Raw genomic sequence first — 57,671 nt, forward strand, 5'->3', positions numbered from 1 at the left:
GGTGAGGTGCTGTTTTTTCATGCCACCAGTCTAAGTGACGTGGCGATAGAACACAAGAGGTCTTAATTTACGGACTAGTGAATACTTACACTGCATGGCGTATTTGCCAAGATTTGGGTGTACCTCAGCCTAAATGACCCCCACGCCCCGATCTATTCAGTATCGATGCGTGGGGCACTCTGCTCCTACGGCCGCCAGCGGTATTCCAACACTGGCGCGGGCGGATCGGTGATGCTGCGCAGCCCTAACGGGTCGCTCGTCGCCTGTGGGGCGCTCAGGCGGCTGAGCAGCAGCGAGCGTAGCGACGAACTGCTGGTGTAGCGTACTACCAAGGCGTTGTCGAGGTTGGTCAGTTCCATCGCCCCCGCGATGGCCTCGTCCAGATTGCCGAGTTCATCCACTAACCCCAACTCCAAGGCTTGCGCCCCGGTGTAGATGCGCCCATCGGCGATCTCCAAGACCCGCTCGCGGGGTAGCCCGCGTCCCTCCGCGATCACGTCCACGAAGCCTTGGTATGCCTCGTCTACCAGTTGCTGAAGGACGGCGTTCTCCTCGGCGGTTGGCTCACGGGTGGCTGAGCCGATGTCCTTCAATGCCCCGCTCTTGTAGACATAACTCTTGAGTCCTAGATTCTCAAAGGCTTCGCCATAGTTGGTCAGGCTCAGAATAACGCCCAAACTGCCGGTGAAGGTGTCTTTGTTGGCGTAGATGCGCTCGGCTGGTGCGCTGATATAGTAGCCGCCACTGGCTGCGGTGGCGCCCATACTCACCACGAGGGTCTTGCCCGCCTCACGTAGTTTGAGGAGTTCGGCGTGGATCTCGCTGCTCGCCACGACCCCACCACCAGGGCTATCTACCCGCAAGACCACCGCCTGCACCAGGGGATCGCTGGTTGCCTGTTTGATCTGGCTCAGGATGTCGCTCTGGCCCAGGCTATTGCTGAAGGGGTCGCTGCCTAATCCAATCGTGCCACTGACTTCGATGATCACTACCCGATCCAGTCCGCTGCCCATAACGGTCTGTTCTTGCCAGCGCGGGGCTGCGAGTGGCCCGCTCGAATTGCTATCCCCATCGGCGAAGGCCAACAAGAGCGCCATGCCGCCTAGCGGTAGGATTGAACATGCGAGCACCAAGCCGATAATGATCGAGAGGGCGATCAGCCAACCGCGCCCACCGCGAGATTTCTCTTTCGCTTTTTCTGTCTCTGTCTCCATAGCACCGACTCCTTTGGCTACCTTGAAGCGCTCCTAGGCAGTATAATGCACTCAGATGAACAAATGCCAATGATAGGCGGGGGTTCGGGGGAGGCTTCGCCTCCCCCGAAGAAGTTTTTTTCTCGTATGTTGGCGGCGTAGCCGCCAACATACGAGAAAAAGCGGGTCTGGGGCGTAGCCCCAACTAAGTTTTAGGGCTGTAGCCCTAAACATCATGTCAATGGGCGTAGCAGCCCCCGAACCCCCACTGAAGAAAGAGAAAGGGATCACCATGGAACTCGGCTTGGTCGGCCTCGGTCGTATGGGGGCTAATATGAGCATCCGCCTGCTCCAAGGCGGCCATCGGGTGGTTGTCTATAACCGCAGTGTTGAGAAGGCTGTCGAATTGGCTAATGCCCATGGTGCGGTCGCCGTACACTCTTTAGCGGAGTTGGTGCAGGCGCTCACGCCGCCCCGGATTGTCTGGCTGATGCTCCCCGCTGGTGCAGCGACTGATGAGTACCTCGCGGCGGTGGCTGCTCTGCTGGAACCGGGCGATATTATGGTTGATGGGGCCAATAATAACTATAAGGTGAGTATTGCTCACGCTGAACAGCTTGCGGCGATGGGGCTGCGCTTCCTTGATGCCGGGGTGAGTGGTGGCATCTGGGGCTTGCAGGTCGGGTATTGTACGATGGTCGGCGGGGAGGCTGCCACCTTCGCACATATCGAGCCGCTGCTCAAGACGTTGGCGCCGCCCGATGGCTACTTGCACTGCGGCCCGGCAGGCGCGGGTCATTTCGTCAAGATGATCCATAATGGGATCGAATATGGCATGATGCAAGCCTATGCCGAGGGCTTCGAGATTATGGAGCGTTCGCGCTATGATCTCGATCTGCAAAAGATTAGCCACCTCTGGAACCAGGGCAGTGTGGTGCGCTCATGGTTGCTCGAACTTGCCGAACGCGCCTTTAGCGATGATGCGCACCTCGATCAGATCCGGGGCTATGTGCAGGATAGTGGCGAGGGGCGTTGGACGGTGCAGGAGGCGCTCGATCTTGATGTCCCGGCCCCGGTGATTACGCTCTCGCTCCAGACGCGCTTCCGCTCGCGTCAGGATGATAGCTTCTCGGCTAAGGTGTTGGCGGCGTTGCGCAACCAGTTTGGGGGTCACGCAGTGAAGAAGGTGGAGGAGTAGCGCCGCAACATATTGCGTCGCCTACCCATGGCGCCGCAACATATTGCGTCGCCTACCCATGGCGCCGCAACATATTGCGTCGCCTACCCATGGCGCCGCAACATATTGCGTCGCCTATCCATGGCGACGCAACATATTGCGTCGCCTACCCATGGCGATGCAACATATAGCGTCGCCTACCCATGGCGACGCAACATATTGCGGCGCTACCTTGTCTCCACCTGCGTAACCGCCACCCCCACATACCACGGCGCACGCGCCAGGTCGAGGAGATGGGTCGGGCTGCTGATCTGCACCGTCACAGCCTCGCCTCGCTCGCAACCGGGTAGATCGGCGAGGCTGACCTGTACTTCCTGTTCGCTGCCGTCCAGGACGATGCGCATGGGTGGTTGCGGGCTGCCCTGTACGTGTAGCTCCGCCACCTGCCCCGCAACTCCGCGTAGCTGGGCCACGGCGGCTCCGCAGGTGGTGCGCAGTCGCACCTCAGCTTTACCTAGCGTCCACGCCCCCCGTTCTAGATCGAAGCTCGCCGGGGCAAAGCCCCGGTAAAACCCCAACATCATCGGGTCGCCCGGAATGACTCGTTGGGGTGGCGCAGCTTCAACATGTTCCCATGCCCAGCGGTAGAGGTCGTTGCCTGCCCGCCAGTAGGCGTTGATCGCCGCCAACTCTGCTTCAGCCGCCTGGGTGTCGCCACGCTCGCCAGCCAGAAGGATGCGCATGGCGCGGGCGTATTGGCTGCGCCCTTCAAGATCGAGTGCGGCTTGGTAGTGTTGATCCGCAACATCCGCTTGGCCTTGGGCGAGTGCGAAATCGGCGCGGGCGATGCTGCGCAGTGGGTTACTCGGATCAACCTGTTGGGCGGCGATCAGCATGGCTGCGCTGGCCGCCCCATGTGCTTGGAGTGCGTAGCGTTCCGCCTTGATCCAGGTGATGTAGCGCGTACTGGCGATCAGGCCGAGGAAGAGGAGTATGCCGAGCAGCGCCGCGTACAAGCGCGGGTCACGCCAGCGCAGCCTGAGTTTGCGCCAGGTGTGCGCGAGTTGCATCAGGGCGTAGGCGGCAAAGGGAATGTAGACCGCCACCAGAGGTAGGCGCAGCCGGGGATGCCCGATACTGATCGCCACTAACCCCACCGTGATCGCCGCCCACAGCAGCGCCGGTAGGGCGCGGCGGTAGTTGGGGGCGAAGGCAATCCCCACCATTCCCGCCAGCATGATCATGATGTACTCGGCATCGGCGAGGAGGGTGAGCGGTAAGGAGAGTTCGCCTGCATTTTGCACCACGGGACTTCCATCCGAGGCGATGGCGATCAGATCGCCGGCCGCGTAGTTGCGGGTTTGCAGCATCAGCAGCGAGGCCACCTTGTAGCGCATGCGCACCACAAACGCGACCGGATCTTCCTGCACACGCTCCAGCGTCCAGCGGTTAGCCAGCGCTTGACGCTCGGCCAAGTTGGGAATAGCGAAGAGTTCGGCGTCGCGGGCGGCCTTCTCTTCGGGGTTGCGTACTTGGCCAAACCAGACACTGATCCCCCCATTTGTGTCCACCAAGATCAGGTGATCATGGACGAGGTAGTTGCGTAGTGCCCACGGGCCGATCAGCAAGGTGGCTCCTAGAGCCAGGGCCAGCGCCAAACGCCAACGGTGCTTACTGGCTTGCAGTATGAGGAGTATCTGTTCATACTTGGGGTACAAGAAATCTTTTGTTGACGCAAAGGCACCAAGACGCAAAGGTTTTGTTGCCGGCTTTGCGCCTTGGCGTCTTGGCGTCAAAACATGAATGTTAGGAGAAGTGTGAACAGGTACTATGAGGAAGAGTGCGGCCAGGGGAATGAAGAAGAGTCCGACCGCACGGGTGAGCGTGGCGGCGGCCAGCACGATCCCAGCGAAAAAGGCCGTGCGGGAACGCCCCGTCTCACTCGCCTGATCTAGTTTGGTCAACCCCAGGATCATCAGGGTGACGAAGAGTGCCTCGGCGTACAGCGCACTGGCGAAGGTGGCCAAGGGAATGAAGATCGCCCCGATCATGCCCGCAACCAGCGCGACATCATGGCGACCAAAGATCTGCCGCGCAAACCCGCTGAAGGCGAGCGCACCCACGCCCATGAGGATAGCCTGAATCAGCATCGCGTTGCTGACATCCATCCCCGCGCAGGGCAGAATCAGCGCGAGTAGCACCGGGTAGCCAGGTGGCCGCAGCCACTTGCCATCATCGTGGTAGCCGCCTTGGAGTATATGGACGGCGGCGCGGTAGTACTCTTCGGCGTCGCCGGGGGGCACCACACCGCTCGCACTCCCCCACCACCAGAGGCTCACTCGCAGGATGATTGCCACTATGACAATCAGTACCAAACCCCAACGGTAGCGTTGGGAGTGGAACGGGATGTCTTGCATAGCCCCAAGCCCCAGTTTTTGGTCTCTGTTGGCGGCGAAGCCGCCAACAGAGACCAAAAAATATCTTTGGGGGCGGCTTTGCCCATAGACATGAACTTTAGGGCTACCGCCCGAAAAACCATGCTTGAGGCTGCGCCCCAAATCCCCACCGGGGCGCGTCACGACGCGCCCCTACTTCTTCTTGCCACGTGGCACACCCGCGCCATCCCGCCCACGGGGTGTGGGGGTGGGTTCGGTCGGTTTGGCTTCTTGCTGGGCCTGGAGGATCTTGGCCGCCTCGGCAGCAACCGCTGGGTTCTCGCGCCGCTGCGCGGGGCGTGGTGGGGCCGCTTGGGCAAGTTGGGCGGTCTTGTTTTGGGGTTGGCTCTGCGCCTGGAGCAGGTGCATGATCTCGTCGGTGCGGCCCTCATGGCACTGTTTGAACTTCTTGCCGCTGCCACATGGGCACGGATCATTGCGGCCTGGCATGCGCACCTGTTTGCGCTGCGCTTTGCTCTGTGTGGCCTGTTCGGCCTGCTCCTCGCTACTCCCTCCCGCTCGCTGGGCGGTGGCGAGGCGCTGCTCCTGCTCGGCTGCGAGTTGGCGCAGGTACTTCTCGTACTCGAACGAGGTGTGCATCACATTGTAGACAATGTCGCGGGTGATGAGATCCTTCAACTGCTCGAACATTGTGAAGGACTCGCGCTTAAACTCGTTGAGCGGGTTCTTCTGCGCATAGGCTTGTAGATTGATGGATTGGCGCAATCCGTCCATTGCGGTCAGGTAATCAATCCACTGGCGGTCAATCGCGGCCAGCATGATGCGGCGTTCTACCTCGCGCATCAGATCGGGGCTGATCACCCGCTCGCGTTCGGCATAGGCCAGTTCGATCTGCTCGACCAGCCAACTCTCGATCTCATCACGGATCTTATCGGCGAAGCTGGCAGGTGTGGTGCTGGCGGGCAGCAGCGGGTTGATCTTGTGATACTGGCGCAGCAGGGTTTCGAGATCCCACTCTTCACGGCTCGCTTCTGCTGGCAGATGCTCGTCCACCAGCGCCGCAATCTCCTCCCCGATCATGTCGAGCACCCGCTCGCGCATATCGGCACCGTCCAGGATGGAACGCCGGTCGGCATAGATGATCTGGCGCTGCTTGTTCATCACATCATCAAACTCGACGGTGTGTTTACGAATATCGAAGTTGAAGCCCTCGACGCGAGTTTGGGCACCCTCAATCGTGCGATCCAGCATCCCCGCCTCAAGCGGCAGATCGTCTTCAACGAAGCGCCCCATAATCTTGCGGATGGTATCCACTGGGCCGAAGCGGCGCATGAGTTCATCCTCAAGTGAGAGGAAGAAGCGTGACGAACCGGGATCACCCTGGCGACCCGCACGACCACGGAGCTGGTTGTCAATGCGGCGCGCCTCGTGGCGCTCGGTACCGATGATGTGCAGCCCACCTAGTTCGCGTACCTTCGCCCCCTCTATGGCGGTCAGGCGTACCGCCTCCTCGCGGGCGGCCTGAAGTTGCTCTGGGGTGGCGGTTTCAAACGCAATCCCCTGCTTGGCCAACAGATCATCCACTAACCCATCAGGATTCCCACCCAACAGGATGTCGGTACCACGGCCAGCCATGTTGGTGGCGACCGTCACGCTCCTGAGTCGCCCGGCCTGGGCAACAACTCCGGCCTCACGTTCGTGCTGCTTGGCATTCAGGACGTGTGGCTCAACCCCATTCTGTTTGAGCAGCGCACTCACGCGCTCCGACGTCTCGACCGAGGTGGTACCGATCAGCACCGGACGCCCGATCTCGATCATCTCCTGCACCTCACGCACCACCGCCTCAAACTTGGCCTGCTCACTGCGGTAGACCTGATCGGGCAGATCTGTGCGCTGCATTGGCTTATTGGTGGGGATGATCACCACATCCAGATTGTAGATCTTGGCAAATTCTTCACGCTCGGTATAGGCCGTACCGGTCATACCGGCCAGCTTGGTATACATACGGAAGTAGTTCTGGAAGGTGATCGTGGCCAGGGTGACGTTCTCGTTCTTCACCTCGACGCCATGCTTGGCCTCAACCGCCTGGTGCAGCCCATCGCTCCAGCGCCGCCCCGGCATCGCACGCCCGGTGAACTCATCAATGATCACCACTTCACCCTCGCTGGTGATCATGTAGTCTTTATCGAGGTGGAAGATGAACTCTGCCTTTAGTGCATTTTCGACATAATGGGTCTTCTCATAGTGTTCTGGATCGTAGAGCCCCTCGTCTTCTGGGATACGGAGCAAGCGCTCCAATTTCTCGATTCCCTGTTCGGTGAGGGTAATACTCTTGCTACGCTCCTCGATCATAAAGTCGCCATTCGGCAGGAGCCCATCCTCCTTCACCTGCTTGGGCGTGACCGTACTGCGCTTGAGGTTGCGCACCAGCACGGCCATTTGGCGATAGAGTTCGCTACTCTTCTGGGCTGGCCCGGAGATGATCAGCGGAGTACGTGCCTCGTCAATCAGGATGTTGTCAACCTCGTCCACAATCGCAAAGTGAAGCTCGCGCTGCGACATCTGGGCCGTCTCGAAGGCCATATTATCGCGCAGGTAGTCGAAGCCAAACTCATTGTTGGTACCGTAGGTAATATCGGCGGCATAGGCTTCGCGGCGGTGACAACGCTCCCAGTGAACGAGGCGCTGATCCTCTGGATTGGCTTGGGGATCAACATAATCGGGATTATAGAGCGCACTGGTATCGTGGGCGATGAAACCGACACTCATACCCAGGAAGTGGTAAATCGGAGCCATCCAGCCCGCGCCAACTTTCGCGAGGTAGTCGTTGACGGTGACCAGATGTGCGCCCTGGCCCGTGAGCGCATTGAGGTAGAGTGGGAGGGTAGCGACCAGCGTCTTCCCTTCACCGGTCTTCATCTCAGCGATCTTACCCTGGTGCAGCACAATCCCACCGATCAACTGCACATCAAAGTGGCGCATCCCGAGCGTGCGCCGCGACGCCTCGCGCACCGTGGCGAAGGCTTCGGGGAGCAGATCATCAAGCTCGGTACCCTGCGCTAAGCGGGCGCGGAACTCGGCGGTCTTGCCCTGTAACGCTTCATCGCTCAGTGCTTTATAACTATCTTCCAGGCGATTGATCTCATCAACGAGGGGTTGGATCTGGCGGACCACCCGATCATTGCCATCACCAACTATCTTCTTCAGCCAATTGAACATGGCTCTATTCTTCTCCGTAAGCATCTATTGGCAAAAAACTGCACACTGGAGCGCATTATACCCGACCCCAAGAGGATGGGGCAACATCATCTGCGGTGGTAACCAGGGCATGTGCAAAGTCACCTCCGGTGGGGGTTTGGGGGCGGCGAAGCCGCCCCCGCAGAATATTTTTGTGGTGTTTTGGCGGCGAAGCCGCCAAAACACCACAAAAATATCTTACTCTCGGCGTGGATACAAGGGCAAGATGCCCTCGCTCCCAGGAGAAGTGTGAACAGTTATACCTTCACCCACCGGATCTCCGAATGCCCGCGCTCGGCAATCGCTTGCGTTAGGAGGCGTAATAAATTGCGATCTGCCCCTTGATCGGCCAGCCAGGTAAGGGTTGGCCGATCAATAAAGTAAGTCTCATCCTCGTCGCTCTCCTCCTCAAGTTGATCAATCAGGAACTGGAGTTGGGCGGGACTAATAGCTCCGATATAGACGCCGGTATCATTGTGGTAGAGCGAGACCCGCGCATCACTGCTGGAGGATTCAGGCGGTGGGAGTACAGCGTCGCTACTCGCAGCGGCGATGATACGACGCAGATCGGCTTCGCTAAACTGGTGGGAGTCTTGGGTCTCTTCGAGCAGTTGTGCCACCACCGTGTGGGCGGCGTCGGGGCGGCCAAGTGCGAGGGCATTCTCGCGCATCCATGCGATGCGTCCCGGCTGGGCGAAGATCTGATCGATCTTATACGCCATCGTCATGAGCGAACGGCAGCGTACCGCTGCGCCTGCTTCGAGCAGATGATCGCTGTTACGCTCCTCCTGACCGGGGATAGGGTCTACGATCACCATCGGTAACCCCGCTGCCATACACTCTGAAGCACTCAGGCCACCTGGCTTGCCGATGAAGAGCGAGGCCACTCGCATAAGATCGGGCATCTCGTGGGTGAAACCGAGCACCCGGAAATGCTCTTTGGCCCCACTGATCTGGGTCGCGACCTGATCGCGGAGCAGTTTGTTATGCCCGCAGACAACGACGGTTTGCACCGGGGTCTGCATGCGCAAGATCTGGGCTACAATGTCGCGCACGGGGCCGCCACCGAGTGCCCCGGCTGAAACCAGCAGGATCGGACGGTTACTGCGCAGATCAAACTTCTTCAGTACCGCCTCGTGGTCTACTGGTTGGCCAAGGATCGGATTGACTGGGATACCAGACACGGTGATCCGTGATGCGTCTACCCCTAGTTCGTTCAGATGTACCTTGGTTTCAGGAATAGCGACAAAATAGCGATTGAAGACACGACTCAGCCACATCCCCTGGAAATCATAGTCGGTGGTGACAATCGAGAGGCTCGTATGTGATTTCCCTTGGCTGATGAGTTGAGCCACCACTCCGGCGGGCATAAAGTGGGTGCAGACCGTCACATCCGGGTTGTAGTCGAGTACAAACTTGGCGAGTGGTTGTGAATTGAGCAAATTCCAGAGTTGGATTGCGCCAACTTCGTTGCGGAATGGCTCATCGTTCTGATCATACCACCAACCCACCAGCCAGGGATTCTCCTTCACGAGCGCGAAATAGACATCCGAGGCTGTCACTTGGAAGATACTACTCGTCAGTTTGAGCGCATCCTGGTTGAGTACTTCAACGCCGGGTTGGGTGCGGCAGACTTGCTCAATCGCGGCGGCAGCCGATTTATGCCCTGATCCGACACTTGCCGAAAGGATCAGGATTCGCTTAAGATTCGTCATAGGGAGTGTCGCTCCATTGGGTGTCAGTTGAGCGAGATGGTGAGGATGCTATGAGGCTATACGCAGTGAGTATACACCATGATCTCTCAACCGTGCGGTGAGTATGTGCTATACTGAGGTGCTTTATTGGCTATATGTGTAACTTTCCCATGAAGGATATAGAGATCTAGATGACAACTGCGACCATCGAACCAACCTCTGCGACTCAGCCCGCTGGTGAGCCGGTCAAGCTCAGTGGTCTGCGCTGTATCGCCTACGAGATTGCGCTTAATGGCTGGCGCATTCTGCGTGAGACAGTCAATGATTTTAGCCTCTGGCGTCTGATCGAGTACCCCTGGTCGGCTAAGGCGTTGGGGTTACGCCGGGGCGATCTGGTGCTGGATATTGGATCGGGAACTTCCTCCTACCCGCATATGCTGGCTAAGGAGGGGGTAGATGTGATTGTATTGGAGCTTGACGCTGACCGGGTGCGTTGGCAGTTGGCCAAGCGGCGGGCCACCGCACGCCCCGGTGATGGGCGCTTCTTCCCGCTAGTGGCGAGTGCCACGGCGATGCCCATTCGCAGCGACAGTGTCGAGCGCCTCGCGGCGATCTCCTCGCTGGAGCACATCCCCGATGATGAGTCGGTGGGTGTGGAGATTGGGCGCGTTCTTGCCAGTAGTGGTGTTGCGGCGATCACCATCCCCTACACGAGTACTGAGCGTACCAACTTCTTTAAGGGTATTCGTAAGTTTATCCGTGTTGAACCTAACGCCTTCGTACAGGAGGGCAAGGCTGGTTCGTTCTTCCGTTTCTATACCGACGCCGATATCGAACGGGTCTATGTACGCCCATTCAATGCCCGCGTGGGTGAATGGCGCGGCTTTGGGCGCTCGTGGCTCAATGGGCGCTACCACGAGACCAAACTGACCAAGTATTGGCGGCGGTTTGTGCTCAAGGATCTCTTCTTGGCCCTGATCGTGCATCCCTTAGAGGAGCGTTACGACCGTAGCGATCCGCTCTATGTGATGTTTACGCTGCGCAAGCCGTGACGATGGCATGACTCTGGTGGTAGCAGCAGCGGGCGGTTGGTGGATTAGGAAGGAAGGTTCGCTTGTTTCGTCGTTTCTTTGCCATTGGGGCACTACTGCTACTCGTCATCCTGATCTCACTTGGCTTGGTAGGTCTGGCACGGTTGCGAGTTGACAGGATTGATCTTGGCTTACGCAATCAGCAAATGACCGATTCAGTCTTTCATGCTGGTTTTTATCAACGGGAGTTCACCCCCAATGGTGAAGCCTACCGTTGGACGAGTAGTTCAGTCGTAATTCAACTGCGTAATAAGGCCAATCTCATTCCAGCATATCTGCTCAAGATGCGGCTGCGTTCCCATCCGGCAGGAGCAGAGCCATTCAGTATCCTCTCCGATGGGCAGGTTCTCGCAACCAGCATTCCCGATCAGCGTTTCCGTACCTACTATGTCTTAGCCCAGCCCACTGTTGATGGCGAGTTGCGTCTTAATCTGCGTACAACCACTTTTGTGTCCGCACAGGATCTTCGTCCCTTAGGTCTCTTCGTCACCGACCTCACTCTCCGTCCGATTCCACAGATAGATTGGTTGACGTTGATCGTCGTGGCACTGGGCCTGAGTCTCTTGGCAGGGTTGCTCATCGTTCAATCTACCCCTATCCATAGTGTGGTCGTTACGCTTATGCTGGCCGGTTTCGGCTTGGCTCTCGTGGCAAGTGGGGATCGCCCTCCGACCTTACCCTTCGCTGTTCTTTCCGGCTCTTTCCTGCTCGTCACGATCTTGCTGGTCTCCTTCGTTCGCCCCACCTTGGTGCGTCTGGGCCTGATTTCTATCGCCCTGACAGTCACATTTAGTGGCATACTCTGGCCTACATGGCTCACCGACGATGCCTTCATCTCTTTTCGTTATGCCCAGAATTTGGTTGAGGGTCATGGCCTTGTCTACAACGTGGGCGAGCGGGTGGAAGGCTACACCAACTTTCTCTGGACAATGATCGCAGCGGGTGTCCTGGCGGTTGGTGGTGATCTGGTGGTCTGGAGTTATCTGAGCGGGATCGAACTAGGACTGGCGATCATGGTGTTGAGTTACATCATGGCCAGCCGTCTCTACGGCCCATACTGGGGTCTGGCGGCAACACTACTGGTGGCTACCAGCCAAAGCCTGCTACTCTACACCGCACGCGGGGCAGGTTTAGAGACGGGCTTCTTCGCGCTGTTGGTGCTGGCCGCAAGCGGCACCTACCTACTCAGCCAGATCCGGCGGAGTTGGCTGATCGCCACCGGGTTGCTCCTTGCCGCTGCCGCCATGACCCGCCCGGAGGGCATCTTGGTGTGTGGGCTAACGGTGGGTCACTTGCTGATTCTGGGGCCAACGCCAACACCAACAAACGTTCGTACTCGCTTGGCCTCTGGGGCATGGCTTCTGGGCACCTTCTTACTCATCTTCCTGCCCTACTTTCTGTGGCGTTGGAACTACTATGGCGATCTCCTCCCCAACACCTTCTATGCCAAGACCGGGGGGGGCTGGTCGCAGATCCTACGCGGACTAACCTATGCAGGCAGCTTTGCAATCACACTCGGTGGGCCACTCCTTTTGCTCATCTTCTGGCCATGGTGGAAGGATTGGCGCACCGCGCTCCACTCGTGGCGCAGCTACCTGTTGCTGCTCGCACTCACCTACACCGCCTACATTATCGCCGTGGGGGGCGATCATTTTCGGGGTGAGCGCTTCTTTGTACCGGTGCTGCCCTGGTTGGTGCTGCTCCTGGTTGATGGGATAGCCAGCCTGACACCGCCCCAACCCAAGCGGATCTATGCGATCCTCGTGGCCCTTGCCTTTGGATTAGGTGGTACACTGGCACTGCTACGCACTACGCCGATAGACAAAACTATCAGCGGGATGGATCAGACCGTCTGGATCTGGCGCGAGATTGGCTGGTGGATGGCTGATCACAGCGAACCATCGGCGACGATTGCCGCCCAGGGAGCGGGTGCCATTGCCTACTATAGCCAACGCTCGGTGATCGATCTCTTTGGCCTGACCGAAAAGCATATTGCCCGTATGTCGCTCCCAACTATGGGTCAGGGGGTGGCTGGCCACGAAAAACACGATCCGGTCTATGTTTTGCAAGAACGGCGTCCAACGTACATCCCCCAGATCTGGGAGAGCTATTTTGGTGGGCCAGCCGGGCTTCGTGATCAGTATCGCCTCATTACTATCACCACCCGTTCGGGGCGTGAGATGCAGTTGTGGGAACGGTTGCCCTAAATGGCAATCCTAGCAAATTGTTAGGAAACTTTTTGCCATCGTCATTCGGTATATAGGGTACAATCCCTATACTATCATCATTGGGATTTTGTTGCCGCCATGCCTGCGGCGCTACTGAAACTATGCGACTACTCTACTTCATTCCGCGCTACGATAGCGCCGCCATGGGGAATCGCATCCATACTGAGGTCATCGCTGCTTGGCGTGCCGCTGGCGTGACGACTGATGTGCTCTCTCTTGCTTCGGGCATTGATCGCCTGACCACGAGTGTCGAAGATGGAATTACCATCTACCGATTACCCGTTAGTGCCAATGCTCCAACCAAGCTCAGTAACCGTGCGCTTGCAGCGATCTGGCCGTATCCCTATTTGGCGGGGGCGATCAGCTACTATCGGCGTTTTATTCGATCTGCACGCTACGATTTGGTGCATATTGAGACCGCATTCCCGTTAGGTTTGGTGGCCACCCTCACTCCGCGACGCTCCTCGCCACCGTTAGCCGTCACGCTTCCGGGGGCCGATATTATGGCCGAGCCTGCCTATGACTATGGCTATGCGCGCTTTGCAACCGTGCGAGCAATGTTGCCCCTCATTTTTCGGCGTGCCGTGACTCTGCGTGCCGATTCGCCACAGATCCGTGATTTGGCGATGACACGAGGGGCTGCACCTGAGAAGGTGGTTGCTATTCCCTATAACATTACGGCTGACAGCTACCCACCTAAAGGGCATGATCTGGCCGCTTTACGCCAGAGTAGCCGTGCGATGTTGATCGAACGCCACAACCTCGATCCGCAACGCCCAATTGTGGTCAGCCTCAATCGTCTGCACCCCTTTAAGGGCATCGCATACCTCGTGGAATCCCTACCCCACCTCCGTCGTTTGGGGTTACGTCCGCAAGTGTTAATTGTTGGCCCCAACCGCACCACACCCCGTTTTGGCGACTACGCCGTCTACCTGCGTGGGCGGGCGGCTGAATTAGGTGTCGTGGATGATGTCCATCTCGTGGGTGGGATACCTCATCGTGACTCAATGGCCTACCTTGCCGGGGCCGATGTTGCGGTTGTGCCCTCGGTCGCCGAATCTTTCAGCCGGGTGGTGATTGAGGCTGCGGCTGTTGGCACGCCCCCAGTAGTGACCCGCACCACAGGCGCGAGTGCCTATGTGGCGGAGCAGCAGGCCGGGTTACTCGTGGAACCATGTTCGGGCCAGGCTATTGCTGAGGCGCTGAGAACCCTCTTGTCTAATCGGGACGTATGGCAGGGTTATAGCGAGCGTGCCTTTGGGATGGCTCCGGCCTTCAGTTCAGCCCAGATCGCCGCTGATCTCTTACGTCTTTACCAGACAGTAGTATAAGGAGAATTACTAATGCAGCGTTCATCTTTGCTTATGAGTATGATTATAGGGTTGCTTGTCCTCGCCGGGGTGGGCATAGCCTTAACCCAAGCCCCGCAGGGTGCAGCGCAGACACCCGCACCGCTCGTGACTTACCCGGACTTCCCTCCAACCCCGACGGTTGGCCCCAACCCAACCGCTCCGGCGGGGTTGGCGAGCAGCAACGTTATCTTCCAGAGCAATTTTGATGATGCCGATGCGCTGGCCGCATGGCAGTTTGTGGATCAGACCTACATCATCAAGGATTTGGAGGCTGCATGGGAGGTGAGTAATGGACGGTTGGTGCAGGTCGGTTCCGGGTTGGCGCGCAACCCATCCACAAACGAGGCGGCGGCGCTGGTGGGTGATGCAGCGTGGCGGGACTATACGATTCGAACCAGTTTCTATGACGAGTATAACGGAATTGTGGGCCTGATTGCCCGTTACCAAGGCACCGAACCGACCCAATCCTCCTACTATCGGGTGCGCCTCTATTCCACGCAATACCAGATTAGCCCCAAGGTGGTGCTAGAGAAGGTGGTGGATGGGGTGAGTACGATGCTGGCCGAGGTGAAGACGGTGGGTTTTGCTCCCCGTATATGGCATACCTTAGCACTTAGTGTCCAAGGAAACAGCCTTCAAGTACAACTCGATGGGCAGATGCTGGTAACTGCACAAGACCCCAACCCCTTGCCGAGCGGTCGGGCCGGGTTGTTCACCTATGCGATTGGTGGCATCTTCTTTGATGATATGTCTGTAGTAACCCCGTAACTAGGAGCATACTATGCGACGATACATATTCGTTTTAGCATTCCTGGCCTTGATTGGCCTCTCAGCGCAGATCCGCCCGGTGAGTGGACAGTCAGCACCACAACGCCAACTCGAATTTACGATTGGGAACTCGAATCTTACGAAGTATCCCAGTGTCACTACCTATAACGATAAGGTCTATATTGGAAGTGGGATTAGCACCGGTGGTTCATTATCTACCGATGCATGGTCGTGGTCATTAGGAGATCAGGCTAGTGGGATTGCTTGGGAGTCTCGTATTGGTGGCTTATCTGGGCAAGCTAACTTCTCTTCTGTTGCGTTGGCGAGCAGCAGTAATGGGGATATTCATGCGGCTTGGAGTAGTTCTAATGAGAGTCGTATCTACTATAGTCGCTTACCGAGTGGTTCACAGACATGGAGTCCAGTTATTTCAATAGCCTCTGGAAGGCTTATGTTATATCCGCAGATTGCAGTCTATGAATCGGATGTCTATATAATCTGGAATCAGGTTGATTCTCCACTCTCTTTGAGGGTCTATCGTAATGGATCTTGGTCGGGGCCATATTATACACAATATCAGACCTACTCGGTTCCTGCTTCCGTGGCAGCTGGGCCGAATGGCCAGGCGGCGATTACATACTCAACCAAGGATCTCGCGACAGCGGTGGCGTTTTTTAATGGTAGTGGCCTCTCGAACCTCAATCTTACGGGGAATGTACAAGGGTCTGATAGCTCAATTGCGATAGGTGCGAATGGAAAGTACTATGCTGCATGGCGTGGACTAGATAGTTCTGGTGCTTTTTCAGGGGTCTTCTTGGGTGAAAGTAGCAATGGAGTTAATTGGTCATCACGCCAAATTGTACCAGGAATCATTCAGGGAACGGTCAATGTATTGGTTGATGGCAGTGGTACGGTTCACCTAGCTTGGATCGCTAACGCATCAGGGTCGCTACGAGGATTCTACTCCTACCGTCTTGCTGGCCAATCCAACTTCTTAACGGCTGCATCAACTAGTACTTCACTGATTTTCAACTCACGTTTAAGTATCAGTTCTGGTGGTCGCTACGCACATATGGTTGCGGAGAACTTCAATATTAATCCGCAGAAGATCCTCTACACCCGCTTTGCTGGCGCACCTGGAACGGGAGTTTCGGCTACCCCGGCGATTGCAGGTGGGGCAAACTCGGTAGGGGTGAAGGACAAGACTACGATCAGTGTCTCCTTCACCGATCTTCGTGTTGTACAAGGCAATACCTACCAAGTGCGCTGGAACTGGGGGGCGGCACCCACTGATGCTAATCCTTGGCAAGCTCTGAGTCTCACTAATCCTACCATTAATGTGAGTGTGCCAAGTGTCGCTTCATGTAGCAGCGCTACGTTGTACACCCAGATCAAGGATGTTACAACCGGCGTAGTTGAAGTACCGGCCAAGACCGATTCGGTGATCATCGACTCGGATGTCCAAGCCCGCGCAAGCATCACCAATCCCTATATCGCCCTCGCATCACTCAGCAATACCGATAGCCTTGCCGCCGAGTTGGCGCTGAGTAAAGGCGCAGTCGGTGCCGGTGATCCCAATCATACTCGCATTGCGGTTGTCTACTTGGATGCCTATAATGCGGGTGATTGTAGTGGGGTTAGTAGTGTTACCCTTTCGCATAATGGCAGTAGTGGCGAGATTTATAAACTCGTGAATGATCGCTATCAGGGTCTTGTACCCCTACCCGATCTTGCGAACCTAGAGACCGGTTCATGGCCAGTCACGATTATCATTCAGGATGGGGCGGGGAACACCCAAGAGACGAGTGTTCAGATGGTGTTTGATGATGTTGTGCCAAGCTTTACCAGCGCTGGTATATCTAATGCTACTCCCAATTCACAAGCAGACATCCTTCAGGATTTGACCTTCCCGAATGTCGTCGTGAGTGACAATATCTATCGTAACGGAACGCGCCAGTTCTGGGGGGTCTGGTTGGCAAATAGTCCCTCGATTGTCTCCAACCCATCCACGCTCAACTGGATCGCGGTGCCGGTTGAGGATGTAGATGCGACCACCGTGCGGGTACGCAATTGGAGCCTAACGGCAGGATTGGCCGAGCCACTACCCACACCAGGCCCAAGAACAACCTACATCTATGTGCGCTTCCTGGATGGGGCAGGGAATGCGACAATTGCAACTCCCCTGCGCATAGATGTTCCGAGTAACTTCAACCCGGTCAAGGTCAACTTGCCGGCGGTTATGCGCTAAGTAAGGGCGTGGCCCCCATAAATCTTGCGTATTGGGGTGGTGTTTGGCGGCGCAGCCGCCAAACACCACCCCAATACGCGCTTACCTAAGCAAAGCCCTACAGTTTTTTATTTCTATCTCACGCTGGTATCCAAAGCGTAGTAAAATGAGAAGAACCTTTTTATCTGTAACGTGCTATGTTAGGAGTATATAGATGTTGAAGCAATCTTCCAGATTCCCCCTCATGATGAGCCTCATTGTGGGCGTGCTGGTATTGGGCGGGTTGGGTCTAGTATTGACCCAAGCCCCACAGGGGGCAGCCCAGACACCCGCACCCCTTGTAACCTATCCAGATTTCCCACCCACCCCTACCGTTGGCCCCAACCCAACCGCTCCGGCGGGCTTGGCGAGCAGCAATGTGCTCTTCGAGAGCAGTTTTGCTGATGCTAGTGCGTTGGCTGCGTGGCAGTTTGTGGATCAGACCTATGTGCTGCCCGATTTGACGGCGGCCTGGGAGGTGCGCAACGGGCGTTTGGTGCAAGTTGGATCGGGGGCGGCACGTAACCCTTCTCCTAACGAGGCGGCGGCATTGGTTGGGGATGCGACATGGCAAGACTATACGATCCGCACCAGTTTCTACGATGAATATAACGGGGTGGTGGGGCTGATCGCTCGCTACCAAGGGACTGAGCCGACCCAGTCATCCTACTACCGAGTACGCCTCTTCTCGACCGAGTATCAGGTTAGCCCGAAGGTGGTGCTAGAGAAGGTGGTGGATGGAGTCGTGACGACACTGGCTGAGGCTAAGACGGCAGGATTCACACCTCGCATGTGGCATACCTTGGAACTCAGCGTGCAAGGAACTAGCGTTCAGGTACAACTCGATGGGCAGATGCTGGTAGTTGCGCAGGATTCCAACCCGTTGCCGAGCGGTCGGGCTGGAATCTTCACCTTTGCGATCAGTGGCATCTTCTTTGATGATGTGATGGTCTCTATACCCTAAGTACCAGATTGTACTAGCTGGTTCGACCCATTCGGAGAATATTATGCGACGCTTGTTTCTCCTGCTCACACTTCTTGCGCTCATAGGTTTTGTATTTCAGATCCAACCTACCAATGGGCAAACTGGTTCGCAACTCCTCCAAGAGTTTACGATCAATGACTCAAACTTAACAAAATACCCCAGTGTTGCTGGCTATAATCAGACGGTTTATATCGGGAGCGGAGTCAGTACGAATAATACTGTGAGTATCACCGATGCGATGATCTGGTCAATGAATGAACAGGCAACCTCAGTCGGATCACGCTTTAGTATCGGTGTTGCAAAGGGTCAAGCAAACTTCGCAAGCGTGGCGTTAGCAACCGGGAATGATGGGGTCGTCTTTGCTGCATGGAGTAGTATTGATGAGCGTCGTATATGGATGAGTCGTCGTGATCCCATAACCGGGGTGTGGAGTTCGCGCCGTGAGGTGGCTTCGGCCGCTTTCCCGATCTTTCCCCAAATTGCTGTATCTGGGAACAACCAAGCCTTTATTATCTGGCAAGGTGTTGGTACCAGTCTCTCACTAAAGATATGGAACCAATCAACCAATAGTTTTGCTGGCCCCTATACAACTACCCAAGAGACCTATTCTTCTCCGCCCTCAATTAGTATTAATGCAAGCGGGCAGGTGGGAATTGGGTTTACCACGAAAGATCTCCAGGCGGCTGTTGCTATTTGGAATGGCAGTGGCTTCTCGACCGAAATCCTGACGGGTACAGTCAGTGCTGCGGATGTTGGGGTGACGGTTGATACGAACGGAAAGTTCTATGCCGCATGGCGTTCTATTGGGCCGGGTTTTTACTATGCGGAACGACAAGCACCTAATAGTTGGTCTATCGTTAAGTTCGCGAATGGTAGCGGCCAAGGTACGGCGAATGTGATTGCAGATGCAGGAGGAACGATACATCTGGGCTGGATTTCAGATGTGTCTGGCGCGTTGCGCGGCTACTATACCTACCGTCAATCCGGACAATCATCATTTGTGACGGCAGTCACTGCAAATACAACCGTACTCTTTAACTCCCGCCTCGCGGTCAGTTCGGGCGGTGCCTATGCCCACTTTGTTGCTGAGAACTTCAGCGTCTCCCCACAGAAGATCCTGTATGCCCGCTTCCGTGGTGGTACGCCACAGGTGACGGCTACGCCTAAGATTGCAGGTGGAACCGAGACTATCAAAGGGGACACGAGCGTCTCCGTTAACTTTGAGAATCCCCAAGGGAGTCCCGTCAGTATGATCTGGCGTTGGAATGCGGCACCTACTGAGGCGGTGAATGATTCGGGGGGCTGGCAGTCCTTTGCGACGACGAAGACTATCAATGTGCCTTCGGCAGTATTGACGGCTGCTTCCTGTACCAACCCCTCAACGCTCTATGTGCAATTTCGTAATGCCAGTCAAGTCACCGGCTTGGTGGTTTCGGATAGTGTCATCTTTGATACAGATGTGACGGCATTTGTTGTCATGACCAATCCCTATACCCATGATCGTCCATCAACCTTCACTCCATTGGCTGCCCAATTGGGTGATTTTAGTAGCGATGGTGGGGCAAGTGATGGTCATCCTAGTTATACCCGTGAACAGCAGATCTTTATCGGAATGCAGGGGGTAAATGAGTGTAGCGGCCTCAAAACATTTGCGATTGGGCGTACATCAACATCCTTTGGCGAACCGATGACGATCACCAATAACACCTTTAGCAATGTCCAACCAGTACCAGGAACGTTTCCCGTTGGTAGTAATCAGGTCTGGATTAAGCTGACTGATGGGGTGGGTAACGAGAAGACGTATAGTACGACGGTTATCTATGATCCCAATATCCCCAGTTTTAGTGGTGGATCATTCACGGCGACTCCAAAGCCTGATGCGACAATCATGACGACACTCAATTTCTCGAATATACTCATCAATGATGACTATCCGGGCCGCCATTTCTGGGGAGTGTGGCTGGCCAATAGTCGTACCAATAATCCTACCAATACGGCGCTGGTCTGGTATCCTATCGAAGCTCCTGGTACCACGAATAGCTTCACGATTCAGAACTGGAGCCTGTTGAGTGGCTTGAAGGCCAGTGATATATCTACCGGAACCTACTATGTCTTTGCGCGTGTCCTTGATGGTGCTGGGAACCCAGTACCTGAATCAGCAATCATGGTAGCAACAGTCAATCTGACGGAATTGACCTATCCGAAGGTGCATTTGCCAATTGTTGTGCGTTAAGTGGGCTTGGCTTGAATGTCTTGAGACGGTAGGGATGTGGCGCGGGGGCTTCGACATGTTCAGCCTCCGCGCCACTGGTTGAGCGTGTCGAAGTTGTGCGGTACAGCCACTCCCTCCATCGGAGATGATGTTGAGATGACTCAGGTTTTGATGCTGCGGCAACGTCTTTGGGTTACCCTTTTTCAGGGTGATCGTGGCCCGTGGTTGATCTTCTTCCTCTGTTTGGCGCTGCTGCCGTTAGCGCTGCCCCGAATTGCCCTCAGTGATGAGGTGCAGTACTATGCCTATCTGCGCTCAGTCTACTTTGATCGTGATCTCGATTTTCGCAATGAATACACCTATTTTGCCGAGGCGGGTCTGCGGGTTGATGATCATGCCGTGGCCAATGCGTTGCTGCGAGAGGATGCGGTTAATCCGAACCCGGTTACGGGGCTATTGCGCAATGTAGCTCCGGTGGGTTCGGCTATCCTCTGGGCACCCGGCTTCATCCTCGCCGATGTGTGGGTCAATCTGGCGAACCTGTTGGGTGCCGAGATCGCCCGCGATGGCTATAGCCGCCCCTATATCCTGGCTACCTGCTGGATGACCGCGCTGTATAGTATGCTCGGCCTACAACTGACCTACCGCCTCGCCCGGCGCTATGTTGGTGATCTGGCTGCCACGCTGGCTACTCTGACCGTCTTTCTGGCTTCGCCGCTGCTCTTCTATACCACTATTGCTATGCCTTGGTCGCATGCCAATGGCTTCTTTCTCTTCACGCTCTTCCTGAGCATCTGGTTGCCTGGGCGAGGTATGGAACGTAGCCTGCGAACCTGGATCAGTCTTGGCCTCGTGGCTGGCTTGATGGTGATGACTCGTGAGCAGTTGGGGTTGCTGCTGATCATTCCGGCCTTAGAGGCGCTGGCGAGCTATATCGGGCTGTTGCGTACTCAGGCATGGCGGCGAGTGGGGCTACAATTGGGGCAACACCTCGCCTTTGTGGCAATGCTGGTGCTGACGGTGACGCCGCAGTTGCTCGCTTACCAGATCCTCAATGGCCGCCCTGGCCCTTCATCTACTGTGGCTGGTAAACTCAACTGGCTCAGTCCTCGTTTCTTCGACACGCTCTTCGATCCGGCCCACGGTGCCTTTCTGTGGGCACCTGTGTTGCTGATCGGCCTCTTCGGTTTACCGCGTCTGGCTCGCCGCGATTGCGGCTTGGCCTGGATGCTGCTCACCGGCTTTCTGGCCCAGACCTACATCAACGGAGCCTTCGGTACAACCTGGCACCTGAGTGGCTCGTTTGGCTTCCGCCGCTTGATCGAGTGTACCCCGATCATTGTGCTGGGGTTGGCGCTGCTGATCGAGGATGTGCGGCCACGTTTAGGAACGTGGCCTCTCGTGTTGATCGCCGCGTTGCTCGTCTATTGGAATGTGGGTCTGATTGCCCAGTGGACCTTTGTGCGCAATGCGGATGGCTTCCGGCGTGGTCTGATCTGGGATGGCATGCTCTACTACCAATTTGTGGAGGTACCGGGGCAGATCTTGGGCAAGATCTGGTCACTACTCTTTGATCGCTGTCGTCTGATGACCAATTGTTCGTAGAGACTCAAAATCTTGCGTCCCTACTGTTGCACCAACACAATGCTGATTGGTCCACGCCCGCTGGGATCAGGGCTGGTTGGCGCATACAGGTTAAGCCGGTTGAGTCCAGGGGCGAGCAGGATGTGGAAGCTACGGGCTTGGCGTTCGCGGTTCACCTGCCATGTGCCTATGGGGCTACCATTCAGATCCATGTCTACCGAGCGGGCTTGGCTATAGCTCTCTGTCGTCAGGTACATACTGATAGCCATAGGCTGCGGGTTGGGGTTCATGAGCAGGATCTCGCCGGCTTCACGCATCCAGCGCCAACGTAGCCCAGCGGCCTCTTCCTGCGGGTACCAGCCGTTGCCGAAGTAGGCAACGGGTTGACGTGGCCCATCTGGTACATGGTAGATCGCCGTGCCATCAGGGTAGTACGTGGGGATGATGCCGGGGATTACCTGCGCAATGGCTGCCTCGGCATCTGCGCGTTGGGTAGGGGGAATACGCGCCCAGTGGACGACAATATCGCGCACATCAAAGGCATCGAGAACAGCGGGCAGGCTGGTGGAGGTGAGCAGGTTGTCGGGGTGCGGGTGTAGTTCGCGCAGTTGTCGCAGGCCGGGGGTGAACTCGGCAAACGGGTAAGAGGGAATGCGCGCCAGATAGCCACCCACGAGTGGCCGTCCGTGGGTGATCTGGTCGTGCAGATCGCGGCTGCTATCAATATTCACCGGCAGCACTAGGATCGCCCCTGGCTTGCCTGCCAGATCGGCATAGGCGGGTTGAACAACAAAGGGCTGGGTGGGCCAGATCGGTGGGGCCAACTCAACGAGCGCCACGCCCAGCACGATCAGCAGTGCCCGTTGAGCATAGTGGGTGACGAGGTAGTGCAGCCCCAACCCGGCCAGTGGTGCCAGGGCGATGTTGGTAAGCACTACAAAGTGGCTGGGACGTTGGGCGATCTCCATACCCGGAACGAGCAGTAGCAGACGATACGGCAGGGGAATGCCAGTCTGGAAGGGGCCAACCAGCAGTTGGGGGCCGAGGGCCAGCACCAACCCCACCAGGGCCAGTACGAGCCAACGGCGGGCAGTGGGCCATGCACGCACACATCCGACCACGGCGAGGGCCAGCGTGGTATAGCCGAGGGCATTATTCCAGGCCGAGATGCCAGGGTGGAGGATGGGGCCAAGTTGAGCCACCGCAGACCCCCAGAGTGGGTGGAGGTAACTGGGGAGCCAGAAGTCGAGCAGATTGGCCGAGCGTTTGATCATCAGATCGGCCAGCATGGAAGAATCGCCACCACCCTGGCCCATCTCGATCACCGTGCTGGCCAAACCGAGCAGCAGCGGTGCCATGGTGAGGGCGGCGGTGGCCGGAACGAGCAGGAGGCGGGAGAGCATTGTCAGCAGCACTCGCCCACCGCTGCGCCAGGGCAGCCAGAGCAACACCGCGATTAGGCTATAGACCGCGCCATAGACGAGGTAATAGAGGCTGGTATAGCCGACCAGCGCCAACATGATTCCGGCCAGGATCGCCCATAGCGAGCGACGTTCCTCTAGGGCAACCAGCAGTAACCATGCATAGAGCACGAGCCATTGTAACGAGGCCATTTCGAGTTGGCCATCATAGGCTTTGGTGGTGTGGAAGGGCGAGAAGGTGAAGAGCAGCCCGACAACAAAGGCGATGTGTGGCGACACCCCCACCCGCTGGGTCAGCAGGTAGGCACCCAACCCAGCCAGGGCGAAGGCGAGCAGCAGGGCTACATTGAAGGCCAGCACCGGCCCGGCGAGGGCGGTGATTGGAGCAACCATGATCCCACTCGCGATATTGACCGGGTGGATCGCTAAGTTGACCCCGCCGGGATAGTAGAGCAGATCGGTATAGAGCGGGCTACTCCCTGTTGCGAGGGCGTGTTGCACCCACCAGAGATGCCAGACATGCTGCCAGCCATCAATACCCGCCACCGGGCCACCCGGAAAGGCGATCTGCATGGATGGGACGGCGACGGCAAAAAAGGCGACGCTGGCGGCGAGGTAGCCGATGAATGCAAGCAGGTGTTTCAAGATTTGTTCTTTGAGCTTCCGGGAAGCTCGTTTTGGGGCTACGCCCCAAACCCATGGTTTTGCTGGTGTGGTTGGCCGCTTTGCGGCCAACCACACCAGCAAAATATGTTTTCATGGGGGCATGCGGCCCCCATACCCCTGCTAGGGGCGCATCGCGATGCGCCCCTACGCATTACAACGCCTTCTGGCCCTCGCGGGTCGTGGCGAGGCTGCCTAGGTGGCAGGCTTCGCTCAGCGCGGCCAGGAAGGGCAGATCGTCGCCATACTCAATGATGCTAATACTCGCATTGGTGATCCAGAGGCGATTGATGCGATCCATCGGCATGGCGATGGCATCGGCAACCAGAACCTTCACCACAACATCGTGCGTGCTGACCAGGATCGTCTCGCCCTTATGCTTGGCATAGACTCGCTCTTGGAAATCGAGGCTGCGTTTGAGCACATTGGAGAAGCTCTCACCGCCGGGCATCTGCGAGCGGGTGGGATGTTCGCGCCACTCACGCAGGCCAGGGGCATACTTCTCGGTAATCTCATCAATAAACTTGCCCTGCCACTCACCGTGGTGGATTTCGAGCAACTCTTCGGCATGCTCGAAGGGCACATTGGGGTGGTGGATCGCAATCGCCTCGGCGGTACGGGCGGCGCGCTGGAGGCGGCTGGTGTAGATATGCGCAATCGGCTCACTCTTTAGGCGCTCGGCCAGTGCTTCGGCTTGGCGCAACCCCAACTCGGAGAGTTGTGAGTCGGATTGACCCTGGTAGCGGTGGATGCGGTTCCACTCGCTCTCGCCGTGGCGGACAATGATCATACGCATGGGGGCGATCCTCATCGGTACTATAGGGTTTAGCAGTGGCCCGTTTGGGCAGGGGCTATTATAGCCCATGTACGTCGTGCCACCTTCGGTGGGGGTTCTGGGGCGGCGAAGCCTCCCCCGAACCCCCACCGGGAGGCTTACGTTCATGTCAATGAGCGGCTTGCCGCCCCCGAAGATCTTTTTGGTATTGTTTGGTGGCGCAGCCACTAAACAATACCAAACCAGTTACGTCACTGGTGTATAATTCGTGGGGATACCAACACGGCTTCTCTCTGGAGTATGATGAGACGTCAGTATCTACAAGAGACACCGCCAGCCCGTCCGATTGATCGGCGTGTGGAGGCGCTGATTGCCTCCTTTGGCTATGCTTTTGCCGGGGTCTGGTATATGTTTCGGACGCAGCGTAATGCCCAAATCCACCTGTTAGTGGGGGCATGTGCGCTTGCGTTGGGGAGTATACTAGGGCTAGAGCGTTGGGAATGGTTGGCGCTGGTGTTGGTTATTGCACTGGTGTTGGCAGCCGAAGGAATGAACACCGCAATTGAAGTGACGGTCGATCTGATCACCACCGCACGGCATCCTTTAGCCAAAATTGCCAAGGATGTAGCGGCAGGAACGGTGCTGATCTGTGCGATTACAGCGGTGGTTGTTGGGTGTATTGTCTTTCTGCCTCACCTGCTTGTCGGTGTGTAGCCTTAAACCGGCTGCATACCTTAACGAAATTATGTGGCCACTTGTCCGCCAAGCGCGCTACCTTGGGCGCTACCGCGAGATCGCGCAGGTGTTGGTCGGGCACGGCTTCGGCTATGTGGTCGAGCAACTGGGGCTACTCTCGCTGCTCTCGATACCCCGGCGCGTGGTGATGCGTGTTCCCCCAGCCCCGCCGCTCAGCAGCGCCGAGCGGCTGCGTGAGGCGCTGATTGCGCTTGGTCCCACCTTTGTCAAGCTGGGCCAGGCGCTCAGTACGCGCCCCGATCTGCTCCCGGCTGAATTTGTCCACGAACTGGGTAAGCTCCAAGATACCGTTCCGCCCTTTCCTAGCCATATCGCCGTGGCCACGATTGAGGAGTCGCTAGGGAAACCGGTCAGTAAGCTCTTTGCCACTTTTGATCTGCAACCCTTGGCGGCGGCCTCATTGGGCCAGGTGCATGCGGCCACGCTGCCCACGGGTGAGCAGGTGGTGGTGAAGGTGCAGCGCCCCGATATTGCCGGGCGGATCATGACCGATCTGGCCATTTTGGCCGATCTGGCCGCCTTGGCTGAGGAGCGCTTTGCGTTGGGGAGCCAGTACCGCTTTAGTGATCTGGTGCGTGAATTTAGTATCACCCTGCGGGCTGAACTCGATTACCGCCGTGAGGGGCGCAATGCCGACCGCTTCCGCCAGCTCTTTACCGAGGTGCCCCAGGTCTATATCCCGACGGTCTATTGGGAGTATACCGAGGAGCGCGTGTTGACGAGTGAGCGCCTGTTTGGGGTCAAGGTGAATGACCTGCCCGCACTGACGGCGGCGGGGATTGATCCGGTGCAGTTAGCGCGTGGCAGTATGCAAGTGGTGTTGCAGGAGATCTTCAATTTTGGCTTTTTCCACAGCGATCCGCATCCGGGCAACTTCTTTGCGCTGGATGGGAATCGGCTGGGTATTGTTGATTTTGGCCAAGTTGGTAGTCTTGATCGTCCAACCACCCAGGGCTTGGTGTTGTTACTGGGAGCCTTGGTGGATCATGACACCCACGGCCTGTTGCGGGCCTTGGAGCAGTTGGAGGTGGTCTCACGGCGGGCGATCACCCCGGCGCTACGCCGCGATATGGCCCACTTTACCGAGGGCTTTGTGGATCGTCCGTTGAGTGAGCTTTCGGCGCGCGAGACGGTGAGTGAACTGCTCGCGCTGTTACGTCGCCATCAGATCTGGGTGCCGGGGCCGCTGGCGATGCTGCTTAAGGCGCTGGTGATGATGGAGGGCATGGGGGGGCAACTTGACCCCGATCTGGATGTGTTTAGTATTGCGCGTCCGTATGCCCGTCAAGCGCTGGCCGAACACTTCTCACCGGCTGCATTGAGCCAGCGTGCGCTGCGCCAGAGTCGCGAAATTGGTGAGACGGCGCTGGAGTTGCCGCATCAACTGAGCGATCTGCTCCAGAGCCTGGATGATGGTGAACTGAAGATTCAGACCCGTGAATTGGAACTGCGCCACCTGAGCCACGCCGTCATCAGTGCTGCTAACCGCTTGGCAATTGCCTTTGTGCTCGCCGCGATGATCCTGGGCGTGGGGCTGGTGGCGGTGGCGATGGGTTTGGGTGGTTGGCAAGGAACGATGCCGACGATCCTGCTCACCGTCGGTATTACGGGGGTCATCCTGAGTTCATTGGTACTAGGGATCGCCCTCTTGCGCGGGCGGGAGTAACATATGTACAAATCGTACACAATGACTATTGGTTATTTCATCCAAACCCGCAGACCCCTGTAAAGTGGTACAATCCGGCTGTATCATAATGCCGTCCCGCAATCGGTGGGCGGCCTGAGTTACGGAGGCCATGAATTTATGTCCGCACCGCTCCGCGATTTTCTAGAGATCCCTTACGATCAACTGGAAGAACTCAATCTTAAGGCCAAAGAGCAGCGCCGCAGCCGCGTGCCTGCCGAGCAGTTACGCGAGGAGCGCATGGCCTACCTCGCCGGTGAGAAGCGCATTAAGGCTGTCACGGTCTGCTTTACCGACCTTGAGGGCCGCCTCCATATGCTCGATTATGATAAGAAGTTCCTGTTGTCCTCCTACGACAATCTGACCTTCGATGGCTCTTCGATCCGTGGTTTCTCGGCCCAGGCCGAGTCGGATCTGCGCCTGAGCATTGATTGGCCGGCCTTCTACTGGCTCCCCGCTGATGTGTTTGGTCCTGGTAAGGTGCTCGTCTTTGCTGAAGTCCGCCAGCGTGATGGTTCGCCCTACCCCGGCGATATGCGCTCGAAGCTCAAGCTGTTCTTGGATGAGCTCTACGCGAAAGAGGGCCTGACGGTCAATCTGGCCAATGAGATCGAGGGCTTTATCTTCCTGGGTCGCAACGCCGAGCAGCGCTATCGCGAGACGGGCGAGTTCACCATGGTGAGCACCTCCGGCTACTACCACTCGTTGCCGGGTGACCCGTTGCGCACCTTCATTGACATGGCGGCTGAGGCGCAGCGGGCGATGGGCTTCTCGAATGAGAAGGATCACCCTGAGGTAGCACCTTCGCAGTTCGAGATGAACTACAGCTACACCGAGGCGCTGATTGCGTCCGACCAGATCCTGCTCTACAAACTCATCTGCCGTCAGGTGGCGAGCCGCCTCGACATGACCGCCTCGTTCCTGCCCAAGCCGGTCACTGGCGTGAATGGTAGCGGCATGCACACCAACATCTCGATCTCTGGGAGTGATGGGGTTAACCTCTTCCACGATGCCAATGGTGAAGAGGGTCTCTCCGATTACGCCTGGAAGTTCGTTGATGGCGTGCTCTACCACGCCAAGGATCTGTGTCTGTTGCTCAACGCGAGCGTCAATGCCTACCGGCGGCTCGACCCGCACTACGAGGCTCCCAACCAGATCAAGGCTTCGGGGATTGACCGTGGCTCGATGGTGCGTATCCCGATTGGGAACGCACGCACCGCCCGTGTTGAGGTGCGCTCGATTGCTCCCGATGCCCACCCGCACATGGCGATCTATGCCATTCTGCGTGCTGGTCTGAGTAATGTAGAGACCAATCCGAGCATCCGCAAGGGTGAGGAGACGCTGCCCGACAACATCTACGATGCGATTACCGACTTCCGCGCCAGTGCGATGATCGCCGATGTCCTGGGTGAAGAGGTTCAGGCCAAGTACGCCGACCTCAAGGAGGCCGTTGCTGATCGCTGCCCGCGCAAGCTGGGGACGCTGATCAAGCGCGCTGAGGTACAGTTCCACCACGAAGTGACGAACCAGTACCTCTGGAGCCGTTTCTAGTTCGGCGATGGGAACCGGGGGTGGAGCAGTAGAGGCGCAAAATCTTGCGTCTCTACTGCTCCACCCCCGGTTTTTTTTTAGTGTCCGCAGATTACGCAGATTACGCAGATTATTCCTCTATAATAATCTGCGTAATCTGCGTAATCTGCGGATAAACTGCATTGCCATACTGAGGTGCCTATGAGCAACTCCCCCACCGATGACCTGCTTGCCCGCCTTCAGGCGTTGCCCCCCGCTGAACAGAAGCGCCTCCTCGCCCAATTCGGTGTTGCCCCGCCACCTCCGGCGGTGAGTATGGGCAGCCACAATCAGTTTGGCGATACCAGTATCGGCGATGTGGTTGGCGGGGATATGCTGCGTAGCGGTGATATTGCCGCGAGTACGGTGGCGTTGGGGGAAGATGCTATGGCTAGTAGCATCGCCCTCTCTGATGATGCGCGCATCAATGGCGTGGCTGTCGGTATTAATCTGGGTACGATCATCTATGGGCGTGATCCGAGTGAGGATGAGCGGCGGCGCTTGGCATGGTATCTGGCACAGTTGGCCAATAAGCTCTCGCGGATGCCCTTGCGTGGATTGGAGGAGCGCCTCGATCATGGTCAGGGCGTGACACTGGCTGGAGTCTATGTGGCGCTGGCTGTGCGCCAGCAGGTTGAGTTGGCCCAGGTTGACGTGGAGCAGCAGTCGTCCTATTTTCCTGAAGGGACGATGCTGGCAAAGGGTGCCGATGCTACGCTGCTTAAAGCCTATCATCCAGAATATGCCCTCCCTGATCGGGCGGTGATTTACATGCAGTGGATGGATCGGCGCTTGCTGCTCTATCGCCATCGTTTAGCCAGTGAGGCGCTGCTTCAGCATGAACGTTTGGTTCTATTGGGCGATCCTGGCGGCGGGAAGAGTACCTTCTTGCGCCACTTGGCCTGGGCCTTAGCACTGCGCGGTCTGGATCAACTGAGTGATATGACAACGCTACATGGCTGGGAGGATGCGCAGCGTCGGTTGCCGATCATTCTGCCGCTACGTACTCTGGCTGGCTGTATTGCGACCACAGGGGCGCAGGAGACGACCGTCTTTGCGGCGCTGCGTGCGGTGATGAACGCCTGTTGTGTGTTGCAGGTGGATGATCTGCTCAGCGCGGCGCTTGATCAGGGGAGTGCGCTGCTGCTCTGCGATGGTCTTGATGAGGTGCCACTGAAGGCCGTGCCGGGTGTGAGTGCCGACCGCACGCAGACGCTAGAGGTGTTGCGTACCTTTGCGCTGATGTACCCGAAGGTGCAGATCGTAATCACCTGCCGCGTGCGTGCCTTTGATGATCTGTTGCGTACCCGGCTTGGCTGGCCGGTGGAGACGATTGATGCCTTTACGCTCGGTCAGGTGCGCCACTTTGTGCCCGCATGGTATGCAGAGTTGGTGGCACGCAAGCAGATTACGCTAGAACAGGCCCAGCGGCTGAGTGCGACGCTGATCGAGTCGATCATCGTTAGCCCCAAACTGACCGAGATGGCCAAGACGCCGCTGCTGCTCACCCTGATGGCGCTGGTGCTCTTCAACAAGGGCGAACTGCCCCGTGACCGCCCGCAACTCTACGAGCGTATCCTCGATCTGCTGCTTGGCCAGTGGGACATGGTGCGTGAGGGGAGGAGTCTGGCTGAGGCGATTGGTCTCCCCGATTGGGATAGCTCGCGCTTTCAGCCACTGCTCGACCAGCTCTCCTACCATGCCCATCTGACTGGTTGTTCCGAGGATGGTCGCGGGCGACTTGATCGCGGTAGGCTCTATATCGATCTGATTGACTTCTTCAAACATGCGCAGGTACCTTCACCCGGCGATTCTGCGCTGGCGTGGCTCGATTATATCGAACAGCGCAGTGGCCTGCTCGCTCCCGATGGCCCCGATAGCTACGTTTTTGCGCACCTGACCATTCAGGAGCACTGTGCGGGGCGGCATATTGCGCTGAATAGCGAAGATCCGGTTGGGGTAGTGATGGATCACCGCGCCGATGACCGCTGGCGTGAGCCGATCTTCCTCGGAGTGGGCCTGATGCTCCCGGCGGTACTGAACCTTCTGCTCTCCGAGCTGATCGAGGCCGAGGGGAAGGATCTGCTGCGCTGGTATCGTGACCTGATCCTGGCGGCTGAGTTGGGTCAAGACCGCGACTGGAACTACCTGCGCACCCGCCCGATGCTCAAGGTTGAGCGGCTCCAGCGCGAGCTTAGGCGCGGGTTGGTGGCGTTGCTGAACGATTCTGCCCAGCCGTTGCCCATTGCTGAGCGGGTGCGGGCGGGCTTTCTGCTGGGCGACCTGGGCGACCCGCGCTTTCCGGTGACGCTCGATGAGTGGCGGCGCGAACTGGAACGTGCCGGACAGCCCGATAGCTACTTCTGCCGAGTTGAGCCGGGGGTGTATGTGATCGGTAGTGCTGCTGATGATCCCGATGCTGATGATAATGAGAAACCCCAGCACACGATCAGGCTCGATCAGCCACTCTACATCGCCCGCTACCCGATCACCAATGCTCAGTGGCGAGTGTGGGTTGCGCAGGGTGGCGGAAAATCATCGTACTATGCCGATGATGCCGATCTCAATCGTCCCAACCAGCCAGTAGTGAGTATTACTTGGTATCAAAGTAACACCTTCTGCACGTGGCTCAGTACACAGGTTGGGGCAAGTATCCGCTTGCCTAGCGAGTATGAGTGGGAGGCGGCGGCACGCGGTGAGAGTGGATGGCGCTACCCCTGGGGCGATGATTGGCGCGATGATCATGCGGCTACCGAAGAGGATAGTGCGACACGCGGTTGGCGTTGGACGGTGCCGGTCGGGTGCTATCCATTGGGGGCCGCATCCTGCGGGGCTATGGATATGGCTGGGAATGTTTTGGAGTGGACGACCAGTGTGTGGCACTCCTACCCGGGGGCCGAAGAATCCTTTACTGATGATGAGTTGCGTGTGCTACGTGGCGATGGTTATGGGAATGATCAGACGAATGCTCGCTGTGGGGCGCGGTTCAGTCTCAATCCCGGTCTTAATCTCATCTTCAACGGAGGGTTTCGGGTGGTGCTGGCTCATCCGATCTCACATACGTCCTGATTTCTGCGAGAGTGTCCGCAGATTACGCAGATTACGCAGATTATTGACAGCGGGGCGGGGGCTGGCTTCAGCAAGCTCAGCCAGCGGGCTTCGGCAAGCTCAGCCAGTGCGGCGCGGTGGCTGAGCTTGTCGAAGCCAACGGCGGGTTAGGTGGTGAAACACTTCTTGCTACACCTGTTCAGCTCCTATGACTAGTCACGTTATGATATACTCCATCCACGAGCAAGGGAGAAGCTATGACGATTACCCCAATTCCTACTCTCGATCAGGTACTTACCCTCGCAACCCGCTTGCCACCTGCCGATAAGCTCCGACTCATCGAACGCCTCGCACCCCAGATTGCTCAGGTGTTACCGATGCAGGCGAGCGTGGTTGATGAATCACTTGCCGAACTTGATGCGCTCATCGCCGAGTCGGCAACCATCGATCCTGCCGAACGCGATAGCGCCGATGTGCTAAGTGAGATGCGACGCTGATGTATACCGTAGATACCAGTGTGTGGATCAATGCTACCGAATCAGCCGAAGTTGACCACGCTGCCAGTCGTGCCTTTCTACGCGAGAGTGCTGTGCGTGCGCTTCCCATCATCTGCCTACTCTTGTGTTGGTCGAGATTGCCGCTACCGTGGGCCGAATGCATGGCGAGCGGCGTAGCGCTCGCATTACTCAACTAGTGGCCAGATGGCAGACTATAACCTTTTATGATCTGGATCGGGCACTGGCTGACACTGCCGCCGATCTTGCTCGTATCCATCGCCTACGCGGAGCCGATGCGGTGTATGCTGCTGTTGCGCAGCAGTATGGTACCACTCTCGTCTCACGTGACCGCGAGCATCTGACCCGCCTGGCTGGAATTGTCCCCGTGCTGCATCCAGTGGCTGCCATCACAGCATTTACCATTCCTCCTGGATAGGTAATTGTTTACACTTCCTACTCCACAAACCGCACCGACGCGGTCATGTTCCAGCGTAAGCGGCTGTCCTGCGTCTCCGGGGTGATCGTCACGGTGTAGGTGATGTCGCCCTGTTGGCTCGTGCCTACCAGTTGGATGTGGCGCACTACGCCGCGAAGTTCCAGATCGGGGAGTGCGTCGAAGTTGATCATGACCCGATCCCCTTCACGTACCCGCGCAATGTCCTGCTCGGTTAGATCGGTGGTCTCGATCTGCCATGCGGAGAGATCGGCAAGTGTGATGAGTGGGCTGCCCATGCTGACATACTCGCCAGGGGCGGGGCTGATGCTGGCGATGGTGCCCGCAAATGGGGCCCGCAGTTCGGTTTCGGCCAGGGCGACTTGGGCCAGGTTGAGCGCCGCTTCGGCACGTTGAATCTGGGCGGCGGCGACGCTCAGGTCGCCTGGGTTTGCACCGGCACGCAGCGCGGCGAGGTTGGCCTCGGCTTGATCGATCTGGGCGCGAGCCGCCGCGAGGCTCCCGGCGCGTTGTTCGCCGCGTAGCCGGTTCAGGTTGGCCTCGGCCTGGCTGACCTGGGCGCGCGCAGCGGCAAGTTTGTCGGCGGCAGCGGGAGTGAGTAGTTTATCGAGCCGCGCCTGGGCCTCGCGCACTTGGGCCTCGGCAACCTCGCTGCCGGAACGCTCGGCGTCTTGGGCTTGCTGGAGCGCGATCTGGGCTTGCGCCAACGCCTGTTCGGCATCTTTAACTGCGCGCCACGCGGCGGTCTCGGCATCCTTTTGGGCTTGGGTCAGGTCGTCTGCGCCGATCTCCTGGTTCTCCCAGTAGATGCGGCTGTAGGTGTCCTGGGCGGTGCGCAGGGTGTTGGCGGCCTGTTCGAGTTGCGATTCGGCGCGCAACTTGGCGGCTGCGAGGCTATCGCGCTGGTTCTGGGCATTGGCCTGGGCTTGGGCTACCTGGGCCTGGGCCTGGCGCAGATCGGCATCCTGCGGGCCTTGTTGGAGTTGGGTCAGTGCGGCTTGGGCTTGGGTGAGTTGCGCCTGCGCAGCGGCAATGTCGCTGGCGGTGACGCCGCCAGTGACTTGACGTAATCCGGCCTGGGCCTGGGCCAGTTGGGCCTCGGCGGCGGCAATCTGTTCGGGGGTGGCTCCAACCAGCAGGCGATCATAGCTGGCCTGGGCTACCTGCACTTCGGCCTGGGCCTGGGCTAATGCGGCTTCTAAGCGGCCACGCTCGATCCGTATGAGCGGCTGATCGACCTGCACCGCAGCGCCCTCTTGCACCAGCACCTCGGCCACCACGCCACTCACCGCCATGCTCAGGCTCGCCGAGCGCAACGGGACGACCTTGGCTTCTGCTCGCAGCGTTCCGCCCGCAATCGGGACGCTGGTGGCCACGATTTGGGCCGCCGGGGTGGGCGGTATGTTGGGCGTGTTCGTGCAGCCGCTGGCGAGGATCGCCAGTGTGAGGAGCAGGAGCAGTTTTTTCATACGTTCATCACCCGTTTGGGTTAAACTGAATGCTTGTATTGACGCAAAGACGCAAAGGTTTTGATAGAGCCTCTAGTGAAAACTCTGCGCCTTGGCGTCTTTGCGTTAAACCCTGGATGTTAGGTGTATTCGCCCCTACGGGCTATCAATAATCTTGCCATCTTCCATCTTCACCACGCGGCGTGCAAAGGCGATCACACGCGGATCGTGGGTGGCGTAGACGAAGGCGGTGCCGGTCTCTTGGTTGAGGCGCTGCATGATCTCCATGGCCTGATGCCCGTTGGCCGTATCGAGATTGGCGGTTGGCTCATCGGCCAGCACGAGTACCGGGCGTGGGCCGAGCGCACGGGCGATGGCGACCCGTTGCTGCTGGCCGCCGCTGAGTTGGTCGGGGCGGTGGTGGGCGCGATCTGCAAGACCCACCGCGTCGAGGAGTTCCATCACTCGTGTGCGGCGCTCGCTGGTCTTCATGCCGTTTAACAAGAGCGGCAACTCCACATTCTCGTAGGCAGTCAGTACCGGCACCAGCGCAAAGAACTGGAAGACGAAGCCAATACTGGAGCGGCGCAGATCGGCGCGCTGGTTGGAGTTCAGGCGGGTCACGTCCTGGCCCTTGATCAGCACCGTACCCTGATCGGGCTTGTCGAGGCAGCCGATCATCTGGAGCAGCGTCGTCTTGCCCGACCCAGACGGGCCAACCAGGGCGGTAAATTCACCTTCGCCAATCGTCAGGTTGATATGATCGAGGGCGTGGGTTTGTGTCGCCCCCACCCGGTAGGTCTTGGTGACTTGGTTGATCTGGATGGCATCCATGAGAATTTCTCTTTCCGTTGTCGGGTTCTCCGATCATCGTGTAGGGGCGAAGCATCGCCTGTCATGGGCTTGGGGACTAGGGATGCCGTTGCTGGCGATGCTTCGCCCCTACTTCTACCCCCGCAGCGCCACGACCGGCTCCAGCCGTGAGGCGTACCAGGCCGGGTAGAGCGCAGCCAGTAGCACGAAGATGAAGGTGGCGATAGACAGACCGGCGAAGGTTTCGGGGACAAAACGGGCATGGATGGTGCTGCCCAAGGCGATAGAATCCCCCGCGACACTCGCAATGTCGCCGATGGCGATGCCCACGTAGGTGAGGTAGGCGACGCTACTCAGCCCCAGGGCTAACCCGATTGCAATCCCCGCCAGCCCCATGCAGGCCGCCTCCAGCAGCAACATCTGGGTCAGGTGGCGGCCCTTCATCCCCAGGGCGCTGAGAATCCCCATCTCGCGGATGCGCTCAAAGACCGACATGAGCAGGGTATTGGCAATGATGACCGCGACGATCAGCATCACAATGCCATCAAGGATGTAGTAGAAGGCCAAGCCGGTCTGCATGGTTTCGATAAAGAGCCGGTTCATATCTTCCCAACTGAGCAGTTGTAGATCGGGGCTACGCAGGGCAGTGCGTACCGTTTCGAGCGCCTGGTTATCATCGAGCATGATGATGACCGCACTGGCGCGGCGTTCAGTACGCGCAAAGGCTTGCGCCTTGGCGAGCGGCATCAGCACGCTGCCCTGGTCATAGGTAGGAATACCAGTATGGAAGATGCCGCGCACCGTAAAGACACCCTCATCGGCATTGCCATCCGAGTCAACCACGGTGAGGCTAACGTTACTCCCCACGGCTAGGCCCAACTCTCCGGCCAAACGCCGCCCGATCATGATCCCGTTGCGGTCATCGGGGTTGAGGAACTCCCCGCCTACCAGCGCCTCGCGGATGGGAGCGTAGATCGTGGAGGTGGTGTCAATCCCCGTAACCTGGATACCGAGCGAGTCGTTGGGGGTGGCGATCACCCCGCCTGCCCACAGTACCGGCGCTGCACCCCGCACACCGGGCAGAGTCGCCGCGTGCGCGGCCAGTACTTCGGGGTCACGCAGCAGATCGGGCCACGCCAGACTCATCTCACCCTCGGTGTAGGCGCTGGCGCGGATCTGGAGATGGCCGGTATTCAAACGGATGTTATTTTGGATCGACTCATCCATCACCCCGGCGATATAGCCATTCATGAGGATGAGCAACCCCAAGCCGAGTGCGACGGCCACCATCGAGAGGATGGTGCGGCGGCGGTTGCGCCCCAGATCGCGGTAGGCGAGAATCCAGAGTTTGCTCAGCATGATTGTCTTCTTCCTGCTTGGGGTAAACCGAAGCCTTTGGTTGACGCAAAGGCGCAAAGACGCAAAGGTTTTGATTAGGGACAACCTTGAAGGCTTTGCGACTTGGCGTCTTTGCGTCAAAATCGGTTCTTCCTGTAACTGCGCATCCTTGGGGTAACCCGAAGCCTTTGGTTGACGCAAAGGCGCAAAGACGCAAAGGGTTTGATTAGGGACAACCTTGAAGGCTTTGCGACTTGGCGTCTTTGCGTCAAAATCGGTTCTTCCTAGACATGATGCAGCGCCACGGCGGGTTCGCGGCGGGCGGCTTGCCACGCCGGGTAGAGCGCGGCCAGCGCGGTGATCACCACCACCAACACCGCCCGACTCAGTACGTCAGCCAGGGTAATCGCGGGGTAGAGCGTATTGCCCATCAGTGCGCCCACTTCACCCATGCCCGACACCCCCTCGAAGGAGATGCCGACATTGCCCACCCACGTGACGAGCAGTGCGCCCAGGCCACAGCCCACCACCGCCCCAACCACACCAATCAGTGCGCCTTCGAGCAAGAAGAGCAGCATGATCTGGTGGCCCTTCATACCGAGTGCCGCCAGTACGCCCATCTCGCGGGTACGCTCAAACGAGGCCATCAGCATCAGGTTGAGGATGCCAATCGCGGCGATGAGCAGAATCACAACCCCAAAGAAGGTCGTGACTGCCAGCTTGGTCTGCATCGTCTCGGTAATCTCCGGGCGCAGCGTCTGCCAGGTATCCACCTCGTAGGCGGGCAGAGCCGCCTGAAGCGCGTACATCAGCGCCTCTTCATCACCGGCCTGCTTGAGAAAGATCACCGCCTCGGTGGTCTGGTCGCGCAGGTTATAGAGGATCTGGGCATCACTGAGCGCGATATAGACATTCGCCTTCTCAATCTCTGGCATACCGAGATCATAGATACCCACAATCTGCATGGAATGTTGGCGCATGGCCTCATTCTTGCGCCGCCCCACCAGATTGATCGTATCGCCCACATGGACTTGGAGCGCATCGGCCATGCCCTGGCCAATCACAATCGCATCGCGGTCTTCGGGGAGCAGGAAGCGCCCGTGTACCATATACTCAGCCTGAATACTGAGCGGAGCTTCAATACTGGGTTGAATGGCGGTAATCCCGACGCGCAACGTATTACCCCGGTTGCTCACGATCCCGGCGGTACTGATGCGCTGCGCCACGGCCAACACCTCTGGGCGGGTCTGCACCGTGCTGATCACATACGCAGGGTTATCGAGGGGCAGCAGGGGCATGCGGTTCGCCTTAGCACGAAAGCCGGGGGCGTGGATCTGCAAGTTACCGCCATAGATACGGATCGCATTGCCGAAGATGGCCTGATCGGAACCCTTGATCAGCCCATCAAAGAAGAGCAGCAGGATCACCCCCAGGATGATCGCCACCAGCGCGATGATGGTACGCCGCCAGTTGCGCCACATATTGCGCCAAGCCAGCCGGAGCATCTGGATCATGCTGCACCTCCTAGGACAAACCACTCGCGGGTGGTTGCTTCATCTATCAGGTGGAGTGTCCCCGCTGGCACACCCAGCACCCGATCAATCGCATCGTTATAGGCCGCAATCATGCGCTCGATCTGCGCAATGGTCGCAGCGGAGCGATCCGCCACGAAGAGCGCCTTGGCGAACGTATCGCCCATACCGACGAGTAGCGTAAGGATCATCTGGCCCGCCACATCGGGAAATGCGGTGTGGAAGGTACCCTCCGCGACCCCCTCGGCGATCAGGTGGTTGAGCAGCGGGGCGATATGCACCACCATCCCCTCCTGCACGCGCAGACGCACCAGGACATTCTCATCGGCGTACCAACTGCGCAACAACGAGAGGACATACTCTTTCTGGGCCACCTTCCAGCGCCCAACCGTATCGAAGAAGTGTTGCAGCCGCGCCACAGGGGGCAAGGAGGTGTCGCTAATAATGTCGCGCAACATCACTTCACTCTCAGCGCGCGTCTGATCGAGCAGCGCTTCGAGCAGCGCCTGCTTCGATTCAAAATAGTGGTAGAACGCCCCCTTCGAGATCTGCACCTCATCAATCACGTCCTTGATCGTGATCTGATCATAACCCTTGCGATAGAGCAACTTGCGGGTGGCAGCCAGGATCTCACTGCGCTTGAGGGCGTATTCTTGTTCGTTTACGGTGCGCGCCATAGCGGTTGCTCGTAATAATAAACCGACCGTCGGTTTATTATTCTACAACGGTTTGGCGGAATGTCAAGAGGGGGGGAAATAGTCACATGTGGGGTAACAGATGTTGCTGCACCATCTCCATAAAGACAGGCACAACAGCGGGATCGAAGTGGCTACCGGATTGGGCCTGGATGTGGGCGAGAGTCTCTTCTACCGACCATCCGGCGCGGTAGGGTCGATCCGAACGGAGGGCATCCCAGACATCCACCACTGCAAAGAGGCGTGCAGGAAGGGGGATGGACTCCCCGGCTAAGCCCTGCGGGTAGCCCGTACCATCCCACTTCTCATGGTGCGAGTAGGGGATGTCGAGAGCCGGTTGGAGGTAGGCGATAGGCGCGAGCATTTCGTAGGCATACTGGGGATGCTTGCGCATAATTTCCCACTCGGTAGCGGTGAGTTTGCCCGGTTTGAGCAGAATCGCATCGGGAATCCCAATCTTGCCCACATCGTGGAGCAGCGCCCCCCGGCGAATGTGGGTCAATGCTGGCTCGCTGATTCCTACCATATTGGCCAAACGCACAGTAAGCTCGGTGACCCGCAGCGAGTGGCCCTCGGTCTCTTTATCACGCAGGTCGAGCGCGTGTACCCAGCCTTCAATGGTGGCATCATAGCTGGCGATTAGATCGCCGTGGGCTTGTTGGAGGGCGGTGCGCTCGGAGATGAGATTGCGGTAGCGATTGAGGCGGGTGATGGTACGGACGCGGGCGCGCAGTTCGGAGCGATTAAAGGGCTTGCTGATAAAATCATCGGCACCGGCCTCTAGCCCCTTGAGGCGAGATCCGGAATCGTCGAGGGCGGTGATGATCACCACCGGGACTTCAGCGAGGCGGGGGTTGGCGCGCAGATGGCGACAGACCTCGAAGCCATCCATCCCCGGCATCATAACATGAAGCAGAATCAGATCGGGCATCAGGCGCTCGGCTTGGAGTAGGGCAGTGGGGCCATCAACGGCAAATGCTAGTTCATACCCCTGGCCATAGAGTAGATCTTCGAGCGCTTCGCGACCCAGTGGGTTGTCATCGGTAATGAGGACAATCGGGGTTGTCATGGGTGTCACGCTTTCTTGTTCATTGATTCTATTATAATTGATCTCCAAAAGTTATTGATATTCAAAAATAGTTAAAAACCTGATATATTTATCAAGATAAAAAAGAGGAGGCGCTCTATGCGCCTCCTCCGTGTTGTCGTTGCTCGTAAATGTTATGGCTGATCGTTCGGGGTTGGTACGGGAACCACTGTATTCGCGGCACTGTCGGTCAGTTGGTTGAGCAGCAGGGTCAGATCGGTATTGGGGTCTATGAACCACATGTTGCCATTCTTGAGCATCTCGACCATCAGTTCGCGCTTGCGCAGCTCAAAGAGTTCGGGGTTCTCGCGCCAGTACTTGCCCTCAATCGCCCGCACCTGGGCATCACGGCTGGCGGCCTCAAGGGCAGCGGCGGTACGGCCCTTCTCACGGGTCAGGGCGACGGTGGCTTCCTGTTCGGCCTGGAAGAGATCATTGGACTGTTCAGCCTCGATCTGCTGACGGCGCTTCTCTTCGGTCTCGATCTGCACCTCTAGGTTGGCCTTCTCGGCCAGCAGTTGGGCGTAGGCTTCGCCGACTTGGATGTCGAGCACCTTGACGGCTTCGAGGCGCACATAGAGTTGCTCCACTGGCGGACGCTGGCCATCACCGGGCGGGGTGGTGAGGAACTGGCGGATGCGATCCGCAAAACTGCCACGATCCGAGAGGGCTTGGTCGAGGGTGAACTGGGTGCTGGCACTCTTCAGCGCATCGTTGATGAAGCCATCAAGGAACGCATTGAGCTGATCATCGCTCACCCCGATCTCACCGTATGCCGCCCGTAGCGCCTCCGGGCTGGTCAAGCGGCTGTAGTCCACCTGGATCTCGATGTCATAGAGTTGCTTGTCGCTACTGGCTACGTTCTGCGAGGCTTGGCGGGTCTGGCGACGCACATTCACCACTGAAATGCTGGTGAAGGGCGCAAAGGGGCGGAAGAAGAGTCCCGGTTCCTGAATACCCTCGACTCGCCCCTGAGTGATGATGATCCCGCGTTCGCCCTCGTCAACCTGCTCGTACTTCATCGTGCTCAGCCCGGCTCCGACGATGGCGAAGATCACCACTAACCCGACCACTAGGCTGGCCCGCGAACCGACACTGCCCCCACGGGGTGCTGCTGGACGTTGTGACATGGTGTAACCTCGTTGTTCTCTTACCTATATGTGATGTCGCACATCCCACACCACTACCATACTATACGTCGCTTTCCCGCGCAATGTTTCACAATTTCTCGCGTTTCTCGCGCAGCGCATAGGGCTGTTCATCCTCGAAGCCCAACGCATCCGAGACGATATAGAGCGGGCGGCCCTTGACTTCATCGTAGATGCGGCCCACATATTCACCGATGATGCCGATAGATACGAGTTGGACTGCACCCAGAAAGAGCACCATGGCCAGGGTGCTGGCTTGCCCATAGAAGGCCGAGTCGGCTGGTTCGCCACTGTAGAGCAGCCGCATGATCACGACCGCGATCAGAAAGGCGAGGCTTAACCCGGCGGTGATGAAGCCGAGGTAGGTGGCCATCTGGAGCGGCAGGTAACTAAAGCTGGTGATCCCGTCCAAGGCAAACTTGAGCATCTTGCGCAGTGGGTATTTGGTGTCTCCGGCTTTGCGGGCGTGGCGCTTGTAGCTCACACCCGCCTGCCGAAACCCGACCCACACCGATAGCCCGCGCATAAAGCGGTGGTGTTCGCGGATGCGCGCCAGTGCATTGACTACCCGCCGATCCATTAGCCGGAAGTCGCCGGTATCCACTGGGATGTTGACGTTGGTGATCTTGACGATCAGGCGGTAGAAGAGTGCCGCCGTAAAGGTCTTGAACCAGGTCTCGCCCTCGCGCTCGCTGCGCACCGCATAGACGACCTCGTAGCCCTCGCGCCACTTGGCGATCAGTTCGGGGATGACCTCCGGCGGATCTTGCAGATCCGAGTCGATTACGACGACGGCTTGCCCCTGGGCGTAGTCGGTGCCGGCGGTGATGGCGAGTTGGTGGCCGAAGTTTTTGGAGAAGTAGACCACTTTGACACGCGGGTCACGGCTGTGGATCTCGCGCATCAGCAGGGGCGAACGATCACGGCTGCCGTCATTCACAAGCACGATCTCAAAGGGTTCGTTGAGTGGCTCAAGCGCGGTACTCACGCGCTGGCAGAACTCCTCAATGAGTTGCTCTTCGTTATAGACTGGTGCGACCACCGAGATGGTGGGTTGCTGGTAGGCCATAGAACCTCGCACTATTGGCTGTGTCTGTCACCCATAGAATACCAGAAATTCAGACTCCTACCCCATCTCTTCCCAGTTTGGTCCGATCTCCACATCTACCCCTAGCGGGACGTGGTGGTGTCGGCCTTCTTGGTCGTGCCATTGCAGGCTATAGGCACCGGCCATCACGTCGCGTACCAGGGTGCTCACCAGCGCCACTTCTTCTTCGGGGGCTTCGAGGATGAGTTCGTCATGCACCTGGAGTAGCAGGCGGGTGCGCAGGTTCTGTTCGCTGAGGGCGCGTGCCATCTTGATCATGGCGATCTTCATGATGTCGGCGGCGGTGCCTTGGATGGGCGCGTTGATCGCCTCGCGCTCGGCGGCGGCGCGGCGTGGCCCCCGGCTCTGCAACTCCGGCATGGCGCGCTGGCGCCCGAAGATGGTCTGGACGACTCCACTGGTGCGGCCCTGTTCCAAGGTGTGGTTGATGTAGTCGCGGATACCGGGGAAGCGCGCAAAGAGGTTGTCAATCAGCGCCTGGGCATCGCTACGCCCTAGTTCGGTGCGTTGGGCGAGGCCAAACGCGCTGATGCCATAGATCACCCCAAAGACGACCGTCTTGGCAATCCGGCGCTGCTCTTTGTCCACCTGATCTATCGCTACCCCGAAGAGTTGCGCGGCGGTGGCGGCGTGGATGTCCTGGCCCTCCTGGAAGGCGCGCACGAGGTTGGGGTCTTTGGTGATGTAGGCCAGCACGCGCAACTCAATCTGCGAGTAGTCGGCGGCGATGAAGCGGTGGCCGGGTGCGGCCACAAAGCCGCGCCGGATTTCACGCCCCTCCTGGGTACGCACGGGGATATTTTGCAGGTTGGGGTCGTTGGAACTGAGCCGCCCGGTGGCCGCACCAACCTGGTTGTAGGTGGTGTGAACCCGCCCGGTGCGCGGGTTGACCAGTGCGGGCAGGGCGTCCACGTAGGTACTCTTCAGCTTCGTGAGCCGCCGATACTCCAGCAGTCGCTCACAGATGCCACTCGTATCGCGTTCGCGCAGCCGCTCCAGTGTGTCGGCGGTGATCGAGTACTTTTTGGTCTTGGCAGTCCGTTCAACGCCCTCGGTCGAGAGGCCGATCTTGCCAAACAGAATATCACTCAGTTGGTCGCTGGAGTTAATATTGAACGGCCCGCCCGCGATCTGATGGATCTCTTGCTCAATCGTGCCAATGCGCGTGCCCATGCGCTGGCCGAGCTGTTCGATATAGGGCTTATCGAGCGCAATCCCGGCCTGTTCCATCTCTACCAGCACGCTAATCAGCGGCAACTCCAAGCGCCGATAGAGATCGTGCAGCTTGGGCAAGGCACTAAGTTGCGGTTCGAGCGCATGCACCAGGCGCAGGGTCATATCGGCATCAGCCGCCGCATAGGGGGTGGCGTGGTCAATCGGCACCTGCGCGAAGCTGATCTGCTTGCTGCCGCGCCCAATCAGATCCTCAATCGGGGTCATCGGTTCGGGCAGCAGCAGTTCGTAGAAGGCCAGATCCTTCAGCCCGGCGCGTTTGCCGAGCAGCGCGGCGGCGATCATGGTATCGAAGGCCAACCCCTGCACCGCAATCCCCACCCCCAGCAAGACCTCAAGATCGAACTTGGCGTTATGGGCATACTTTGGTTTGTTGGGGTCGGCAAAGAAGGGGCCAAGCGCGGCCACCACTTCTTCCACCCCAACCTGCGGGCCAGTGGCATGGCCACACGGCACATAGACGGCGCTGCCGGGGCTGATCGCAATCGAGATTCCGCACATCTCGCTGGCGAAGGGGCGCAAGCCACTCGTCTCGGTATCGAAGGCAAAGCCGGATGCCTGGGTTAATGCCTGGGCCAGATCGGCCAACGCGGCGCTTGTGGTGATCGCCCGATACGCCCCCAGGGCGGTTCGGGGGGGCAACGGAGGGGCCGGAGGCTCATCACCGAAGAGACCGAGTTGGGTGGGGGCGTTGGAGGCGGATAGGTTGGCCGGGAGTTCCACCGCAAAGAGCGGGAGCGGGGTGGAGCTTGGGGTTGGTGGGGCTGGTTCAACCGCGCCTCCCGGCAGCTTCTTCATCAGGCCCGAACTAGCCCCGAACTCAAGTTCTTGGAACAGGCGCACCACCGTAGCGCGGTCATAATCGTGGATAGCAGCGGCGGCGACATCCAACTGCACCGGCGCATCACACACAATCGTGGCCAGTTGCTTGCTGAAGAGCGCCGCCTCGCGCTGGCCATCGAGCGGCTTCTGGTAGCGCTTCGGCACCTCACCGAGGTGATCAAAGAGATTCTCGACCGTCCCGAACTGATTGAGCAGCGTTATCGCGCCCTTCTCACCAATCCCGCGCACACCGGGGATATTATCGGAGGCATCGCCCTTCAGCCCGCGCAGATCGGCCAACTGCTGCGGCCCCAACCCCTGGTAGCGCTCGCGCACCTTGGCTTCATCATAGATCGTGGTGGTGGTCTTCTGGCCATAGGGATTGGCCAGGATCACCCGCACCTGCGCATTCACCAACTGGAGCGCATCGGTATCGCCGGTGAGGATCAACGTCTCCAACCCTTCCGCACTGGCCTGACGGGCGAGCGTGCCGATCACATCATCCGCCTCGAAGCCCTCGGCAGTCGCAATGGGAATATTGAGGGCGCGGCACAACTCCTGGATGCGTGCGAGTTGGGGGGGGAACTCCTCCGGCGTCTCGGCGCGCCCAGCCTTATACTCGGCGTAGAGATCATCGCGGAAGGTACGGCCCACATCAAAGGCGATCACCACGTAGGCGGGCTGCTGCTCCTGGATCATGCTCAGCAAGATCTGGGCAAACCCATAGACCGCGTAGGTCGGTTCGCCGCGTGAAGAGCGCAGATTGGATTCTTTCAGGGCGTGGAAGGCGCGAAAGGCGAGGGCGTGGCCATCAACCAGCACGAGACGATGCGCATGGGACATGAGTCAGCTCCTGCGAGCAACAAGATAGGTCGGGGGGGATCGTGAAGCGGCGCGGTGGTGGAGGGAGATGCGGGCAGGTGGTGGGGACGGCGGGAGTTGAACCCGCACGCCTTGCGGCACATGATCCTAAGTCATGCGCGTCTGCCAATTCCGCCACGTCCCCACTGCTTGCGGAGTATAGCATGGGCTTGGGAGTCGTGCAAGATCGGGTGATGTAACGTTGATACCGCTGGCAAATTTTTATCGAACATTCCTGGGCAACCAACATGCATGCGCACCCAGGCATCCCGTAGGGGCGAAGCATCGCCCGCCAACATGGTTGGGGTTTCCTCCGGCCATCTGGCAGGCGATGCTTCGCCCCTACCGGTTCCCGCCGTCAGGCATTCCGTAGGGGCGAAGCATCGCCTGCCAACCTCGTTCGGGTTCGCCGACCACATGGAGACATGGAGAAGCGATGCTTCGCCCCTGCCGGGAGATATGCTATACTAGCCGCCGTGAGCGCTTTCTACTGGTTAACATTATGGGAATGAGCGATGTCTACCCCAAATCCCGATATTCGCGTCATACCCGATCTTACCTTTATTGTCGCCAACCGCGAGGATCTGGAAAAACCCTACCGGGTGATCGTCGAGAATGACGATGTCACCCCGATGGATTTTGTGGTCATGGTATTGCGCCTCTTCTTCGGTTTGGCGCTGGATGATGCCATGCAGGTGATGTTGGTCGCCCATAACCAGGGGCGGGCGTTGGTCACAACTATGCCCTTTGAAGAGGCTCAGGAACGGGTTTATAGTGCGCACACGGTTGCGCGTGAAGAGGGCTATCCACTCACCTTCTACCTTGAGCCGGATGTCTAAGTTCTTGTTGGTTGTTTATTCGTTCATCCCCCGGAGTGCAAATGAATACCCGGCCACGTATTGCCGCATTACTCCTGCTTGGGCTGTTTGTCCTTGCCGCCTGTACGCCTGCTGCTGCGGTTGCCCCCACACCTTCGCCTGTACCGACTGCTACCACCCCGCCTAGCCCTACTCCCTTGCCGGTCTTTGCGGCTGGTTCGCGGTTAGCTGGGGTTGATGTGGGCGGCCTGACCCGCGAGGCTGCCCGTGAGCAACTCGTCGCGTTGCTCACCGAGCCAGCATCGATCACACTGCAAGCGGGAGATGTGCGTGTGAGCCTTGATCCGTCCGAGATTGGTCTGACGCCCGCCGTGGATGATCTGCTGGCGGCGGCGGAAGCCGGCTTGGGGCGTGAGCAACCGGTGGAAGTGGCGCGCACGGGCGATCTCGATACCGAGGCGCTGCGCACCCAACTGAGCGATCTGGCTGAAGAGGTCGCCGTCCCTGCCGCGATCCACGTCATCTCGGAGACGAAGACCATCTCGCACAGTTTTGGCTATACCCCCGGCATGATCCTCGATGTGGATGCCGCGCTGGCTGAGGTGACGCGCCAATTGCAGCGCGCCGAGCCGCCTAGTACGATCCGCCTGACACTGATCAGTGATCCGACCCCTCCACAGGTGGACGCGGAACGGCTGTTGGCTGAGGTCGAGGCGATGGCCGAGGAGTGGGACGGGGTGATCGGCTTCCACCTCTATGATCTGGCGACGGGCGAGGAGCTACGCTTTCACGATACAACCGTCTTTGCGGGGGCCAGCACGATCAAGGTGGCGATCATGCTGAATGCCTACATCAACCTCAAGCAGTTTACCGAGAAGCAAGAGTTCTGGCTCGGCGAGATGATCAAGTATAGCGATAATATCTCGGCCAACCACTTGCTCTCAGCGGCAGCCGGAGGAACCGGTACCGAGATTGCCTTTACTGGTGCCGAGCAGATGAGCGCTATGTTGGCTGATGACCTCGGTTTAGAGAATCTCTACCTCTATATTCCCTACGAGGCGATAGATTATATTCGCCAAAATAACATCAAATATAAGCGTGGTCCGAAGGACCCGGTGGGCGATCCACCCTATACCGAGACCGGCACCACCTTGCGGGCTACTCCCTATTCGATTGCACAGGTCTATAAGGCGATTGATGCCTGCGCCAATGATGAAGGCGTGTTGCTAGAGAAGTTCGACCTGCTCACGCCGGAGCGTTGCCAGGAGATGCTCGACCGCCTCGCCACCAACGCCGATAAGACTCGCATGGTGGCCGGGGTACCGCGTGGCACGCGGGTTGAACATAAGAGTGGCTGGATCGAGGATATGCAGGCCGATGCTGGGATTGTACGCACGCCCGCTGGCGATTATGTGCTGGCGGTCTATGTCTATAAAAAGCTGACCGGCGATGCCTACATGTGGCCCGATGAGATGATGGCCCCCGTAGTGGCGGCCTTCTCGCGGTTGGCCTACACGGCCTACAACCCGATCCTCCTCGATCCTGACACGCTGGACACCCCGGCGGATTAACGTATCCATCGGGGGCACCGTAGAGACGCAAAATCTTGCGTCTCTACGGTTACGCAAAATCTTGCGTCTCTACGGTTACGCCCACCCGACTAATAACGCCATTGCCCGTCGGCTCATCACATCGAACGATGCGGCCATAAACGCGGGAATATTCACCGTCCCCATCAGACTCAGTTCATCCAGCAGGGTGCTCTCCTCATCCAAAAAGCGCAACACCCGCTGGGCTTGGTTGCGGCGGAAGAGTTGCTGGAAGAAGGTCTTCCCGCGCTCGCGCCGGTTGTCGAGCACATTCAGCAAGACACTATCCATCAAGGCGTGGCGACTAACCCCTAGATCAGTATAGAAGGGTTGCTCGGTAGCGCACAGTTGGCGCACAATCCGCTGCGATTGACGCTGAATGCGCTGGAAGGTGTAGCCTGTCGAGGCTTTGGTCATGCCGCCCGCTGTCCCGATATTCATGATGTGCGGGCTGAGGCGCATACTGAAGGGCGCGTCAGTCATGGGGATCACCCCATATTCGACATGCTCGATGGCGTAGTGTTCCACCCCCAGCCACTCACGGATGTAGTGGCGCAATCCCGCATCGTAGACCTCTTGGGGTAGCACCCCAGGTGAAAAGTAGGTATCCTCGATCAAGGCGGTGTGGGTATCGTAGGGCAACACGTAGACAAAGCGCACATCATCGCCTTGCTCAACCCGAAAATCCATAAACGTGGCTGCTTCGGGGTCAAAGACGGGGCTATCGGTACGGATCACCCAACCCTTAAAGTGTTGGAGCCACGCGGAATGGCCGGGTGGGGTCGGCGCGAGGGTGGCGATACTGTTGAAGCCCCAGCGTCCGTGGAAGATCTGGCCATCAACCTGCACATGCATCCCCCCGTCCGGGTCTTCGCGTAGCGCCTCAACCCGTCCGTGGAGGCGAGTGACGGTGGGGCGTTGGGCTAAGTGATCATCCATAAAGCGGTAGAAATCGCCGCCCTGGATGAGTTTGTAGGTATAGGGCGCAATCGCCAAGCGCCGTGAACCCGTATCGCCGTGGAACCAGAGGTAGGGCCAGCGTTTCGCCACCACCGCCTCAAATGGCCCCGGCTCCGTCTCCCAGAAACACCAAGTACGGTCATTCTGTTCCTTCCGTACCTGATCGATCAGCAGCACCCGCCGATCACCTAACCCAGCCAGATCGAGATGGTAAACGAGGCTCAGCCCTGCGGCACCGCCCCCGGCGATAATGTAGTCGAAATGGGTATTCATGCGCAATCCATATTAAAACAAGCTACTGAAGATGGCCGAGATGATGAACATCAGCAGGAAGAATACCACGATCACCCCGACAATGGCACCCAAGATGTTTATGGGCGAGGTCTCATTCAGTGGGCGCACCGGGTCGCCATTGAGCACCTGACGTACTGCACCTACAACCGCCTTGAGGGCATCTTCTTCATCATGCCACACATTGGCCCCGACCCAATCCCAACCCGTGGCCGGTTTGGGGATCAGGAGTTTGTGGGCTGGGCTGGCGGCAACGGCTTGCGCTACCTCGCTATTGCCCGCTTGGGCCAAGGCGGCTTGCCAGGGAGCGATGATCAGCCCGACCTCGGCGAGTTGGGCGGTTACGCCGCGTGGATCTGGGATGGCATTCAGTGTCGCGCTGGCGACTGGGGTCAGCCCAATGGTCATGAGGTTCAGGCTCGGTAATTCATGCCCCAGGCGTTCGCGCAGTGCGCGCCCAAAGTGGCCGTCGTCCATATCGAGGATCATCACCCGCAGTGTCGCTTCACGCTGGGCTTGCATGGAACTGCGGCGTTGGCCCTCGGCACGCAGGATCATGCCGTGGTAGAGGAGTACCCCACTGGCGATTAGGCTGAAGGCCACCGCATGGGCAATACTGGTTCCCAAGCCTGATGGGGTTGGTTCACCCAGAATGAGGCGCAGGATCTGATAGACAATATAGATCAGACTGCTCAAGATCGTGAGCGTGGCAATGAAGAGGAAGCCATACAGATAGATTCGCCGCACCAGTGAACCGCGCTCGCCATCGCCGACCTCTCCATCCACCTCAGCCAAGCCCTGCGCCCGCCGCCAGATGATGATCCAGACTGGCAGACCGGCGATCAGCGCGGCTAACGACCAAGCAACCTGCTCACGCAGCGGATCGCCAAACGCACTCCCACTGATCGCCCGGATCACCACACTAATCAGCCCGGTCATACCAGAGAGGCTGGCGCTCAGCCCAATGCTCGCCACGAGGTACCAGGAGAGACGGCGCACCCCGGCCTGTTGGGGCACCTCGCGGATGTGGGTCATGTCGGCGCGCAGCACGCGGGCGTGGTAGACCCAGACCAGAATCCCGGTTAGACTCACACTCAGCGCATCACGGATGTCACCCTCAGGATTCAGGCCCAAGAGGGTTTGTAACATGCCGTTGAGGATGAGGCTGGCACTGCCAATCGTTGCCAGGGCACTCAAGAAGATCGCGGCATGGAGGTAGAACTTGCGCAGTGCCGACTCGTGTTCTTCGATCTTGCCACTGGCAAAGCGTTGTTGGGCTGCATACCAGAAGAGAACCCAGAGCGGCAGACCCAGCAGCAGCGAGGCAATCGGAGCAATTAGCGTGATCCGCCCCACCGCGAACATATCTGCATCGGTCTGGAGCATAAACCAGTGTAGCAACGACGCCAGTGATTCGCTGGTGAGCACGAGGCCAATCGTGGCGAAGATGAAGAGGTAGATGCGCTGCATGAGGGCCGCATAGCCCACCATCGGCACCCGCGCCGCATCAGCCTGGGCGACTTGGCGCAAATAGAACCAGATCGCCCCTAGCACCAACAACGCCACCAAACGCCCCATAATCCCCTGGAATGGCGAGGTCTCAATATAGCGTAGAGCACCATACCAACGCCCTTGCGGGTCAAGCAGCATTCCGAGTAAGCCTTGGAACAGGTTGAAGAGATTACTTGCTGCCGGTGCGAGCAGCGCGGTCATATTCCCATAGAGAAAGAAGCGCCGCAACGCCGCGCCGCGCTCTTCAGGATCAGCCGCCGCCAAGCGTTGCGCCCACAGCCAGTGGATGAGGAAGATCGGCAGTCCGATCACCAACACCGCTACCTGAAATGCGACCCCTTCGGTCGAGAGATCGCCCCACACTCCTAGCACATTGCGCAGTAACGCGATCACCGCCCAGGCAATCGCATGCAGGCTGATCGTCGTTACGAGTAAAATATACCAGCGTCGGATGTTACTCATGGTGCTCCATCCTTAGATTTGCATGAACAGGCGGCTTGCCGCACTGGAGTTTGGGGCTATGTCCCAAACCCATGGTTGTGCTGGTGTGGTTGGCCGCAAAGCGGCCAACCACACCAGCACAACCCTCTTTTTCGTGGGGATTTGCGGCCCCCACACCCCCGCTACGGGCGTAGCTTGCGGTGTATAGGGGCGCGTCACGACGCGCCCCTACTTGCACGGGCGACCATCATTCCAACAGTGAACCCAATAGGATTCGCCGGTTGCCAACTTCCACGTGGCCCCACTCTGGCGCAGGGTTAGTTCAAAAGATTGGCTATAGGGGCGCGTACTGAATGGCCCACTCTGATAAAAATGGGTCTCGGTGAGGGTGATAACAGCCCGGTCGCCATTGATACGTTCCTCCTCGATGGTTATTGAGGAACGATCCGTATCTTCAAACTGCCAACGGTAGAGGCTAATATCGGCCACAAAGTCATCCACATCGGGCGGATAGCCCTTCAGATCGGGCGAGAGGTAGCTATAGGCGCGCTCGTAGTCATGCTGCTTGAGCGCATAGATATAGTTGTAGGCCATACTCCCCGGTGTCGCCTCGTCCATATACCCCTGGGGTTGGCGGGTCAGAGCCAGTGCAAGGGCAATGATGACCAACACCACCACTCCGACAATGATCGCCAGTAGAAAGCGGTCTATCTTTTTCATGGGATGGCTCCTGTGCTAAATCTAGATGGGGCTATGCCCCATACCCCTTTTTTGGTAGATATTTGGCGTCGCAGCCGCCCCCGAACCCCCACTGGAGGTGAACTTTACCTTGGGAGACACTACTAAGGCCATTATACCGCGCTGCACTATGGTATGATGAGTAGACCAACGCGCTTTTGTGATTGCAACCCTATGAGTATGATGCGACATATGCGACCGACAGGGCGACTCATCTGCTGTACGGTCTACCTCTTTCTTCTCCTCCTCCCATTGTTTGCTGTGCCCAGAGCCGAGGCCCAAGCCGAAGGGCCGATCTACCATGTGACGCTCGAAGGCGTGATTAGCCGCCACACCGTGGCCTATGTGCGCCGCGCCATTCAGACCGCCGAGGCATCCCAAGCCAACGCGCTGATTATCGAGGTGAGTAGCGAGGGGGCGGTGCTGCGTGATCTGCGCGGGTTGGCAGCGGATGTGGCTAATGCCCAGGTTCCGATAGTGGTCTATATTGCACCGGGGGGGACAGATGCAGGCGCGGCGGGATCGTGGTTACTCAGTGCGGCCCACTTGGCGGCGATGGCTCCCGATACCAGTTTCGGTGTTGCCAGCCCCCTCGCCGAACCGATCAGCCAGGTCTCGGATCAGGTACGCGAGCGCTTTTTGAATGAAGTCACGACCCAAATTGCTACCTGGAACCGCGAGCGGGGCCGCAATGAGGCATGGGCCGAGCGCGCCGCCCGCGAAGGCGTCGTCTTCAATAATGCCCAAGCCGCAGCGCTCATCCCACCCGCAGTGGATCTGGTGGTGCGCGACACGGACGATCTGCTTACCTCATTAGAGGGGCGCAGTGTCACGCTTGCCGATGGCAGCCAGGTCATCTTGCGCACGCTGGGCCGCAGTAGCCAGCCGATTGATCCCAATCTGTGGGAAGCCATCCTCCTCATCGTAGCCGACCCCACCATCGCCTTTCTACTCCTCGTCATGGCCGGGATCGCCATCTATGCCGAATTTGCCACACCGACCCTGGGGGTCTTGTCGGGGATTGGGGCGGTGCTCTTGATCGCCAGCCTGATCGGCCTCTTTGCGTTGCCCGTCAATTGGATCAGCCTGATCGGCCTCGTATTCGCTTTTGGTCTGGTGTCCGCTGATCTCTTTACGCCTTCACATGGAGCACTCACCGTGGTTGGCCTAATTACCCTCGTTCTCAGTGCGTTTACGCTCTTTGATGCTGCCCAAGCCCCTGGTGTTGCCGTGGCCTTCTGGGCGATACTGTTGGTGGCTCTGTTGATTGCTGTCTTTGCCGCAATGGGCCTCTACCTCGTGCTGCGTGTGCGTAACCAGCCGGTTACCACCGGCCAAGAGGGGCTGATCGGGCGTTTGGCTGAGGTGCGCAAGCGCCTCGCCCCCGAAGGAATGGTCTTTGTGGAAGGTGCCCTCTGGCGCGCCGTGTGTGAAGAGGGCGAAGCCGAAGTGGGCGAATATGTACGAGTGACTGCCGTGTATGAACTGCGGCTGACGGTGCGCCGTGTTGAGGCACCCGAAGCCAGCAGATAAGGAGGTTCCTGATGGGTCCTGCGATCTTTCTTTCCTGTTTGGCACTGCTCGCCTTTATCGTGTTGATGGTGTTACTCTCGGCAATCAAGATTGTGCCCGAATATGAGCGCGGCGTGATCTTTCGCCTCGGACGCCTTATCGGTGCCCGTGGCCCTGGCCTCTTCTTGGTCATCCCAATCTTTGAGCGCATGGTACGGATTGATACCCGCGTCATCACCATGGACGTACCAGTTCAGGAGGTGATCACCCTTGATAACGTGACGATCAAGGTCAATGCGGTGCTCTACTTTCAGGTGATCAACCCCAACTGGGCCGTCACCAAAGTGATGGATTATATCCGTGCTACGATGCAGATCTCCCAGACAACGTTGCGGAGTGTGGTTGGACAGATGGAACTTGATGAACTCCTGGCGCAGCGCGAGAAGATTAACCAGAAACTCCAGCAGATCATTGACGAACAGACCGAACCGTGGGGCATCAAGGTCACGATTGTTGAGGTGAAGGATGTTGAGTTGCCCCAGAACATGCAGCGTGCGATGGCCAAGCAGGCCGAGGCTGAACGCGAGAAGCGCGCTAAACTGATCCACGCCGAGGGTGAGTTTCAGGCGTCGCGGGCTTTGGCTGCGGCTGCCGACATCATCGCAAAGGAGCCGGTTACGTTGCAGTTGCGCTACCTACAAACCCTGACTGAGATCGCGGTCGAAAAGAATAGTACGATCATCTTCCCGCTGCCGATAGACACGATTCGTCCCTTCGTGGATGCGGTCAGTCGGGGCGAGAAACCAACCCCAGAATCGCCTCAGAGCGAGCCGACGCGGCGCTTGGATTAGGTAAGATGTGGTGTGGCGGCGTAGCCGCCACACCGTTTTTGTTGTTTTTTGGCGGCGTAGCCGCCAAAAAACAACAAAAAAAGATCTTCGGGGGCGGCATAGCCGCCCCCGAACCCCCACCTACCCATTCACTGTCCGCGAAATTGGTGGTTGCAAGAGGTGGCGTACTATCGTTACCAGATCATCCATAAAAAAAGGTTTGGTAACATACGCATCAATGTGCAAATCATGTATTTTGTGGCGTAGTTCAGAAGAATCGTAGGCGGTAACCAATAAGACCCGTGGCGAAAAACCACGCGCTCGTATGGTTTCTATGAGTTGCACCCCGTTCATTCCCCGCAGGTTATAGTCAGTCAATAGCACATCGAAGGGGTGTTCTTCCCAAAACTGGAGACCCTCTTCAGCACTCAGAACTGAGACAAACTCATAGGGAACACCTAGTTCCAGCAGTGCCATCTCGATGATTCGTCCAATGTGGCTGTCATCTTCGATCAGCAGGATGCGGGTGATATGGCCGTTATGCGGTGATGCGTCCATATCGTACTCCAAGCACTTGTGGTGACGCTGATAGGCCGATTAACCCATTCATGGAGATGGGCGTACATCATACCACTCTCATGGTACGGATCGCAAGTCACAAAATTGTCATCTTTGACAGCCAATAAAGCCGATTCTATAATGAAATGTGCGCCTGAAAATCTTTGTCTAACATTAAGGAATTTCTAAATTATGCAGCAACTATCGTCCCGACTCGCCTCGTTGTCGGTTGTGCTGTTCGGTATCTATCTTTTCATCTATCCTGCTTCAATTATTCTGGTAGCTCTTGATCGTGTGCCCGTCTGGGGGACATGGATGGGCGGTGCGCTCCTGATTCTTCAAGGCACCCTGATGGGGGTTTGGTTGAGCAAGAACTATGGTCGAGCGGGGGTGGTTGCTGCGATCCTGATCCTCTTCCTGGCATGGTTTGTTGAACATATTGGGGCCACCACCGGCTTTCCGTTTGGGGCCTATACCTACACCGATGTCCTCTGGCCCCAGATCCTTGATGTGGTGCCCCTGGCTATCCCTTTTGCCTGGTTGCTGATTGTGGGGGCGGCCGTAGGTACGGCCGAGCATGTGCTGGAGCACATGGGCTGGCGCCCCGAAGATGAGTTGCGGGTGAGTGGCACCAAGATGCTTACTGCGGCTTCACTTGCGCTATTACTTGACGTAACGATTGAGCCGTTTGCGGTCAACATCAACCGCTACTGGGTCTGGAATGATAGCGCCGAGAGCAGTTACTATGGCATTCCGGCCAGCAACTTTGTGGCTTGGTGGGTAACAAGTGTCATCTTGGTCTTTGTGTTGCTCAACTGGCGGCGGGTGGCGGTGTTGGCGCATCGCAATCGCCCTAGCAGCATCTTCTGGCCCTGGTTGCCGCTCACGCTCTACCTGACTAACCTGACCATGTTTGTGGTGGTGAATCTGGCGCGTGGCCAGGGTATGGCGTCGGTGATTGGCTTGCTCATGCTGGTGGCGCTGCTGTGGCCGTTGTGGCCGCGTGCCGTGCGCTTGATCAGCAATCGGCTGGGGGCGGGGGTGGGTGAGGCGTAGCCAAGAGTGTCCGGATTTTGTCCGCAGATTACGCAGATTACCCAGATTACCCAGTTTATCCGCAGATTACGCAGATTACGCAGATTACGCAGATTTTTGTCATGATAAATAATCTGCGTAATCTGCGTAATCTGCGGACAAAACAATAACCCACACCGGAGGTCTCAATGCCCACCATCCTCATCCGCGAGATGCGTGATCTGGACGAGGCACCCGCTGGCCCCCACGCCACCCTCAGCATTGACGGCCAGGGTGAATACCCGGTGACGTTGCGTGACCCCTTTGAGCCTGAGGATGAGAACCGCCTAGAGTGGTATTTTGAACAGTGGCTGCGTGCCCCCTTCACCAACCAGACCATCGCCGACGAGGTGGCGCAGAGCATCCAGAGCTATGGGACGCGGCTCTTCGATATGCTCTTTGCCGACCGTAACGCCTTTGCCCACTATGCCCAGGTGCGTCAGCAGGATCTGAGCCAATTGCGGATCGAGGTGGCCGGTTCGCCCACCTTCCACGCGCTCCACTGGGAGGCGCTCTATGATCCGACGCTCCAGAAACCGCTGGCGCTCGATGCGACCATGGTGCGCCGCACGCTCCAACCGCCGGTGCTGCGTGCCCAGCCCCGCCCCGGCCCGACGATCAATCTCTTGTTGGTGACGGCGCGCCCCAATGGGGCACAGGATGTTGGCTACCGCACGATTGCCCGCCCACTGGTGGAGTTGCTGCGCCAGAGTAACCTGCATGTGCGGGTGGATCTGGTGCGTCCGGGGACGTACCAGGCGCTCGTGGCGCATCTGCAAGCCACACGTGACCGCTATGGGCCGGGGTATTACCATATTATCCACTTCGATCTGCATGGGGCGCTGCTGCAATACAATCAGTTTGAACGCTTCGATCAGGCGATCCGTAATCTGGGCGCACATACCTTCATCGGCGCACGCTACGGACGCACCCCACTCGATCCCTACCCCGGCCAAAAGGCGTTCCTCTTCTTTGAGGGCGCGGAAGAGGGCTACCCCGATCCGGCCGAAGCGGCAGAGGTGGCGCACCTGTTGCAGACTCATCAGATTCCGATCTGTATTCTGAATGCCTGCCAATCGGGCAAGCAGGTGGGGGCCAGCGAAACCAGCCTGGGGGCGCGCTTGATGCAGGCCGGGGTGCAGTTGGTGTTGGCGATGGCCTATTCGGTGACGGTGAGCGCCGCCCAGAAGGCGATGGACACCCTCTACACCCAACTCTTCGCCGGGGCCGATGTGGCCCAGGCGGTGCGCTGGGCACGCAACGAGCTACACGCCGATAAGCGGCGGCGTGCCTACTTCAACCATCTGATCGAGTTGGAGGACTGGTTATTGCCGGTGGTCTACCAGAATGCGCCGCTGCGCCTGCAACCCACCCCGATGACAGCCGAGGAGAGCGCGGCCTTCTATGAAGCACAGGCGCGACGCTATACGCCCATCCCGCCCACCTACGGCTTCAAAGGCCGCGATCTGGACATTCTGGCCCTCGAACGCCGCCTGCTGCGTGGGCCGAACATCCTGCTGCTGCGCGGGATGGGCGGCGCGGGCAAGACCACCCTGCTGCGCCATGTGGCCGCTTGGTGGCAGACCACCGGCCTGATCACACAGGTCTTTGAGTTTGCCTACGACCAGCGCGCCTGGACTCACCAGCAGATCCTGGATAGCATTGCGCGCCAGATTCTCACTCCGGCAGAATATACCACCTTCCAACCGCTCAGCGCGGCGGCGCAACAGGCCATGATCACTACCCGCATGCGCGCCACGCGCTACCTGCTCATCCTCGACAACCTGGAGTCGATCACCGGGACGGAGTTGGCCATCCGCCACACCCTGCCCGCCGCCGAACAGGCCGCGCTCCACGCCCTGCTGCGCGATCTCGCCCACGGACAGACCCTGGTGCTCCTGGGATCGCGGGCGGAAGAGGCGTGGCTGGCTCCCGGCACCTTTGGCGACCAGCGCTACGAGTTGGGCGGGCTAGACCCAGAGGCGGCCACGGAACTGACCGAAGCAATCATCACCCAGCGGGGCGGCGCGCAGTACCGAGGCAGCGATGCGCTCAGGGAACTGATCAAGCTGCTCGGAGGCTTCCCGCTGGCCCTAGAGGTGGTACTGCCCAACCTAGCCCAGCAAGACCCCGCCACCATCCTGGCCGCACTCAAGCATGGCGATGCCCGCATTGACCCCCACGCCGACACCCAGGACAAGACGCGCAGCATC

General features: G+C 58.3%; 40 protein-coding genes and 1 tRNA gene (1 of these 41 running past the window's edge). 21 read left to right on the top strand and 20 right to left on the bottom strand.

Annotated elements, in window-relative coordinates; translation table 11 throughout:
- Window positions 1–185 precede the first annotated feature (185 nt).
- The gene (gene sppA, locus EKD03_RS09055) at window positions 186–1,214 is read right to left on the bottom strand and encodes a signal peptide peptidase SppA (protein ID WP_129629778.1); all 1,029 of its coding nucleotides are present in this window, start codon (window positions 1,212–1,214) and stop codon (window positions 186–188) included.
- A gap of 271 nt (window positions 1,215–1,485) precedes the next feature.
- Between sppA and gnd the strand changes: the two genes are divergently transcribed.
- On the top strand, window positions 1,486–2,391 hold the full coding sequence (gene gnd, locus EKD03_RS09060; RefSeq protein WP_129629780.1) for a phosphogluconate dehydrogenase (NAD(+)-dependent, decarboxylating): 906 nt from the start codon (window positions 1,486–1,488) through the stop codon (window positions 2,389–2,391).
- Between the two features lie 206 nt (window positions 2,392–2,597).
- Here gnd and EKD03_RS09065 read toward each other — a convergent pair whose 3' ends face one another.
- From EKD03_RS09065 to EKD03_RS09075, 3 genes are all read right to left on the bottom strand, one after another.
- Window positions 2,598–4,787, bottom strand: coding sequence for an ArnT family glycosyltransferase (locus tag EKD03_RS09065; RefSeq protein WP_129629782.1), 2,190 nt, complete (start codon window positions 4,785–4,787; stop codon window positions 2,598–2,600).
- A 171-nt stretch (window positions 4,788–4,958) separates the two neighbouring features.
- Complete coding sequence (gene secA / locus EKD03_RS09070) at window positions 4,959–7,985, bottom strand: preprotein translocase subunit SecA (protein ID WP_129629784.1); 3,027 nt, start codon at window positions 7,983–7,985, stop codon at window positions 4,959–4,961.
- A gap of 275 nt (window positions 7,986–8,260) precedes the next feature.
- Window positions 8,261–9,718, bottom strand: a complete 1,458-nt coding sequence (locus EKD03_RS09075; protein ID WP_129629787.1) for an MGDG synthase family glycosyltransferase — start codon at window positions 9,716–9,718, stop codon at window positions 8,261–8,263.
- A gap of 170 nt (window positions 9,719–9,888) precedes the next feature.
- Between EKD03_RS09075 and EKD03_RS09080 the strand changes: the two genes are divergently transcribed.
- The 8 genes from EKD03_RS09080 (at window position 9,889) to EKD03_RS09115 (ending at window position 22,204) form a co-directional block, all read left to right on the top strand.
- A complete protein-coding gene (locus EKD03_RS09080) occupies window positions 9,889–10,749 on the top strand; it encodes a class I SAM-dependent methyltransferase (protein ID WP_129629789.1) in 861 nt (286 codons plus the stop codon).
- Window positions 10,750–10,811: 62 nt separating this feature from the next.
- On the top strand, window positions 10,812–12,995 hold the full coding sequence (locus EKD03_RS09085; RefSeq protein ID WP_129629791.1) for a hypothetical protein: 2,184 nt from the start codon (window positions 10,812–10,814) through the stop codon (window positions 12,993–12,995).
- 122 nt (window positions 12,996–13,117) lie between these two features.
- Complete coding sequence (locus tag EKD03_RS09090; RefSeq protein WP_129629793.1) at window positions 13,118–14,347, top strand: glycosyltransferase family 4 protein; 1,230 nt, start codon at window positions 13,118–13,120, stop codon at window positions 14,345–14,347.
- A 12-nt stretch (window positions 14,348–14,359) separates the two neighbouring features.
- Window positions 14,360–15,136, top strand: a complete 777-nt coding sequence (locus EKD03_RS09095; protein WP_129629795.1) for a 3-keto-alpha-glucoside-1,2-lyase-like domain-containing protein — start codon at window positions 14,360–14,362, stop codon at window positions 15,134–15,136.
- 13 nt (window positions 15,137–15,149) lie between these two features.
- Window positions 15,150–17,384: a hypothetical protein gene (locus EKD03_RS09100; protein ID WP_129629797.1), complete on the top strand. Its 2,235-nt coding sequence runs from the start codon at window positions 15,150–15,152 to the stop codon at window positions 17,382–17,384.
- Between the two features lie 223 nt (window positions 17,385–17,607).
- Window positions 17,608–18,366 carry a 3-keto-alpha-glucoside-1,2-lyase-like domain-containing protein gene (locus EKD03_RS09105; RefSeq protein ID WP_129629799.1) on the top strand — a complete coding sequence of 253 codons (759 nt, stop codon included), beginning with the start codon at window positions 17,608–17,610 and terminating at the stop codon, window positions 18,364–18,366.
- A 43-nt stretch (window positions 18,367–18,409) separates the two neighbouring features.
- Window positions 18,410–20,620, top strand: coding sequence for a hypothetical protein (locus EKD03_RS09110; RefSeq protein WP_129629801.1), 2,211 nt, complete (start codon window positions 18,410–18,412; stop codon window positions 20,618–20,620).
- 135 nt (window positions 20,621–20,755) lie between these two features.
- The gene (locus tag EKD03_RS09115; protein ID WP_238613458.1) at window positions 20,756–22,204 is read left to right on the top strand and encodes a glycosyltransferase family 39 protein; all 1,449 of its coding nucleotides are present in this window, start codon (window positions 20,756–20,758) and stop codon (window positions 22,202–22,204) included.
- Between the two features lie 20 nt (window positions 22,205–22,224).
- On the opposite strand, the gene EKD03_RS09120 is transcribed toward EKD03_RS09115, so the two are convergent.
- On the bottom strand, window positions 22,225–24,249 hold the full coding sequence (locus EKD03_RS09120) for a hypothetical protein (protein WP_129629803.1): 2,025 nt from the start codon (window positions 24,247–24,249) through the stop codon (window positions 22,225–22,227).
- Window positions 24,250–24,421: 172 nt separating this feature from the next.
- The gene (locus EKD03_RS09125) at window positions 24,422–25,063 is read right to left on the bottom strand and encodes a histidine phosphatase family protein (protein WP_129629805.1); all 642 of its coding nucleotides are present in this window, start codon (window positions 25,061–25,063) and stop codon (window positions 24,422–24,424) included.
- A gap of 282 nt (window positions 25,064–25,345) precedes the next feature.
- On the opposite strand from EKD03_RS09125, the gene EKD03_RS09130 reads away from it, so the two are divergent.
- The 6 genes from EKD03_RS09130 to EKD03_RS09155 all read left to right on the top strand — a co-directional run bounded on the left by EKD03_RS09130 (window position 25,346) and on the right by EKD03_RS09155 (window position 33,032).
- The gene (locus tag EKD03_RS09130) at window positions 25,346–25,756 is read left to right on the top strand and encodes a diacylglycerol kinase family protein (RefSeq protein ID WP_129629808.1); all 411 of its coding nucleotides are present in this window, start codon (window positions 25,346–25,348) and stop codon (window positions 25,754–25,756) included.
- Between the two features lie 31 nt (window positions 25,757–25,787).
- The gene (locus EKD03_RS09135) at window positions 25,788–27,464 is read left to right on the top strand and encodes an ABC1 kinase family protein (protein WP_129629811.1); all 1,677 of its coding nucleotides are present in this window, start codon (window positions 25,788–25,790) and stop codon (window positions 27,462–27,464) included.
- Window positions 27,465–27,602: 138 nt separating this feature from the next.
- On the top strand, window positions 27,603–29,033 hold the full coding sequence (locus EKD03_RS09140) for a glutamine synthetase family protein (RefSeq protein ID WP_129629814.1): 1,431 nt from the start codon (window positions 27,603–27,605) through the stop codon (window positions 29,031–29,033).
- A 180-nt stretch (window positions 29,034–29,213) separates the two neighbouring features.
- Window positions 29,214–32,120, top strand: coding sequence for an SUMF1/EgtB/PvdO family nonheme iron enzyme (locus tag EKD03_RS09145; protein WP_129629816.1), 2,907 nt, complete (start codon window positions 29,214–29,216; stop codon window positions 32,118–32,120).
- Between the two features lie 236 nt (window positions 32,121–32,356).
- A complete protein-coding gene (locus EKD03_RS09150; RefSeq protein WP_129629817.1) occupies window positions 32,357–32,596 on the top strand; it encodes a hypothetical protein in 240 nt (79 codons plus the stop codon).
- 112 nt (window positions 32,597–32,708) lie between these two features.
- Window positions 32,709–33,032, top strand: a complete 324-nt coding sequence (locus EKD03_RS09155; protein ID WP_129629819.1) for a type II toxin-antitoxin system VapC family toxin — start codon at window positions 32,709–32,711, stop codon at window positions 33,030–33,032.
- 17 nt (window positions 33,033–33,049) lie between these two features.
- Here the strand turns inward: EKD03_RS09155 and EKD03_RS09160 are convergent, their stop codons facing one another.
- From EKD03_RS09160 to EKD03_RS09205, 10 genes are all read right to left on the bottom strand, one after another.
- Entirely contained in the window at window positions 33,050–34,519 is a 1,470-nt protein-coding gene (locus tag EKD03_RS09160; protein WP_129629821.1) for an HlyD family efflux transporter periplasmic adaptor subunit, read from the bottom strand.
- Between the two features lie 135 nt (window positions 34,520–34,654).
- The gene (locus tag EKD03_RS09165) at window positions 34,655–35,332 is read right to left on the bottom strand and encodes an ABC transporter ATP-binding protein (RefSeq protein WP_129629823.1); all 678 of its coding nucleotides are present in this window, start codon (window positions 35,330–35,332) and stop codon (window positions 34,655–34,657) included.
- 114 nt (window positions 35,333–35,446) lie between these two features.
- Window positions 35,447–36,670: an ABC transporter permease gene (locus EKD03_RS09170; RefSeq protein WP_129629825.1), complete on the bottom strand. Its 1,224-nt coding sequence runs from the start codon at window positions 36,668–36,670 to the stop codon at window positions 35,447–35,449.
- A gap of 263 nt (window positions 36,671–36,933) precedes the next feature.
- Entirely contained in the window at window positions 36,934–38,163 is a 1,230-nt protein-coding gene (locus EKD03_RS09175; protein ID WP_129629827.1) for an ABC transporter permease, read from the bottom strand.
- Window positions 38,160–38,858, bottom strand: a complete 699-nt coding sequence (locus tag EKD03_RS09180) for a TetR/AcrR family transcriptional regulator (protein WP_129629829.1) — start codon at window positions 38,856–38,858, stop codon at window positions 38,160–38,162. Before EKD03_RS09180 ends, EKD03_RS09175 begins: the two co-directional genes overlap by 4 nt.
- 82 nt (window positions 38,859–38,940) lie before the next feature.
- Window positions 38,941–39,945, bottom strand: coding sequence for an HD domain-containing phosphohydrolase (locus tag EKD03_RS09185; RefSeq protein WP_129629869.1), 1,005 nt, complete (start codon window positions 39,943–39,945; stop codon window positions 38,941–38,943).
- 152 nt (window positions 39,946–40,097) lie between these two features.
- Entirely contained in the window at window positions 40,098–41,093 is a 996-nt protein-coding gene (locus EKD03_RS09190) for an SPFH domain-containing protein (protein ID WP_129629831.1), read from the bottom strand.
- A gap of 88 nt (window positions 41,094–41,181) precedes the next feature.
- A complete protein-coding gene (locus EKD03_RS09195; RefSeq protein ID WP_129629833.1) occupies window positions 41,182–42,180 on the bottom strand; it encodes a glycosyltransferase family 2 protein in 999 nt (332 codons plus the stop codon).
- Window positions 42,181–42,237: 57 nt separating this feature from the next.
- A complete protein-coding gene (polA, locus tag EKD03_RS09200) occupies window positions 42,238–45,117 on the bottom strand; it encodes a DNA polymerase I (protein ID WP_129629835.1) in 2,880 nt (959 codons plus the stop codon).
- Window positions 45,118–45,195: 78 nt separating this feature from the next.
- Window positions 45,196–45,280, bottom strand: a tRNA-Leu gene (locus tag EKD03_RS09205).
- 370 nt (window positions 45,281–45,650) lie between these two features.
- On the opposite strand from EKD03_RS09205, the gene EKD03_RS09210 reads away from it, so the two are divergent.
- Both EKD03_RS09210 and EKD03_RS09215 read left to right on the top strand, forming a co-directional pair.
- Complete coding sequence (locus EKD03_RS09210) at window positions 45,651–45,974, top strand: ATP-dependent Clp protease adaptor ClpS (RefSeq protein ID WP_129629837.1); 324 nt, start codon at window positions 45,651–45,653, stop codon at window positions 45,972–45,974.
- A 41-nt stretch (window positions 45,975–46,015) separates the two neighbouring features.
- Window positions 46,016–47,524, top strand: a complete 1,509-nt coding sequence (locus EKD03_RS09215) for a serine hydrolase (RefSeq protein ID WP_129629839.1) — start codon at window positions 46,016–46,018, stop codon at window positions 47,522–47,524.
- Window positions 47,525–47,599: 75 nt separating this feature from the next.
- Here EKD03_RS09215 and EKD03_RS09220 read toward each other — a convergent pair whose 3' ends face one another.
- The 3 genes from EKD03_RS09220 to EKD03_RS09230 form a co-directional block, all read right to left on the bottom strand.
- Window positions 47,600–48,775: a lycopene cyclase family protein gene (locus EKD03_RS09220; protein ID WP_129629841.1), complete on the bottom strand. Its 1,176-nt coding sequence runs from the start codon at window positions 48,773–48,775 to the stop codon at window positions 47,600–47,602.
- Between the two features lie 12 nt (window positions 48,776–48,787).
- A complete protein-coding gene (locus EKD03_RS09225) occupies window positions 48,788–50,767 on the bottom strand; it encodes a DUF5671 domain-containing protein (RefSeq protein WP_129629843.1) in 1,980 nt (659 codons plus the stop codon).
- A gap of 207 nt (window positions 50,768–50,974) precedes the next feature.
- Window positions 50,975–51,466, bottom strand: coding sequence for a nuclear transport factor 2 family protein (locus EKD03_RS09230; protein WP_129629845.1), 492 nt, complete (start codon window positions 51,464–51,466; stop codon window positions 50,975–50,977).
- A gap of 210 nt (window positions 51,467–51,676) precedes the next feature.
- Between EKD03_RS09230 and EKD03_RS09235 the strand changes: the two genes are divergently transcribed.
- A complete protein-coding gene (locus EKD03_RS09235; RefSeq protein WP_238613459.1) occupies window positions 51,677–53,017 on the top strand; it encodes an NfeD family protein in 1,341 nt (446 codons plus the stop codon).
- 11 nt (window positions 53,018–53,028) lie between these two features.
- Window positions 53,029–53,847: a slipin family protein gene (locus EKD03_RS09240; protein WP_129629849.1), complete on the top strand. Its 819-nt coding sequence runs from the start codon at window positions 53,029–53,031 to the stop codon at window positions 53,845–53,847.
- Window positions 53,848–53,967: 120 nt separating this feature from the next.
- On the opposite strand, the gene EKD03_RS09245 is transcribed toward EKD03_RS09240, so the two are convergent.
- Window positions 53,968–54,384, bottom strand: a complete 417-nt coding sequence (locus EKD03_RS09245; RefSeq protein WP_129629850.1) for a response regulator — start codon at window positions 54,382–54,384, stop codon at window positions 53,968–53,970.
- Window positions 54,385–54,576: 192 nt separating this feature from the next.
- Between EKD03_RS09245 and EKD03_RS09250 the strand changes: the two genes are divergently transcribed.
- Together EKD03_RS09250 and EKD03_RS09255 are read left to right on the top strand one after the other, a co-directional pair.
- A complete protein-coding gene (locus EKD03_RS09250) occupies window positions 54,577–55,440 on the top strand; it encodes a carotenoid biosynthesis protein (protein WP_238613460.1) in 864 nt (287 codons plus the stop codon).
- A gap of 167 nt (window positions 55,441–55,607) precedes the next feature.
- Window positions 55,608–57,671, top strand: partial view of a CHAT domain-containing tetratricopeptide repeat protein gene (locus EKD03_RS09255; protein WP_129629852.1) — the 5' portion only. 1,482 nt of this gene lie beyond the right edge of the window; 2,064 of the gene's 3,546 nt are visible here — the first part of the coding sequence; its start codon is at window positions 55,608–55,610; its stop codon lies off the right edge, out of view.

Source organism: Candidatus Oscillochloris fontis, assembly GCF_004138135.1.
In the GTDB taxonomy this organism is placed as follows: domain Bacteria; phylum Chloroflexota; class Chloroflexia; order Chloroflexales; family Chloroflexaceae; genus Oscillochloris; species Oscillochloris fontis.

What these genes read in the sequence shown, in the direction of transcription:
- EKD03_RS09240 (WP_129629849.1), top strand. Translation starts at nt 53,029, where the DNA reads ATGGGTCCTGCGATCTTTCTTTCCTGTTTGGCACTGCTCGCCTTTATC.
- secA (WP_129629784.1), bottom strand. Translation starts at nt 7,985, where the DNA reads ATGTTCAATTGGCTGAAGAAGATAGTTGGTGATGGCAATGATCGGGTG.
- EKD03_RS09250 (WP_238613460.1), top strand. Translation starts at nt 54,577, where the DNA reads ATGCAGCAACTATCGTCCCGACTCGCCTCGTTGTCGGTTGTGCTGTTC.
- EKD03_RS09105 (WP_129629799.1), top strand. Translation starts at nt 17,608, where the DNA reads ATGATGAGCCTCATTGTGGGCGTGCTGGTATTGGGCGGGTTGGGTCTA.
- gnd (WP_129629780.1), top strand. Translation starts at nt 1,486, where the DNA reads ATGGAACTCGGCTTGGTCGGCCTCGGTCGTATGGGGGCTAATATGAGC.
- EKD03_RS09080 (WP_129629789.1), top strand. Translation starts at nt 9,889, where the DNA reads ATGACAACTGCGACCATCGAACCAACCTCTGCGACTCAGCCCGCTGGT.
- EKD03_RS09175 (WP_129629827.1), bottom strand. Translation starts at nt 38,163, where the DNA reads ATGATCCAGATGCTCCGGCTGGCTTGGCGCAATATGTGGCGCAACTGG.
- EKD03_RS09235 (WP_238613459.1), top strand. Translation starts at nt 51,677, where the DNA reads ATGCGACCGACAGGGCGACTCATCTGCTGTACGGTCTACCTCTTTCTT.
- polA (WP_129629835.1), bottom strand. Translation starts at nt 45,117, where the DNA reads ATGTCCCATGCGCATCGTCTCGTGCTGGTTGATGGCCACGCCCTCGCC.
- EKD03_RS09130 (WP_129629808.1), top strand. Translation starts at nt 25,346, where the DNA reads ATGAGACGTCAGTATCTACAAGAGACACCGCCAGCCCGTCCGATTGAT.
- EKD03_RS09190 (WP_129629831.1), bottom strand. Translation starts at nt 41,093, where the DNA reads ATGTCACAACGTCCAGCAGCACCCCGTGGGGGCAGTGTCGGTTCGCGG.
- EKD03_RS09220 (WP_129629841.1), bottom strand. Translation starts at nt 48,775, where the DNA reads ATGAATACCCATTTCGACTACATTATCGCCGGGGGCGGTGCCGCAGGG.
- EKD03_RS09210 (WP_129629837.1), top strand. Translation starts at nt 45,651, where the DNA reads ATGTCTACCCCAAATCCCGATATTCGCGTCATACCCGATCTTACCTTT.
- EKD03_RS09170 (WP_129629825.1), bottom strand. Translation starts at nt 36,670, where the DNA reads ATGCTGAGCAAACTCTGGATTCTCGCCTACCGCGATCTGGGGCGCAAC.
- EKD03_RS09095 (WP_129629795.1), top strand. Translation starts at nt 14,360, where the DNA reads ATGCAGCGTTCATCTTTGCTTATGAGTATGATTATAGGGTTGCTTGTC.
- sppA (WP_129629778.1), bottom strand. Translation starts at nt 1,214, where the DNA reads ATGGAGACAGAGACAGAAAAAGCGAAAGAGAAATCTCGCGGTGGGCGC.
- EKD03_RS09245 (WP_129629850.1), bottom strand. Translation starts at nt 54,384, where the DNA reads ATGGACGCATCACCGCATAACGGCCATATCACCCGCATCCTGCTGATC.
- EKD03_RS09160 (WP_129629821.1), bottom strand. Translation starts at nt 34,519, where the DNA reads ATGAAAAAACTGCTCCTGCTCCTCACACTGGCGATCCTCGCCAGCGGC.
- EKD03_RS09215 (WP_129629839.1), top strand. Translation starts at nt 46,016, where the DNA reads ATGAATACCCGGCCACGTATTGCCGCATTACTCCTGCTTGGGCTGTTT.
- EKD03_RS09150 (WP_129629817.1), top strand. Translation starts at nt 32,357, where the DNA reads ATGACGATTACCCCAATTCCTACTCTCGATCAGGTACTTACCCTCGCA.
- EKD03_RS09065 (WP_129629782.1), bottom strand. Translation starts at nt 4,787, where the DNA reads ATGCAAGACATCCCGTTCCACTCCCAACGCTACCGTTGGGGTTTGGTA.
- EKD03_RS09125 (WP_129629805.1), bottom strand. Translation starts at nt 25,063, where the DNA reads ATGCGTATGATCATTGTCCGCCACGGCGAGAGCGAGTGGAACCGCATC.
- EKD03_RS09185 (WP_129629869.1), bottom strand. Translation starts at nt 39,945, where the DNA reads ATGACAACCCCGATTGTCCTCATTACCGATGACAACCCACTGGGTCGC.
- EKD03_RS09110 (WP_129629801.1), top strand. Translation starts at nt 18,410, where the DNA reads ATGCGACGCTTGTTTCTCCTGCTCACACTTCTTGCGCTCATAGGTTTT.
- EKD03_RS09090 (WP_129629793.1), top strand. Translation starts at nt 13,118, where the DNA reads ATGCGACTACTCTACTTCATTCCGCGCTACGATAGCGCCGCCATGGGG.
- EKD03_RS09140 (WP_129629814.1), top strand. Translation starts at nt 27,603, where the DNA reads ATGTCCGCACCGCTCCGCGATTTTCTAGAGATCCCTTACGATCAACTG.
- EKD03_RS09145 (WP_129629816.1), top strand. Translation starts at nt 29,214, where the DNA reads ATGAGCAACTCCCCCACCGATGACCTGCTTGCCCGCCTTCAGGCGTTG.
- EKD03_RS09100 (WP_129629797.1), top strand. Translation starts at nt 15,150, where the DNA reads ATGCGACGATACATATTCGTTTTAGCATTCCTGGCCTTGATTGGCCTC.
- EKD03_RS09180 (WP_129629829.1), bottom strand. Translation starts at nt 38,858, where the DNA reads ATGGCGCGCACCGTAAACGAACAAGAATACGCCCTCAAGCGCAGTGAG.
- EKD03_RS09135 (WP_129629811.1), top strand. Translation starts at nt 25,788, where the DNA reads ATGTGGCCACTTGTCCGCCAAGCGCGCTACCTTGGGCGCTACCGCGAG.
- EKD03_RS09115 (WP_238613458.1), top strand. Translation starts at nt 20,756, where the DNA reads ATGACTCAGGTTTTGATGCTGCGGCAACGTCTTTGGGTTACCCTTTTT.
- EKD03_RS09075 (WP_129629787.1), bottom strand. Translation starts at nt 9,718, where the DNA reads ATGACGAATCTTAAGCGAATCCTGATCCTTTCGGCAAGTGTCGGATCA.
- EKD03_RS09195 (WP_129629833.1), bottom strand. Translation starts at nt 42,180, where the DNA reads ATGGCCTACCAGCAACCCACCATCTCGGTGGTCGCACCAGTCTATAAC.
- EKD03_RS09225 (WP_129629843.1), bottom strand. Translation starts at nt 50,767, where the DNA reads ATGAGTAACATCCGACGCTGGTATATTTTACTCGTAACGACGATCAGC.
- EKD03_RS09230 (WP_129629845.1), bottom strand. Translation starts at nt 51,466, where the DNA reads ATGAAAAAGATAGACCGCTTTCTACTGGCGATCATTGTCGGAGTGGTG.
- EKD03_RS09165 (WP_129629823.1), bottom strand. Translation starts at nt 35,332, where the DNA reads ATGGATGCCATCCAGATCAACCAAGTCACCAAGACCTACCGGGTGGGG.